Origin of the sequence: Gilliamella sp. wkB108, assembly GCF_001690195.1 — a bacterium.
Taxonomy (GTDB): domain Bacteria; phylum Pseudomonadota; class Gammaproteobacteria; order Enterobacterales; family Orbaceae; genus Gilliamella; species Gilliamella apicola_L.
Genome location: NZ_LZGM01000083.1, coordinates 1 through 57,671, shown reverse-complemented (window position 1 = coordinate 57,671; position 57,671 = coordinate 1). Strand labels below are relative to the sequence as shown.

48 protein-coding genes and 1 rRNA gene (1 of these 49 running past the window's edge) are annotated in these 57,671 nt (G+C 35.9%); 15 read left to right on the top strand and 34 right to left on the bottom strand.

The features are described 5' to 3' along the window. The 8 genes from A9G11_RS09230 to A9G11_RS09195 form a co-directional block, all read right to left on the bottom strand. On the bottom strand, positions 1-329 hold the 5' portion of the coding sequence (locus A9G11_RS09230) for a helix-turn-helix domain-containing protein (RefSeq protein ID WP_141674396.1). Its footprint begins 7 nt before the window's first position; the window shows 329 of its 336 coding nt (coding positions 1-329); its start codon is at positions 327-329; its stop codon lies beyond the left edge, outside the window. Further along, a complete protein-coding gene (locus A9G11_RS09225; RefSeq protein WP_065619315.1) occupies positions 316-645 on the bottom strand; it encodes a transcriptional regulator in 330 nt (109 codons plus the stop codon). Before A9G11_RS09225 ends, A9G11_RS09230 begins: the two co-directional genes overlap by 14 nt. Before the next feature lie 743 nt (positions 646-1,388). Further along, positions 1,389-1,724 (bottom strand): zinc ribbon domain-containing protein YjdM, encoded by a 336-nt coding sequence (locus A9G11_RS09220; protein ID WP_065619314.1) that lies wholly within the window; start codon positions 1,722-1,724, stop codon positions 1,389-1,391. Positions 1,725-2,044: 320 nt separating this feature from the next. After that, positions 2,045-2,815: a class I SAM-dependent methyltransferase gene (locus tag A9G11_RS09215; protein ID WP_065619313.1), complete on the bottom strand. Its 771-nt coding sequence runs from the start codon at positions 2,813-2,815 to the stop codon at positions 2,045-2,047. A 16-nt stretch (positions 2,816-2,831) separates the two neighbouring features. After that, positions 2,832-3,179 (bottom strand): cupin domain-containing protein, encoded by a 348-nt coding sequence (locus tag A9G11_RS09210; RefSeq protein WP_065619312.1) that lies wholly within the window; start codon positions 3,177-3,179, stop codon positions 2,832-2,834. Positions 3,180-3,205: 26 nt separating this feature from the next. Further along, a complete protein-coding gene (locus A9G11_RS09205) occupies positions 3,206-3,946 on the bottom strand; it encodes an ABC transporter ATP-binding protein (RefSeq protein ID WP_065619311.1) in 741 nt (246 codons plus the stop codon). Continuing rightward, positions 3,943-4,992, bottom strand: a complete 1,050-nt coding sequence (locus tag A9G11_RS09200) for a FecCD family ABC transporter permease (protein WP_065619310.1) — start codon at positions 4,990-4,992, stop codon at positions 3,943-3,945. The genes A9G11_RS09205 and A9G11_RS09200 overlap by 4 nt, the downstream gene beginning before the upstream one ends. Beyond that, entirely contained in the window at positions 4,982-6,076 is a 1,095-nt protein-coding gene (locus tag A9G11_RS09195) for an ABC transporter substrate-binding protein (RefSeq protein ID WP_065619309.1), read from the bottom strand. Before A9G11_RS09195 ends, A9G11_RS09200 begins: the two co-directional genes overlap by 11 nt. 98 nt (positions 6,077-6,174) lie before the next feature. Here A9G11_RS09195 and A9G11_RS09190 point away from each other — a divergent pair, with 98 nt between their 5' ends. Further along, complete coding sequence (locus A9G11_RS09190; RefSeq protein ID WP_065619308.1) at positions 6,175-6,888, top strand: Crp/Fnr family transcriptional regulator; 714 nt, start codon at positions 6,175-6,177, stop codon at positions 6,886-6,888. A gap of 53 nt (positions 6,889-6,941) precedes the next feature. On the opposite strand, the gene A9G11_RS09185 is transcribed toward A9G11_RS09190, so the two are convergent. Then, positions 6,942-9,005 carry a TonB-dependent receptor family protein gene (locus A9G11_RS09185; RefSeq protein ID WP_065619307.1) on the bottom strand — a complete coding sequence of 688 codons (2,064 nt, stop codon included), beginning with the start codon at positions 9,003-9,005 and terminating at the stop codon, positions 6,942-6,944. 304 nt (positions 9,006-9,309) lie between these two features. Between A9G11_RS09185 and A9G11_RS09180 the strand changes: the two genes are divergently transcribed. Beyond that, on the top strand, positions 9,310-9,726 hold the full coding sequence (locus A9G11_RS09180) for an RbsD/FucU family protein (RefSeq protein ID WP_065619306.1): 417 nt from the start codon (positions 9,310-9,312) through the stop codon (positions 9,724-9,726). A 441-nt stretch (positions 9,727-10,167) separates the two neighbouring features. Here the strand turns inward: A9G11_RS09180 and tuf are convergent, their stop codons facing one another. From tuf to rpsL, 4 genes are all read right to left on the bottom strand, one after another. Beyond that, on the bottom strand, positions 10,168-11,352 hold the full coding sequence (gene tuf, locus A9G11_RS09175; RefSeq protein WP_065618419.1) for an elongation factor Tu: 1,185 nt from the start codon (positions 11,350-11,352) through the stop codon (positions 10,168-10,170). Positions 11,353-11,422: 70 nt separating this feature from the next. Beyond that, complete coding sequence (gene fusA / locus A9G11_RS09170; protein ID WP_065619305.1) at positions 11,423-13,525, bottom strand: elongation factor G; 2,103 nt, start codon at positions 13,523-13,525, stop codon at positions 11,423-11,425. A 108-nt stretch (positions 13,526-13,633) separates the two neighbouring features. Then, positions 13,634-14,104, bottom strand: a complete 471-nt coding sequence (gene rpsG / locus A9G11_RS09165; protein WP_065555758.1) for a 30S ribosomal protein S7 — start codon at positions 14,102-14,104, stop codon at positions 13,634-13,636. Between the two features lie 101 nt (positions 14,105-14,205). Next, the gene (rpsL, locus tag A9G11_RS09160) at positions 14,206-14,580 is read right to left on the bottom strand and encodes a 30S ribosomal protein S12 (RefSeq protein WP_034883792.1); all 375 of its coding nucleotides are present in this window, start codon (positions 14,578-14,580) and stop codon (positions 14,206-14,208) included. A 470-nt stretch (positions 14,581-15,050) separates the two neighbouring features. Between rpsL and A9G11_RS09155 the strand changes: the two genes are divergently transcribed. Further along, on the top strand, positions 15,051-16,223 hold the full coding sequence (locus tag A9G11_RS09155; RefSeq protein ID WP_065619304.1) for a XylR family transcriptional regulator: 1,173 nt from the start codon (positions 15,051-15,053) through the stop codon (positions 16,221-16,223). 92 nt (positions 16,224-16,315) lie between these two features. Here A9G11_RS09155 and A9G11_RS09150 read toward each other — a convergent pair whose 3' ends face one another. From A9G11_RS09150 to parE, 12 genes are all read right to left on the bottom strand, one after another. Beyond that, the gene (locus A9G11_RS09150; RefSeq protein ID WP_218056118.1) at positions 16,316-17,551 is read right to left on the bottom strand and encodes an MFS transporter; all 1,236 of its coding nucleotides are present in this window, start codon (positions 17,549-17,551) and stop codon (positions 16,316-16,318) included. Positions 17,552-17,569: 18 nt separating this feature from the next. Continuing rightward, a complete protein-coding gene (locus A9G11_RS09145) occupies positions 17,570-19,216 on the bottom strand; it encodes a family 43 glycosylhydrolase (RefSeq protein ID WP_065619302.1) in 1,647 nt (548 codons plus the stop codon). 351 nt (positions 19,217-19,567) lie between these two features. After that, entirely contained in the window at positions 19,568-21,025 is a 1,458-nt protein-coding gene (gene xylB, locus A9G11_RS09140; protein ID WP_065619301.1) for a xylulokinase, read from the bottom strand. 74 nt (positions 21,026-21,099) lie between these two features. Further along, the gene (xylA, locus tag A9G11_RS09135) at positions 21,100-22,419 is read right to left on the bottom strand and encodes a xylose isomerase (protein WP_065619300.1); all 1,320 of its coding nucleotides are present in this window, start codon (positions 22,417-22,419) and stop codon (positions 21,100-21,102) included. Between the two features lie 45 nt (positions 22,420-22,464). Beyond that, positions 22,465-23,907 carry a D-xylose transporter XylE gene (gene xylE, locus A9G11_RS09130; RefSeq protein WP_065619299.1) on the bottom strand — a complete coding sequence of 481 codons (1,443 nt, stop codon included), beginning with the start codon at positions 23,905-23,907 and terminating at the stop codon, positions 22,465-22,467. A 455-nt stretch (positions 23,908-24,362) separates the two neighbouring features. Continuing rightward, complete coding sequence (locus A9G11_RS09125; protein ID WP_065619298.1) at positions 24,363-25,673, bottom strand: NCS2 family permease; 1,311 nt, start codon at positions 25,671-25,673, stop codon at positions 24,363-24,365. A gap of 178 nt (positions 25,674-25,851) precedes the next feature. After that, the gene (ybaL, locus tag A9G11_RS09120) at positions 25,852-27,660 is read right to left on the bottom strand and encodes a YbaL family putative K(+) efflux transporter (RefSeq protein WP_065619297.1); all 1,809 of its coding nucleotides are present in this window, start codon (positions 27,658-27,660) and stop codon (positions 25,852-25,854) included. 220 nt (positions 27,661-27,880) lie between these two features. After that, complete coding sequence (locus A9G11_RS09115) at positions 27,881-29,461, bottom strand: TerC family protein (protein ID WP_065619296.1); 1,581 nt, start codon at positions 29,459-29,461, stop codon at positions 27,881-27,883. Positions 29,462-29,605: 144 nt separating this feature from the next. Next, positions 29,606-31,051: a TrkH family potassium uptake protein gene (locus A9G11_RS09110; protein ID WP_065619344.1), complete on the bottom strand. Its 1,446-nt coding sequence runs from the start codon at positions 31,049-31,051 to the stop codon at positions 29,606-29,608. A gap of 14 nt (positions 31,052-31,065) precedes the next feature. Then, positions 31,066-31,911 carry a co-chaperone DjlA gene (gene djlA, locus A9G11_RS09105; RefSeq protein ID WP_065619295.1) on the bottom strand — a complete coding sequence of 282 codons (846 nt, stop codon included), beginning with the start codon at positions 31,909-31,911 and terminating at the stop codon, positions 31,066-31,068. 1 nt (position 31,912) lies between these two features. Beyond that, a complete protein-coding gene (parC, locus tag A9G11_RS09100; protein ID WP_065619294.1) occupies positions 31,913-34,141 on the bottom strand; it encodes a DNA topoisomerase IV subunit A in 2,229 nt (742 codons plus the stop codon). A 27-nt stretch (positions 34,142-34,168) separates the two neighbouring features. Next, positions 34,169-36,058 (bottom strand): DNA topoisomerase IV subunit B, encoded by a 1,890-nt coding sequence (gene parE, locus A9G11_RS09095; RefSeq protein ID WP_065619293.1) that lies wholly within the window; start codon positions 36,056-36,058, stop codon positions 34,169-34,171. 297 nt (positions 36,059-36,355) lie between these two features. On the opposite strand from parE, the gene A9G11_RS09090 reads away from it, so the two are divergent. The 6 genes from A9G11_RS09090 to ubiA all read left to right on the top strand — a co-directional run bounded on the left by A9G11_RS09090 (position 36,356) and on the right by ubiA (position 43,616). Further along, positions 36,356-37,816 (top strand): hypothetical protein, encoded by a 1,461-nt coding sequence (locus A9G11_RS09090; RefSeq protein ID WP_141674395.1) that lies wholly within the window; start codon positions 36,356-36,358, stop codon positions 37,814-37,816. A 271-nt stretch (positions 37,817-38,087) separates the two neighbouring features. Then, positions 38,088-40,538 (top strand): DMSO/selenate family reductase complex A subunit, encoded by a 2,451-nt coding sequence (locus A9G11_RS09085; RefSeq protein ID WP_065619291.1) that lies wholly within the window; start codon positions 38,088-38,090, stop codon positions 40,536-40,538. A gap of 20 nt (positions 40,539-40,558) precedes the next feature. Continuing rightward, positions 40,559-41,173, top strand: a complete 615-nt coding sequence (locus A9G11_RS09080; protein WP_065619290.1) for a DMSO/selenate family reductase complex B subunit — start codon at positions 40,559-40,561, stop codon at positions 41,171-41,173. A 1-nt stretch (position 41,174) separates the two neighbouring features. Beyond that, the gene (locus A9G11_RS09075) at positions 41,175-42,014 is read left to right on the top strand and encodes a dimethyl sulfoxide reductase anchor subunit family protein (RefSeq protein ID WP_065619289.1); all 840 of its coding nucleotides are present in this window, start codon (positions 41,175-41,177) and stop codon (positions 42,012-42,014) included. Between the two features lie 59 nt (positions 42,015-42,073). After that, positions 42,074-42,634, top strand: a complete 561-nt coding sequence (locus A9G11_RS09070; RefSeq protein WP_065619288.1) for a TorD/DmsD family molecular chaperone — start codon at positions 42,074-42,076, stop codon at positions 42,632-42,634. A gap of 154 nt (positions 42,635-42,788) precedes the next feature. Further along, on the top strand, positions 42,789-43,616 hold the full coding sequence (ubiA, locus tag A9G11_RS09065) for a 4-hydroxybenzoate octaprenyltransferase (RefSeq protein ID WP_065619287.1): 828 nt from the start codon (positions 42,789-42,791) through the stop codon (positions 43,614-43,616). A gap of 372 nt (positions 43,617-43,988) precedes the next feature. Here the strand turns inward: ubiA and folP are convergent, their stop codons facing one another. The 3 genes from folP to rlmE all read right to left on the bottom strand — a co-directional run bounded on the left by folP (position 43,989) and on the right by rlmE (position 47,611). After that, entirely contained in the window at positions 43,989-44,825 is an 837-nt protein-coding gene (gene folP / locus A9G11_RS09060) for a dihydropteroate synthase (protein WP_065619286.1), read from the bottom strand. 200 nt (positions 44,826-45,025) lie between these two features. Further along, on the bottom strand, positions 45,026-46,903 hold the full coding sequence (gene ftsH / locus A9G11_RS09055) for an ATP-dependent zinc metalloprotease FtsH (protein ID WP_081298507.1): 1,878 nt from the start codon (positions 46,901-46,903) through the stop codon (positions 45,026-45,028). 81 nt (positions 46,904-46,984) lie between these two features. Further along, positions 46,985-47,611: a 23S rRNA (uridine(2552)-2'-O)-methyltransferase RlmE gene (gene rlmE, locus A9G11_RS09050; protein ID WP_065619284.1), complete on the bottom strand. Its 627-nt coding sequence runs from the start codon at positions 47,609-47,611 to the stop codon at positions 46,985-46,987. Between the two features lie 97 nt (positions 47,612-47,708). Between rlmE and yhbY the strand changes: the two genes are divergently transcribed. Continuing rightward, a complete protein-coding gene (gene yhbY / locus A9G11_RS09045) occupies positions 47,709-48,002 on the top strand; it encodes a ribosome assembly RNA-binding protein YhbY (RefSeq protein WP_065619283.1) in 294 nt (97 codons plus the stop codon). A 53-nt stretch (positions 48,003-48,055) separates the two neighbouring features. Here the strand turns inward: yhbY and greA are convergent, their stop codons facing one another. Next, entirely contained in the window at positions 48,056-48,532 is a 477-nt protein-coding gene (gene greA, locus A9G11_RS09040; protein ID WP_065619282.1) for a transcription elongation factor GreA, read from the bottom strand. A gap of 241 nt (positions 48,533-48,773) precedes the next feature. Between greA and A9G11_RS09035 the strand changes: the two genes are divergently transcribed. The 3 genes from A9G11_RS09035 (at position 48,774) to hslO (ending at position 51,749) form a co-directional block, all read left to right on the top strand. Further along, positions 48,774-50,384 carry a hypothetical protein gene (locus A9G11_RS09035; protein WP_065619281.1) on the top strand — a complete coding sequence of 537 codons (1,611 nt, stop codon included), beginning with the start codon at positions 48,774-48,776 and terminating at the stop codon, positions 50,382-50,384. A 101-nt stretch (positions 50,385-50,485) separates the two neighbouring features. Continuing rightward, positions 50,486-50,884, top strand: a complete 399-nt coding sequence (hslR, locus tag A9G11_RS09030; protein WP_065619280.1) for a ribosome-associated heat shock protein Hsp15 — start codon at positions 50,486-50,488, stop codon at positions 50,882-50,884. Then, the gene (gene hslO / locus A9G11_RS09025) at positions 50,856-51,749 is read left to right on the top strand and encodes an Hsp33 family molecular chaperone HslO (RefSeq protein WP_065619279.1); all 894 of its coding nucleotides are present in this window, start codon (positions 50,856-50,858) and stop codon (positions 51,747-51,749) included. The genes hslR and hslO overlap by 29 nt, the downstream gene beginning before the upstream one ends. Before the next feature lie 136 nt (positions 51,750-51,885). Here the strand turns inward: hslO and tsaA are convergent, their stop codons facing one another. The 4 genes from tsaA to metN all read right to left on the bottom strand — a co-directional run bounded on the left by tsaA (position 51,886) and on the right by metN (position 55,439). Then, on the bottom strand, positions 51,886-52,611 hold the full coding sequence (tsaA, locus tag A9G11_RS09020) for a tRNA (N6-threonylcarbamoyladenosine(37)-N6)-methyltransferase TrmO (protein WP_065619278.1): 726 nt from the start codon (positions 52,609-52,611) through the stop codon (positions 51,886-51,888). 128 nt (positions 52,612-52,739) lie between these two features. After that, the gene (locus tag A9G11_RS09015) at positions 52,740-53,621 is read right to left on the bottom strand and encodes a MetQ/NlpA family lipoprotein (RefSeq protein ID WP_065619277.1); all 882 of its coding nucleotides are present in this window, start codon (positions 53,619-53,621) and stop codon (positions 52,740-52,742) included. Between the two features lie 14 nt (positions 53,622-53,635). Next, positions 53,636-54,295 carry a methionine ABC transporter permease gene (locus A9G11_RS09010; RefSeq protein ID WP_065619343.1) on the bottom strand — a complete coding sequence of 220 codons (660 nt, stop codon included), beginning with the start codon at positions 54,293-54,295 and terminating at the stop codon, positions 53,636-53,638. 112 nt (positions 54,296-54,407) lie between these two features. Further along, positions 54,408-55,439 carry a methionine ABC transporter ATP-binding protein MetN gene (metN, locus tag A9G11_RS09005; protein ID WP_065619342.1) on the bottom strand — a complete coding sequence of 344 codons (1,032 nt, stop codon included), beginning with the start codon at positions 55,437-55,439 and terminating at the stop codon, positions 54,408-54,410. Positions 55,440-55,558: 119 nt separating this feature from the next. On the opposite strand from metN, the gene gmhB reads away from it, so the two are divergent. Beyond that, positions 55,559-56,095 (top strand): D-glycero-beta-D-manno-heptose 1,7-bisphosphate 7-phosphatase, encoded by a 537-nt coding sequence (gmhB, locus tag A9G11_RS09000; RefSeq protein WP_065619276.1) that lies wholly within the window; start codon positions 55,559-55,561, stop codon positions 56,093-56,095. Between the two features lie 24 nt (positions 56,096-56,119). On the opposite strand, the gene A9G11_RS08995 is transcribed toward gmhB, so the two are convergent. Next, positions 56,120-56,812, bottom strand: a complete 693-nt coding sequence (locus A9G11_RS08995) for a DUF4184 family protein (protein ID WP_176701259.1) — start codon at positions 56,810-56,812, stop codon at positions 56,120-56,122. A 546-nt stretch (positions 56,813-57,358) separates the two neighbouring features. Between A9G11_RS08995 and A9G11_RS08990 the strand changes: the two genes are divergently transcribed. Continuing rightward, positions 57,359-57,671 (top strand): 16S ribosomal RNA (locus A9G11_RS08990); the annotation flags it as partial.

Here is a 57,671-nt window from a genome sequence, read left to right as displayed (position 1 = left end):
ACCTGAATGTTATTTTTATCGATTTCCTGAAGTATTTCAGGATGTGTAAAAGCGATTTTAATCAACATTTTCGCTGGTCCTTGTGGTTTGCGACGGCCTTGTTCCCAACCTTGTAATGTTCTTATTGAGATGCCAAGTAAGTCGGCAAACTCCGATTGGCTCATGCCTGTTTTTTGTCTAACTTTTGCCACAGATGTTAACTTTACTTTGGTTGTTCTTCCTACTTGACCTGCTAGCATTTGGTCAACTGAAGCGAGTAGAAGCTCACCCAGTTCTTCATCGGTATACACACCATCTTTATGTATGGTTAGTTCTTTATTTTTTGCCATGTTTTGATTCCTTCATTTTTTTCTGTAGTTTGTGCAGGATATGTGCTGGAATGTTTTCTGTTTCGGATTTTTTATAAATAATCAATAGATTGATATACCCATTTTCTAACTCATTATAATAAATGATTCTTACACCCTTACTTTTGCCTGAACCCGGAATATTCCAACGAACTTTTCTACATCCGCCGGATTCTTGCACAATATCTCCGGCATCCGGGTTCTGTGCGATATACACAAAAAGTTCATTCCTTTCTTCTTCGCTGAGAATCTCATCTACCATTTTGGTAAATATCGGCGTCTCAATAATTGTATACATACATTGTGCCTCATTGACGTATAAAATCAACTTTTTTTAAATCATTATTTACATTCAATATCTAAAATTGATTCGAGTTAGTAAAAGGCTTGATAAGGTATTTTGTACTTGAGCCTTTTGTTTGGACGATGATATAACCAATTTTCAACTTCTCTAATTTTTTTATCACTGATGCTATCAAATACCACGCTCTTCGGGAAGTATTGTCTAACTTATTCATTTAATTCTTATTACTTTCTTTATCCAGATTACAGTAAATTTATGCATCTGACTATGATAGTAATACCCTCAGTAGTCTTTATTGTGTGATAAATGGCATAATACATGTCTTCGCAGTATTTTAGTGTTAACTTTTTACTTCAAATCTGTACGCTTTAGACAAGTAATCAAGTATCTTTCTTTACAGGTAAGTGGTTTATATTTCTTGATGTGATATCAACTTTGAACGGTGATAGATTAATCATTATAAATGGCCTACCTTTTTTATTGTCACTATTTTTTGAGTTAAGATTCGCATTTAGTGCTTGAATTCAAGTTTGAATTCAATATTAGTAAAGTAGTAAAACTTTTTGTAAAGAAGTTTCAGGTTAGATATACGTTTTAGTATAGGTTTTAATTATAATTTAGTGGTATTAGTGAAAAGATAGGTGTAACAGCAGGATAATCAATTTGTTAACCACAATATAAAATCGGGGTGTGAGATTTTAATGCTGATTATATCAGCATTAAATGACTAATAGTGATTAGGCTTTTTTCACAAAACAGGCTTTAAGCATGACCTTCATATTATCAATTTTACAATCGATTTCATGATCACCTTCGACTAAACGGATGCCTTTTGCTTTAGCCCCTTTTTTAAGTACGGTAGAAGATCCTTTTAATTTAAGATCTTTAATTAAAATAATATCATCACCGTCGGCAAGTAAATTACCATTGCTATCTTTTACTTGTAATACATCGGTATCAGATGAAGTTTCATTGGGATCCCATTCATGAGCGCATTCAGGACAAATATACAATGAACCGTCTTGATAGGTATGTTGAGATTGGCAAATAGGGCAATTAGGGATTGATTCCATGATTTATGTTGATTCCAGATTAAATAAAATGGCGCTCACTATAACAAAAAAACGCAGTTAAGTCATGGCAGTGATGCGCTTAATTTTATTCAATTTGTTACTTTTTGCATTGAATTAATGCCATTATTCATGATAATCGTCAATCTAATTAGTTTGGTGGTTTATATTATTTAAGTAACGTTTAAGTAGATTATGTTATGTGGTAAAGGGTAATGTTAGGATTAATCGTGTCAGGTTTACCCTAAATGTGCGTAAACCTGAGTGAAACGTTATTAGTTGTACAAATAAATTAGTATGTTCATTTCTGCCAAGTTAAGCCGTTATTTAGGTTTAACACTGCATAAAACGATGTAATTGAGCTGGTGACTATTGTGTTTAAACGTTTTAAACATCTTAAAAAACTGTGGACGATTCTGCTTGCGTAATGCATTGCGAATAATTTTGAATGTACCTAACCAACCTTCATCGGTGATCATGCCTTTAGGGGACATTAATGTCATGCTGTTGTGGTCGGATTTAATATCGGTAAATCCAATACTTGCGAAAAGGTTAAGCCATGCATCATAACTAATTGGCTGGGCATTAACATTGATTGCTTGGTGTATGCGTTCAATGATCTCTTTCGCTTGTTCTGGATTAACTAACATAATATCATGCGTGAGTAGTTTTCCGCCGGGTTTTAATACTCGGAAATACTCTTTGAGTAGGTGAGCTTTGGCTTTATCGGCATACATGGTTAACATCGCTTCATTAATGACAATATCAAAGCTGTTATCGGCAAAGGGTAATTTGGATGCATCAGCTTGCTGTACATTAACTAAATTAGCAACGCCATTTTTTTCGATATTCTGTTTTGCTTGCGCAAGAGCCAGTTTGTCCATATCGATGCCAGTTACATGACTACCAAATCGTTTGGCAATTTCAATTGAAGTGGTTCCCATGTTACAGGCAATTTCTAGTACCTGAGTTTGTGGTGTGAATCCCGCTTGCTGAAACAACCATTGTGTCGCTTTTTTTCCTCCGGGACGTAATCGGGTTTTGCCTAAACGGGCAAGGAATTTATGACCTGCTTCTTTTTTATTATTATTCATGATGTAATTCCTTATATTAATTGGTTTTTAATGTGATTTCTCTCAACATGATTAACAACATTTTGGCTGCTTGTGGTGCTTCAACTGCATGAGGTATATTTGCAGGCATTCTTACAATGGTACCGGGTGTTGCTTTAACCGGTTTGCCGTCGATAATTAGTGTTAGTTCTCCTTCAATTACCATGACAATAGCGTCAAATGGCGCACTATGTTCGGATAATCCTTGTCCTTTATCAAAAGCAAACAACGTTAAATTACCACCTGTGGTTTTAGCTAGGATACGACTAGCAATACCTTGTTCAGTCGAGTTAATTAGTGATGCTAATTCAAGTGCTTGAGCTGGGTTAATGGTGTTATTTGACATAAGATGCTCCTGTTGATGATTAAGTGTTAATGGAACAACGGTACTACCGCTTGAGTGGTTCCGTTATTATGTTTAATGGGTTCAATGGCAATGGGTATTTGATATAATTCAGTCAGTGCTTTTTCTGTTACTACTTCAGCCGTTGATCCAAATACAACCGGACAAGCACGATGTAATAGCAATGAATATTGAGCAATATGTAATGCGTGCTGCGGATAATGACTGGTAAATAAAATGGTTAGGTGGCGACTTTGAGCTAGTTCGCGAAGTATTGCCAAAATAAGATCTTGGTTATGCAGATCTAGGGCTGATGTCGGTTCATCAAGGATAAGAATTTGAGGTTCACTGGCTAATGCTCTGGCTATCATGACCATCTGTTTTTCTCCTCCACTGAGTTGATTAAATGGTTTATCAGCAAAAGGCGTTAATCTTAAATAATCTAAACAATCAGCAACGATCTTTTTATCTTTTGAAGTGGGGGATTGATACCATGCTAAATGTCGGAGACGTCCTAAACTCACCATGGTTTGCACACTATAACTAAATAATAGCGGATTTAACTGTGGTACATAAGCAACTTGCGCATTTAGGCTAATTTGGCCGGTGTAATTGCGTTGAAAACCTAATAATAAACGCAATAAAGTGGTTTTACCTCGTCCATTAGGACCTAATATGGCACCGATTTTTCCTTCTGGTAAACAAAAACTGAGTTTATCAAATAAACATTGCTTATTTATCGAAAAAGAGAGTTGGTTAACGTTGATCATGATAAGTTTGCTCGTCGGTTAAAAGAGCGTAATAACACCGCAAAAATTGGCGCTCCTACTAATGCAGTGATAATCCCTAATGGGATCTCAGCACTACTTGCACTACGCGCTATGGTGTCAACGCTTATCATATAAATTGCACCTATAAGTGCGGAAGAGGGTAACAATATACGGTGATCATGACCAAGTATAAAACGGGCAATATGGGGAATAATTAATCCCACCCAGCCGATCGTACCTGAAATAGCGACCGTTGCACTGGTAATTAAAGTTACGCTGCTTAAAATTATCCAGCGGGTTTGGGTTGTTGATAATCCTAATGCTTGTGTTTGTTCTTCTCCTAGTGATAAAGCGTTTATTCTGAAGCGGTAGCCAATAATGATGCTACTACCTATCATCACAGTTGGTAATACAATCCACAATTTTGTATAGCTAGCGGTTGAAAAACTACCCATTAACCAAAAAACGATTGTCGGTAAGGTATTATTAGGATCTGCAAAGTAGGTGATTAGTGATATGAGTGCAGCAAAAAAAGCGTTTACCACCACGCCGGCCAAAATTAGGATAAGTAATCCTTGTCCGGTTTGTTTTTGGAACGCTAAGAAAAAGACCAATAAGATAGCAATAATCCCACCAATAAATGCCCAAGTGACGGTAATTATCATGGATGAAAACAATAATATCGCAAGTACGCCACCAAAAGCTGCACCAGATGCAACACCAATGATTTGTGGCCCCACTAATGGATTGCGAAATACACCTTGTAGGGCGGCACCAGCAATTGATAGACCAGCACCTGTTAATCCGGCAATAAGTATGCGCGGTAATCGAGAATTAAGTACTACATTTTGAGCGGTATTGCTCCAATCTATTGTAATGTTATGCATAGCATGGGGTAATAGGGCATTACATAAAATTTTAGTGACTTGCCAAGTAGCAATAGCATACCGACCAACACTTAATGATAAAAAAACGACAATAAGCAATAGCAAAATTAGCACTATCCATTTGATGAGCTTAATCCAATGCTGTTTTTTATTGTTCATTAGTGCCTCTATTTTGGTTTAATGAAAACAGCGGATAATTAGAAACTTGGTTCAACTGGATTTGTAAAATCTGGTCAATTTGCGCTTGACTAACATGGTAATTATAAAGCTCAAGATAGTGCTTAGCGATTAATTCTCGTAGCGGCCATTGAATGGTTTTGGGATGAAAAATCATGGATAACCATAACCAATAAAGTGGGGTTTCTTGATTAGGTGCATCCCAAATAAAACCACCAATAGGCAGTTTAAATACTCGACGGTTTTTTACCGCTGTTACGTCCGCTAACAGTGGGTTATCATAGACATCTTGAGGTTTTAACCCTTGTTCAAAATTACCTAATAAAATGATATCAGGATCCCAAACTAAAATTTGTTCAATATTTAAGTTTCGTGCGCCATATAGATCTTTATTTAGACTGATACCACCTGCTAATTCAAAATCGAAATTATTATGTGATGTTGCGCCGAAGGTTTGGATACTTGAATTAAAATACAGTAGGTAAAGGACTTTCGGTTTCTCTATCTCTGGTATATTTTGGGTTACTTGCTGTAGATCGTTAATCACTTGGTTACGCCAATCAATCATAGCTTGTGCTTTAGTTGGATGATCCAGTGTTTCACCCATTAATTCGATCCATTTTTGGGTATAGACTTCTTTACCATAATTTAAGGTAGCAACCGTTAATCCGACATTTTCCATAGGGGTAATAATATCATCACCACGATGCCCCCATTGCCATACCAGATCAGGTTTAACACTTAATAATGTTTCAATGTTTGGCATAAAATTGTTGCCTACAGTATCAGAACGGATATTGATAATATCCGGAAACATTTGGCTTAACATGCCTTCTTTGGCGGCAACTTTTGCAAATGGGTGCATACCTACTAAGTGATGAGTACTTTCATCCATGCCGACTAGCATTGATGCCGCCGGAATCGGGATGACGACTATGCGTTGCGGAGCATTGTCCAGTTTTATCTCGCGATCGTTCATATCCTTAAATTGAACAGGTTGACTTTGTGCTGATTGGTAACAGCTAAATAAAAAACAAAAAGTTATACATAAAACATTATATTTCATAAGGTTATTCCTAAATAATAAAACCATTTTGCTCATTGAAATGAGAATTATTATCAATTATATTGGAAATATTTTAAGAGTATCTTTAGGCAAAACCTATGACATTTATCAAAAATACACCAACTCAACAGCAAATTTTAACTTGGTTAAATCATGTTAAGTTGTTTGAAGGATTAACTAAGGATGCTTTAATGCCAATTGTTGAAAATGCTAATTATATTGAGTGTGGTAATGGAGAGATAATCAGCTATGAAGGTATGCCTTTATCTGGTTGTTCTTTGGTTATTTCGGGTAAAGTAGAGGTTTTTAGAAATACCTATTTGGGTGAGGAAAAGATTTTTGGCATTTTTTCAAGTTATCAATTAGTGGCAATTGCTGCTGTATTTATGCCTCATAATCGTTTGCCAATGACTATCCGAGCTAAAACCGAGTGTTCAGTGCTTTTACTTGAAAAAAATAGCATTTTGCAAGTTTGTGAAAATAATCCCATTATTATGCAACGGCTTTTAACCCGTTTTAGTGCTAAATTGTACGAACATATTAATAATATTGATTGGTTAACCTCTAGTTCAGCTGAACAGCGATTAGCAGCTTATTTTTTATCATTATGTTCTAAACAATCTTATCAATTTAGTTTACCTATTTCGCGAGGGCAACTAGCAACCAAGTTAGGTATGCGTTATGAAACATTGAGTCGTTTGATCTCTAGTTGGCGCAAGCAGCAGATTATTGAGATTGAAAGCAATAAAATTCATGTTTTGAATGTCACTTATTTGAATGAGTTGACGCTTCCTTCCCAACGTTCATTTTGAATGAACTAAATCTGACAACTATTGTTTAGCTGTCAGATAATTGATGTTTAAGTTTAAAAATGATAGACAATTCCACCATTAACATTAAAGCCCATTCCTGGGAATAAGGTCATGTCATCTTTTGATGTTACGGCACGATTTGCTACTGATGCAGTGGCATAATGTTTATCTGCGAGATTATCAGCTGTTAAGTAAGCTGACCAACCATGAACACTTTGATAATTTACTTTAAAACCCAAAATCGCATACTTTTCACGACGTTGTACTTTCATGTTGTTAGCATGATCGACCGGTGCATCGGTTGGTGACCAGTGCAGATTGGGTCCAAATGACCAGTTGTTCACTTTATATAAAATATCTGTGGTAATAATATTTCTTGGAATACCGGCAATGTAATTATGATTATATTCTCCTCCCATAAAGCGGAAGTCGCTATAAGTCCACGTTAAATGGTAGTCAATATCGCCAACAGCGAAGGGAACTAATCCCTTTAATCCGGCTTCAATACCTTGATGACGTGTCTTACTGGCATAATTGAATACACCAACTGCCGTTCCGCTTGAATCATAAGTGGTAATATATTCATCTTTAATGATACTTCGATACAAAGCAACGTCCCAATTTAAACCTTGTATAATTTTACCATTACCGCCAATTTCAGCTGTGACGCCTTTTTGGCGATCTAACTTATTCATTTGCGCTTTAAATCCATTACTGGTGATAATCTCACGAAATGATGCTGGTTCATTACTGGTGCTTACGTTAGCATAAAAGCGGTTGTCTTGCGTTGCGTTCCATATCACGCCGATCTTTGGCGACCAAAAAGTCCATGATTGATCCAAAGAACCTTTTGCATGACGCATATCGACATCGCGTTTTGCACGGGTTACTTTGGTATCTAAATTGAGTTGCCAAGCATCATCAATTTGCCATGATGCGCCAATCGCACCATATATATTTTCGGCGGTTGCATCAAATTTACCAAGATTACGTTTATTCATCATGGTATGGCGACGATTCATTAATAATTTGCGATCAAGATCGGTTTTATCCCAAGCAACCGTACCACGATAAGTAAAATCGCCTAATGTTGTATTATATGCAAGCTGTGTACCGGTGGTGTTTGCACTGCTTAAAATATAGGTTGTTGGTGTGACAAAGTTGTCGTGGGTTCGTTGATGCCATATGCCAAGTTCAATAGTTTGATCGCCAAAACTCCAACTAGAACGGTTGGCAATTCGTCCTTGTTGGACATTACGATGTGGGTTTCTTAATTCAACGATTTTAAAAATACTGGTTGGATCACTCTTTAATTTATTTTGTGATAGTGGACCGGGTATATCAAAGCGTAAGTCTGTCCAACTTAGCCATGTACGGTTTTCAAAGTTTTCGCTGCTATAACCAAAATTAGAACGAACTGTTTTTCGCTGAGAGGTTGAATGATCGCGATAACCATCAAAGTGGTCATAAGATAAACTTAACCGACCGTCAATTCCATACTCTTTACTGTTATTGCCAAACGCAACTTGGGCTGCTTCTCTGCCAAATGAGCCATATTCATAGCGTGCAGTGCCTAATTCATCTTTTCCTGTATATGAGATGAAATTTAATTCACCACCCAAGCTATTACTTTGTGGATGAGTATTATTTGCACCGCGATAAACCGAGATTAAACGGGTGTCGCGCATGTCTAAAGTGCTAATGTGGAAATCACCGTCAGCATCGGTAATGGGTAAACCGTCTTGCAGTAATAAAACGCCACGAGAAAGGGGAAAACTCTGTACTCCAGAACCCCGAATATTAAGGCGAGCTTGATCTGTACCGCCAAAAAAGTTTTGGATAATGATCCCCGGTTGGTAATCTAATGCATCTTGTAGAGTTGATAATCTATTTTCTTGTTCCGGAATGATAAGATTGGTTGCGCCAGCTGTTTGTTTGAGTTTTGCTTGTTCTTGTTGATAAGTCGGCGATAATGAATCTTTTTTATGCAAATCGTTATCTGGCGTGACAATAATTTCGTCAGTTTTTGTTTCAGCAAATGCCAAATGGGAAAATAAAATTGTTGAACAAAGGGTACTTAAAATAGTCAGTTGAGCTGTTTTTTTTATCTTACACATAATCTCTTATATCTCATTTGATGTTAATGATAATGATTATTATTTATACATTAAGAAGAAAAACCTATGACATTTATCAAATAAGATAAAAAAAGAGAAAATTTATTATCACAGTAAATTAGTGAAATAATGAGGGAATTAAAACAACAGCTTGTTGCTGTTGTTTAATGTATAACGATCGATTGTTACAGAAATATGACGGGTTTGTCTCAGGTGCAACAATTGACATTAATGATGGAATTTATAGAATGTAATTAGTTAACTAGGCGGGGTGCTTAGTTCTATCGTTGCATAAGGAAATAATATGATTAAGTCTGAAATTTTACATCCGGAATTACTGGCTACGTTAGCTAAATGTGGACATAAAACAAATATATTGATTACTGATAGCAATTATTCATTTGTGACAAATTCATCGCCAAATGCAACAATTATCTATCTTAATTTTTGTACTGATTTAGTCAAAAGTACGATAGTTTTAGATAAAATTCTAAATTATATTAATGTCGAAAAAGTGACACTAATGGAATATCCCCAAGATTTTGATAACACCATTGATAGTGAATATAAGGCATTACTTCCACAATCAGTTGATATTCGATATGTAGCACGTAATGATTTTTATGCTATGGCTAAATCAAATGATACGTTATTGGTAATTGCAACAGGTGAAAGTCGGTGCTTTGCCAATATCATCTTGACTGTTGGAGTAGTAGCTTAATCGTATGAACAGTAAGAGGGTTGGTGGCAACTCTCTTACTTATTTATGTGCTAAAAGCATTGGCAATGAGCTTTTCTTGAATGATAGATCCCAATAATCTATCTCTATTTTATCTTGTTTTCTAATTAATAGTCTGACCATTAGGTTTTAGGGATGAGTAGTGCGTTAAGTTGCTATTTATCGAAACATAAAAATGAATTTATTATTTTTCTCTTCGCTGGTAAATAATGCCAGTTATACTCTTGCCATAATGAAATAAATTAACTGGAAGATATTATTTATTCAACAATTAGATAGGAAGTTGTGAGTATTTTCAGTAGATTTGATTTAGATTTAAATAATTAGGTAATTAGTTATTTGTAGATAAAATAAAAAGGCGCACTATGTGCGCCTTTTCTGCTGATAAAGAGCATCAAGGATGCTCTAAATAGTTAGCTTAAATTATTTGATAACCTTAGCAACCACACCAGCACCAACAGTACGACCACCTTCACGAATCGCGAAACGTAAGCCGTCTGCCATTGCGATTGGGTGAATTAATGATACTGTCATTTTGATGTTATCACCTGGCATTACCATTTCTACACCTTCTGGTAACGCGATTGTGCCTGTTACGTCTGTTGTACGGAAGTAGAACTGTGGACGGTAACCTTTGAAGAATGGAGTATGACGACCACCTTCATCTTTGCTTAAGATATATACTTCTGATTCAAAATCTGTATGTGGTGTGATTGAACCTGGTTTTGCTAATACTTGACCACGTTCGATTTCTTCACGTTTTGTACCACGTAGTAATACACCTACGTTTTCACCAGCACGACCTTCGTCTAGTAATTTACGGAACATTTCTACACCAGTACAAGTTGTTTTTGTAGTTGGTTTAATACCTACAATTTCAACTTCTTCACCAACTTTGATTACACCACTTTCTACACGTCCTGTTACCACTGTACCACGACCTGAAATTGAGAATACATCTTCAATTGGAAGTAGGAATGGTTTATCAATATCACGTTTTGGCTCTGGAATGTAGCTGTCTAATGCTTCTGCTAATTCTACAATTTTATCTTCCCATGCTGCTTCGCCTTCTAACGCTTTTAACGCTGAACCACGAATTACTGGTGTATCATCACCTGGGAAATCGTATTGAGATAGAAGTTCACGTACTTCCATTTCAACTAATTCTAATAACTCTTCGTCATCAACCATATCACATTTGTTTAAAAATACGATGATGTAAGGAACACCTACTTGACGACCTAATAGAATATGCTCACGTGTTTGTGGCATAGGACCATCTGTTGCTGCTACTACTAAGATAGCGCCGTCCATTTGTGCTGCACCAGTGATCATGTTTTTAACATAGTCAGCATGGCCTGGGCAGTCTACGTGTGCGTAGTGACGAGTTGGTGTGTCATATTCTACGTGTGAAGTATTAATGGTGATACCACGAGCTTTTTCTTCTGGTGCATTATCGATTTGGTCGAATGCACGAGCTTGACCGCCATATTTTTTAGCAAGTACAGAAGTAATTGCTGCGGTTAAAGTTGTTTTACCGTGGTCAACGTGGCCGATTGTACCAACGTTAACGTGGGGTTTTGTACGTTCAAATTTTTCTTTAGACATCTTAATGTTCCTTTATTAAACCACTTCCCTATTTGTTATTAGGGAAGTGTTACTTTATTTATATAAATAATTATTTCGCTTTGCGAGCTTCAATAATTGCTGTTGCAATATTTGTTGGTGCTTCATTGTACTTCAAGAACTCCATAGAGTAAGAAGCACGACCTTGAGTTTGTGAACGAAGGTCTGTTGCATAACCAAACATTTCTGAAAGTGGAACTTGTGCTTTTACTGTTTTACCAGTTGCAGTGTCTTCCATTCCTTCAATCATACCACGACGACGGTTTAAGTCACCGATTACGTCACCCATATAATCTTCTGGAGTTTCAACTTCTACTTTCATAATCGGTTCTAAAAGCACAGGTTTAGCTTTCATGAAGCCATCTTTAAATGCCATTGAACCGGCAATTTTAAATGCCATTTCTGATGAGTCAACATCATGGTAAGAACCATCATAGATAGTGACTTCAACATCAACGATTGGATAACCAGCAAGAACACCGTTTTTCATTTGTTCCTGACAACCTTTATCAACCGCAGGGATGTATTCTTTAGGTACTACACCACCAACGATTTCGTTGTTGAATTTGTAACCTTCACCACCAGCTTCTAATGGTTTGATTCTTAACCATACATGACCATATTGACCACGACCACCAGACTGACGAACAAATTTACCTTCTTGTTCAACTTCATTGCGAATTGTTTCACGGTAAGCAACTTGTGGTTTACCTACATTTGCTTCCACTTTAAATTCACGTTTCATACGATCAACGATGATTTCTAAGTGAAGTTCACCCATACCAGAAATAATTGTTTGACCTGATTCTTCATCAGTGTGAACACGGAATGAAGGGTCTTCTTGTGCTAGTCGGCCTAAAGCAAGTCCCATTTTTTCTTGGTCAGCTTTAGTTTTTGGTTCAACTGCAACAGAAATTACTGGTTCAGGGAATTCCATTCTTTCAAGAATGATTGGTGCGCTTTCAGCACATAGTGTATCACCTGTAGTTACGTCTTTAAGACCGATAGCAGCAGCGATGTCACCCGCACGAACTTCTTTAATTTCTTCACGTTTGTTAGCATGCATCTGCACGATACGACCAAAACGTTCTTTTTTATCTTTAACTGAGTTAAGAACAGTATCACCAGAGTTAACCACACCAGAGTAAACACGGAAGAAAGTTAAGTTTCCAACAAATGGGTCAGTGGCAATTTTAAACGCTAATGATGAGAATGGTTCATCATCACTTGAATGACGTTCTGCTGCTTCACCATTTGGTAATTCACCTTTAATTGCTGGTACATCAGTAGGTGCTGGTAAATATTCAATTACTGCATCAAGCATAAATTGAACACCTTTGTTTTTAAAGGCACTACCACAAGTAACTAAGATGATTTCGTTAGCAAGTACGCGTTCACGTAATGCTGTTTTGATTTCTTCTTCAGTTAACTCTTCACCACCAAGGTATTTTTCCATTAACTCTTCACTAGCTTCTGCTGCTGCTTCAACTAAGTTAGCACGCCATTCTTCAACTTGATCAGCCATATCAGCAGGAACATCTTCATATGTGAATGTTACACCCTGATCTGCATCACTCCAGTTAATTGCTTTACGTTTAATTAAATCAATAACACCAGTGAAACCTTCTTCTGCGCCGATTGGTAATACTAATGGCACAGGGGTTGCAGCTAAACGTGTTTTGATCTGTTCAACAACACGTAAGAAGTTTGCACCCATACGGTCCATTTTGTTTACAAATGCGATACGCGGAACTTTATATTTGTTTGCTTGACGCCATACTGTTTCTGATTGAGGTTGTACACCACCAACCGCACAGTAAACCATTACTGCACCATCAAGAACACGCATAGAACGTTCAACTTCGATAGTAAAGTCAACGTGTCCCGGGGTGTCAATAATATTGATTCGGTGTGGTTCAAATTGTTGTCCCATACCAGACCAGAATGCAGTCGTTGCCGCAGACGTGATAGTGATACCACGTTCTTGTTCTTGTTCCATCCAGTCCATGGTAGCTGCGCCATCATGAACCTCACCAATTTTGTGACTTACACCAGTATAAAACAAAATACGTTCAGTTGTAGTTGTTTTACCTGCATCAATATGCGCACTGATACCGATATTACGGTAGCGTGCTATAGGAGTTGTACGAGCCATATTAATCCTCTATTTAGAATCGTTTGCTTAATAAAATATCATTTAAGGCGACTGAAAGCATATAAGGGCGATCAGTCTTAATTCAAGACACCAATGTGGGTGTCAGAATTACCAACGATAGTGTGCAAACGCTCTATTAGCTTCAGCCATACGATGAACATCTTCACGTTTTTTAACAGCGGTACCTTTGTTTTCAAAAGCATCCATAAGTTCATTCGCTAGGCGTAAAGCCATTGATTTATCGCCACGTTTACGAGCTGCTTCTACAATCCAACGCATTGCAAGTGCATTACGGCGAACCGGACGCACTTCAACAGGAACTTGGTATGTAGAACCACCAACGCGACGAGACTTAACTTCTACAGTTGGTCTTACGTTATCTAGTGCAACTTCGAAAGCTGCTAAGTGGTCTTTCCCACTACGCTCAGCTAATTTATCAAGAGCTGAATATACGATTGATTCTGCGATAGATTTTTTACCATCTACCATTAAAATATTTACAAATTTTGCCAGTAAATCTGAACCGAATTTCGGATCAGGTAAAATTTTTCTTTGACCGACAACATGACGACGTGGCATTGGAATACTCCGTTTATTATGTTATAAATTTTTCAGGTTTACCCAAAACTCAAATGAGTTAAATGGAATTATATAGTTTGGCCTTACTTAACGGAGTTCCATTAAGCTTTAGGTCGTTTCACACCGTATTTAGAACGGCTTTGTTTGCGATCTTTAACACCTGCGCAGTCTAATGCACCGCGAACAGTATGGTAACGAACACCAGGTAAATCTTTAACACGACCACCGCGGATTAAAATCACGCTATGTTCTTGTAAGTTATGACCTTCACCACCGATATATGAAGTTACTTCAAAACCGTTGGTTAAACGTACACGGCATACTTTACGTAATGCTGAGTTTGGTTTTTTCGGTGTAGTCGTGTAAACACGAGTACAAACACCGCGTTTTTGCGGGCATGCTTCAAGCGCAGGAACATTGCTTTTTGCTTCCTTTAGCGCTCTTGGTTTGCGTACCAGCTGATTAATTGTTGCCATTAATAAGCTCCTGATTAATTAAAAATAAATTTAAAATTGCTATTTAGATACGTAATTACTAACTGTAACCCAAGCCTATTTATATAAGTTTTGGGTCGCAAGATTCTAGACCCCAAAGGCGATAATGTCAAGTATTTCCACAAGTTCTTTACGTTGTTCGATTCAATCAAAATAGGTTTTTTCAAAACAAATAATCGTGATATTTTTCTGCATTTTGATGATATTTTCTGCTAAGGGGAAAGGATCGAAATTTATCGTTATTTGTACATTTAATTTAAGCGGTTTTGAGGAAAAAATGATGATAAAAAATCATTTTTTCTTTTAATTAAAAAATAGATATTTCATGACAAGTGATCTAGATAACAAAAATCAAAAAAAGATGTTTCTCAGGTTTATATTTTTTACATTTAAAAATCAGTTAATATTATACTTAGAAGATTGAATTTATCTGTTGCGTGAAAATAATCAGTATGAAAAATGAATCTTATAAAGTTGTATTGTTATTTAATGCAAATAATATCTATGATCGCCAGATCCTTAAAGGTATCGGTGCTTTTTTGAAAGCAAATAATATTCATTGGAATATTTATATTTCAGAAACCATGCGTTATGACACTAATATCCGTTTTAATCTCGATTGCGATGGCATCATTGCCAATTTTGATGATCCGGATATTGAGGATTTACTCATGCGAGTCGATATTCCTATTATTGGTGTCGGAACGTCTTATCCAGATGATTTAAGTTATCCTAAAGTTCCTTATGTTGCTGCTGATAATTATGCTATTGTTGAAACAGCGTTTAATCATTTGTGTGCAAAAGGGATTAATAAGTTTGCATTTTATAGTATTCCGCCAAATCGATATAGCCGTTGGGCTGGTGTTCGAGAAAAAATATTTAAGCAAATTTTGACGCAAAAAGGTTATGAAGGTTTTATTTATCAAGGAATGACAACTTCACTTGATAATTGGCAAGCAAGTTTAGATAAACTGTCAACATGGTTGCGTTCATTGCCGGTTAATACGGGAATTATTGCTGTAAATGACGCAAGGGCTCATCATATTTTACAAGCATGTGATAGGGTGGGGATAAAAATTCCAGAAGAGTTATGTTTAATCGGTATTGATAATGAGGAAGTGATTAATGATTTATCTACCGTATCTTTATCTACGGTTAAACAAGGTACAGAGGAAATGGGTTTTAATGCCGCTAGTTTATTACAAAAACAATTTTCTAAAGGTAAAGTTTCTAAATCTCCTTTACTGATCGCACCTAAAAAAATTATTGCCCGCCGTTCAACAGATTACCGTTCAGTGCAAGATCCATATGTTATTCAGGCAATTCATTATATTCGAGATTATGCTTGTAAAGGAATTAAGGTAGAGCAAGTGATTTCAGAAATGCAGATATCTCGTTCTAATTTAGAAATGCGTTTTAAAGAATCTTTGGGTAAAACTATTCACTCTGTTATCCATGAAGAAAAATTTAATCAGGCTAAATATCTGTTAATTGAGTCATCATTATCAATTCAAGCGATATCTGAGCAATGTGGTTATCCTTCGGTGCAGTATTTTTATTTTTTATTTAAAAAAATTTATGGAATGACGCCGAAAGAGTTTAGAAATAAATATGTTACGAGTTAAGTTTGATCATGATAAATCAGATTTATCATTTATTGGTATGAAAAAGAAGAAAGTTGCTTTTTATCGCCTATCTTTCTTCTTTTGCTTTATATTTATTTTTTAACTGAGCGAATGGAGAGTATTGAAATTCCACCGATCATTGCAAATATAAATGAAACCATAAAAATAGCTGAAAAACCGAACAGTGAAATAACGCAAGCAGCAATTATTGGCGCTAGTGCTTGAGTAATAGTATTACCTAAATTATAGATACCTAAAAAAAATGCTACTCTATTTTTGTCAGGAATAACTTGTAAATTTAATAAATTATCGAGCGAGTTCCATATTCCCATACCAATTCCGGCAGTGAACGCATAAATCAGAATGCCAATATGATTAGGATAGATAGATAAGCTGATTGCGCCAATACCTAAAAATATGGTAGATAAGCCAACCGGTAATTTTAATATTTTTAATTTATCCGATATTGGCCCTGCAATAAACCCCATTGAAATACCGAAGATAAGCATGATGATATTAATTAGTTGAATAGAATTTTGTGTTTCATCTGTATTACTATGCATAAAATCAGTCATAATAAATAACAAGTATCCGGTAATGGCAAAGTTACTGATGCCCTGAAAAAGTTTACCTATTAGCGCTAAATAATAGTCTCTACCAATTGACCATTTAGGAAAAATTGCTAATAAATTTTTAAATCTATTTTCATTTTTTTTCGATTTATATTTTATTGTTTGGTTAAGGTTAGATGGTTCTCTAACAATAATAACTGAAATTAATACACCAATTAATGTAATTACACCAAAAACAATAAAGCCAAACCGAAAATTACCTAAAAACATTGCGGCAATAATAGTAAATCCATTATTACCCAAAGCCATCCCTAATCCACCATACGCACTTGAGGCTGTACCTTTTCTATCATTTGCAGCAAAATCTATCCAAGCCACCATTGGGGCAACGATAAAATTCAAGGCAATTTGACCTAATAGCCAACAAAACAATAAAAAAGGAATAGTATTGGTCGTTGACGCTAATATCATCGATAACATGAATGCTATTGCACCAGCAACAATCCATGGGGTGCGATTACCAAATTTTGAGCGTGTTCTATCTGATAAATATCCTGCCACCATATTCGATATTGCAGCTGTTACCATGCCACAAGCAGAAAATAGCGCTAATAAATGAATCTTGTTATTTTCATCAATTTGTTGAATTAATGCCGGTAAAAATAGGCTTGCGGCTGCAATGTAAGGGCCTAACCATGAGGCAGGGCCGATAATCAGTCCAGGTACTAAACGAGTTAATGGAATCGTTATTTTCATAATATTCTACCTTGAATGTTAGCGATTATTTATCACATAGTAATAGTCAAAATCGGCATAAGATTGATGTTGGTAGCTATCAACTGAAGCAATAAAATTAAATAAGCCAGTAAATCCACCAATTTCACCGGGTTCACCATTTACACCTTCATCTGATAAGTAAAGCATATCTAAATCATTAATGATGGATATCCAATCTTGGTCTTGTTTGTAGAACAGTTTAACTATACCTTGTTGATAGACTAATTTGAGTTCAACAACACCGTCAGGTATTGCAATACGGTGGTTGGCAAATTCAATTCTAACGCCTAGTTTTGCTTGTAAAATAGTCAGGATTGTAGTTTTTAGTTGTTCACTATAAGTTAAATGTAGATAAAGCCAATTATTCGAATCATAGTAAAGTCCAACACCCGCGGTTTGTGAATAATGTTCAGGGTGAAATTCAACTTTAGTTTGGACTAGATAATCAAAAGAGGTGGCTCTAGTGGCCATAATCGATGGATTGACTTGAGAAAATAACGAGTTTTGCCCATATATCCTTAGGTGGCTTTGACGTTCATAACTATTTACCCAAGTACTGGATTGATGTCGATAAGGTGTCATAAACTGTAATTGGTAAGCTTGATCAAATTCATCAATCACATCATCCGTTATTTTACCTTTGATTGGAATTTGTGAATCAAATTCCATTTTAGCTAAATTAGAACCATCCGCCATAACTAACCAACCATCATCTGTCCATTGCATTTTTTGGATAGAGGTTTCGCGACCAAGGGGATTGAGTAATGTACCTTTTATTGGTCTAGACATAAGATGAGCAACATACCAATCACCATTTTGTGTCTCAACCAACGAGCCGTGTCCCGCTTTTTGCATCACTGAATTTGGGTTGTACATTTCAAAATGTCCCGCATCAGGATCACCCAATGAAAATAGATGATTAGGGGAAGAGGTAACGATAGGTTCTCCTGAAGGATGAGGTTGATAAGGACCAAAAATATTTTTACTACGTCCTATTTCAATGCCATGAGCATAACCCGTACCGCCTGCCGCTATTAATAAATAATAGTAGTGATCCTTTTTATACAGTTGTGGTGCTTCAGCACATCCTCTCGTAGTAAAGCCTTGAGTTACTCGAACCCATGGAGAAATTAATTTGCCAGTGGTTAAATCAACTTCAGCTATTACGATATGACCAGGGGCTTGATGTCCTTGACGTGTTTCCCACTCTAAAATAGTTAAATAATGTTTGCCATCGTCATCATGAAATAATGCGGGATCGAAGCCAATAGAAGTTAAATAAATAGGAGAAGACCAAGGACCTTGAATATTATCGGCACAAATCGCATAGGTATCGGCATTAAACTCTCGACCAGCCATATTCATCATGTGAGAATAAATTAACCAATATTTTTTATTAATTGGATCATAAGATAAATGTGGTGCCCATACGCCTGCTGGTGTATTTGTTCCGGATAAGTTTATTTCACCATTTTTAAAAATATAATCAATTAATACCCAATTAGATAAATCATGGGATTTAAAAATTTGGATTGCAGGTTGCCAATGAAAGGTAGAGGTTGCAATGTAATAGGTATTATCCACACGAATAATGGATGGATCCGGTGACATACCTGATATGACAGGATTTTTTATCTTAGGCATTTTTATTTTTCTCTTAGTATTAGATGATTGATAACGCAAAAAATATATGTTGAAAAATAGATGAAATTTAATATTTCTTATTTAAATATAATTTATCTACTTATGATTTGTTATTACCAAATTTGGTTTCAAATTTACGAAATTTTATTTATGAGATATACGTCACATATATTGATATATATAGATAAATAAAGGTATTAATTTAAAGTTGTATATAGTAATAAGAGAAAGGGGATTGTTATGGTGAAATGATATATTTTGATTAATATCTTATTAATATCATGCTTGAATATTATAGAGTAAAGTAAAATGCAGAAATCATTAATATAATGAAATTCTGCACTATTAGCATTAAGACATAAGCGGTTTAAGTTGTTGATATAAATTTCTAAAAATCACTCGCTGTTTTTGATGATATTCATATTGATTCATATTAGGTTGATGGATTTGAACTATAGGTAATTCAGGTAAAAGTATGTTAAGTGGTTTGTCTGAATTACAAGCGATTTGTGCCAGTTTAGCTGCACCTAATGCGGGTCCTACATCACCACCTTCACAGTATTGTATTTTATAACCAGATACGTCGCTAATAAGTTGTCGCCAGTATGAACTTCTTGCACCACCACCAATAATAATGATTTTATCCGGCGAAATGCCGAATTGGTGAATGACGTCTATACAATCAACCAATGCATAAGTTACGCCCAATAATACCGCTTTGGCAAGATCGGTTTTATTGTGTTGATGAGTTAATCCAAAAAATACACCTTTAGCCGTAGGATTGTTATGTGGTGTTCTTTCTCCTGATAGATAAGGTAAAAATTGTACAGCTGGTTTGTCCGTTGATTGATCTGCTTCAATTAAAGAAAATAGGGTTGGTACATCTTTAATATCTAATAATTTACAAGCCCAATCAAGGCAGGAAGCACAGCTTAACATTACTGACATAAGATGCCAGCGTTCAGGTAATGCGTGGCAAAAACTGTGAATCGCTTGTTCGGGTTTACTCATAAAACGATCTGTAACAACAAAATAAACACCAGAAGTACCTAGTGATAACATTGCTTGTCCTGGTTGATAAAGACCAACGCCGATAGCGCCTGCGGCATTATCTCCTGCGCCAGCAATAACGGGAACTTTATTGATCCCCCAATGTTTAGCAAGGTCATCATTAATATATCCGGTAATTTGGTTTCCTTCAAAAAGTGCTGGCATATGTTGTCGATTTAAACCACAAGCTTGTAAGAGTTGATCGTTCCAGTCACGTTTTTCAACATCTAACCACATTGTCCCTGCGGCATCAGACATGTCAGATGCAAATTTCCCTGTCATTTTGAAACGTATGTAGTCTTTAGGAAGCAATACTTTATCTATTTGAGCAAAAATATCAGGTTCATTTTTTTGTACCCATTTTATTTTGGGTGCTGTAAATCCCGCCATCATTAAATTGCCGGTGATTTGTCTAGAAGTTGGTACTAAGCTTTCTAGCTCTTGACACTCTTTATCACAACGACCGTCATTCCATAAAATAGCGGGTCTTAAAACGTGAGATTGTTTGTTTAATAACACTGCACCATGCATTTGACCACTAAGCCCAATGGCTTTTACTTGTTGTAAATTGTGTTGTTTACTTAATTGTTCAATGGCTAAACTGGTTGCTTGCCACCATTCGGCAGGATCTTGCTCTGACCATAAAGGATGAGGGCGAGATATAGACAGTTTTTGTGTGTTAGATGCGATAATCTTTTGGTGTTCATCCATTAATATGGCTTTTACGCCCGATGTACCTAAATCAATACCAATATACATATTTGTTCTCCACAATAAGTATATAAGGACCGCTTAATAAAGCGGTCCTGTTATGTTTACATTGAATGATAGTTTTATCCAAAAATAAACTTATTCACTATATTTTCTAGTTTTTCTTGTTGTCCACTATGTGCTTTAGGTTGTATATCATGTTGTAGACAGTATTCGGCGATCTGTTGTAGTGACATTTCACCTTGTAAAATGCTTTTACCTAATTTTTTGTCCCAATTACTATAGCGGTCGAGAACAATTTGATTTAGTGTTTTATCTTCAAGCATTTTGGCTGCACATTTTAATGATAATGCCATTGTGTCCATAGCGCCGATATGTCCATAAAATACATCATATTTATCAATGCTTTGTCGACGTATTTTTGCATCGAAGTTTAAACCACCTGTTTTGAAACCACCGCCTTTTAAAATTTCATACATGACAAGTGTATTTTCTTCCACACTATTTGGGAATTGATCGGTATCCCAACCTAGTTGAGGATCGCCTCTGTTAGCATCTAGGGAACCAAAAATATCAAGTGCGATTGCTGAGGCAATCTCATGTTGGAATGTATGACCTGCTAATGTGGCATGATTTGCTTCAATATTGACTTTTATTTCCTTTTCTAAGCCAAATTGTTTTAAGAAACCATATATTGTTGCTACATCATAGTCGTATTGGTGTTTAGTTGGTTCTTGTGGTTTAGGTTCAATTAATAAAGTACCTTTAAATCCAATTTTATGTTTGTTTTCAACGACCATTTGCATAAACTTGCCAACTTGTTCGCGTTCTTTGCGTAAGTCTGTGTTTAGTAGCGTTTCATATCCTTCTCTTCCGCCCCATAGCACATAGTTTTGTCCGCCTAATTTATGGGTAGCATTCATTGCGTGAACCACTTGCGTTGCAGCATAGGCAAAAATTTCTGGATCTGGATTGGTTGCAGCTCCTGCAGCATAACGAGGGTTAGTGAAGCAATTAGCTGTACCCCATAATAAGTTTACTCCAGTTTCTTGTTGTTTTTTAAGGAATATATCAGTCATTATTGATAAGTTATTAATATATTCTTTAACTGAATTTCCTTCAGGCGCGATGTCAACATCATGGAAAGCATAAAAAGGAACGTTCAATTTGTAAAAAAACTCGAAAGCAACATCGGCTTTAGCTTTGGCATTTACTAATGGATCAGCATTTCTTTGCCAAGGATAATCAAACGAATTGGTACCAAACATGTCGGTTCCAGCCCAACAAAATGTATGCCAATAACAAGCTGAGAATCGTAAATGTTCAGCCATTGTTTTGCCTAATATTTTTTGTTGTGGATTATAGTGTCTAAATGCAAAAGGATTGTCAGTTTCTGTTCCTTCGTAGTTAATGCGTTCTATTTTGTCGTAATATTGTTTCATAATATTCTCCTAAATACGGTTATGAAATTTAATTTAATGTTGTACTTATTTGTTCCAGAACTGTTCAAGTTCTTCTAACGATTTTCCTTTCGTTTCAGGTAACCATTTCCATATGAAAATAGCTGCCACTACGCTGATAACTCCATATAACCAATAGGCAAATCCATTGTTAAAATGAGAGACAAGGTAGGTGTTTTTATCCATGATAGGGAAGGTCCATGATACCAAGTAATTGGCAATCCATTGTGCGGCAACAGCAATAGAAAGCGCTTTACTTCGAATGGAGTTAGGGAATATTTCAGACAATAGTACCCAACATACAGGCCCCCATGAGATAGCAAAAGAAGCGATGTAAAACAGCATAGAAGTAAGTGCAATACTTGCTGGTAGTTGTAAAAAGAAGGTTGTTCCTAATGTGATCATGCCAATTGCCATGCCAATAGCGCCGATGATCTGTAATGGTTTACGTCCAAATTTATCAACGGTGAAGATAGCAATAGTGGTAAATGATAGGTTAATAACACCAACAATAATGGTTTGTAATAATGCAGAATCTGTACTTGCACCTAAGTTTTTAAATACTTCCGGTGCATAATAAAGTACAACATTAATACCCATTAATTGTTGGAATGCGGATAATAAAATTCCGATAATAATAACGCCAATACCATATTTTAATAGTGGGCTACTCTTTTTATTTGAATTAGAAGATAGCGAGCTAATTATACTATTAAGTGCTTCTTCTGCTCTTTGACTTCCTAAAATACGAGCTAGAATATTTTGAGCTTTGCCTATTTTATTTTGTGCAGTTAGCCAGCGAGGGCTTTCCGGAACGGTAAATAATAAACCAAAGAAAAGTAGCGCAGGGATAGCTAGTGATAAGAACATATATCGCCAACCAACAATATTTAACCAAACCGGATCGCCTGAACTTGCTATTGCGTAATTAACACAATAGACCAGAAGTTGGCCAAAAATAATTGCGAACTGGTTAAAAGAGACGAGTTTACCTCTAATTTCAGCTGGGGCAACTTCAGCAATGTACATTGGTGATAACATGGAAGCTAAGCCAACACCAATTCCGCCGACGATGCGATAAAATACAAATTCAGGAACATATCCTGCTAAATAGTAAGGGATTTCTTGTGATTCTACTGAACGAAATCCTAATTCAGGCCAAGCAGATCCAATTGCAGCGATGAAAAATAAAAATGCGGCAATCAATAATGAATTGCGGCGACCAAAACGGTTACTTAAATATCCTCCCATTAAACCGCCGATGATACAACCAATTAAAGCACTTGCCACACAAAAACCTAGTAAGGAGTTGGCAGCGGTTTCACTTAAATGTTGAGGTTCGACGAAGACTTTTGATATAGACCCAACTGTTCCAGAAATAACAGCGGTGTCATAGCCAAATAATAAACCACCTAAAGTTGCAACTAGAGTGATTCTGAAAACGTATAATGAATTGTAATGCGTACTCATATTTCATTCCTGCTTATCAAGTTAAGTTTAGATAAAAATAATCTGAACTGCTCATTTAATATGCATGAATTTTTACACTTACAACAATTATTAAATTTCGTAAGCATTTTATGTTTTTTTGTTTTTGTGAAGTAGATCAAACTCCACTTAGAAAATGACTTGTATTGAATTGATTTTTTAACAGATTGTTAATAATTATATGATTTATAAGGGTTTTGTTTTTAGCGTTTGCGCTGAACAACAAATTGTATGGCTGATGATTTTATTGCTGATATTTATTCTAAATTATGGATCTCAGCTTATTTTATCTTTATTTATATGAGGTTAGTTGAAAGGCGATCGACATGATTTAAAAATAATTGTTATTTGTTTAGTGGTGAATTTTTTATTTAATTTCTATCAATTTGCGGAATTATTTCTATCGCTTTTCAGCGATAGAAATTTAATGCTCAAAATTAATGATGATCGATAAAGATAAATTTCAAAGCAAATAGGAGAGCAAAGATAATTACACAAAGGTTTAACTCTTTGAATTTTCCTGTAAACGTTTTTAATATTACATATGAAATAAAGCCAAGCGCTACACCTTCAGTAATTGCAAAAGCAAAAGGCATCATTAGTGCGGTAATAAAAGCAGGGGTAGCGTCGGTTAAATCAGACCAGTTAACTTTGACTAAACTTGAAATCATTAAGATCCCAACAAAAATCAGCGCACCGGAAGTGGCATAACTTGGTACGAGATGAGCAAGTGGTGATAAGAAGGTGACAATTAAAAATAATATTCCAACCACAACGGCTGTTAGTCCTGTTCGTCCACCCACGGAGATGCCTGCTGAACTTTCAATGTAAGTTAATACTGAGGAAGTACCAAATAATCCACCAAGAGAAGAACTAAAGCTGTCGATTAATAGTGCTTGACGCATTTTCGGGAAACGACCTCTTTCATCAGAAATTCCCGCTTTATCTGTCAGAGCTAAAATGGTTCCCGATGAATCAAATAAGCTGACAATCATTATCGAGAAGATAACCCCCATGATACCTACATTAAGTGAACCGGCTAAATCAACATGTCCTACAACGCTGGTGACACTTGGTGGCATGGAGATAATCCCATTGTAATGGATATCAGGATCTAACCATAATGCAAATAATGTGACCACTAAAATGGAGATTAATATGGCAGCGTGAAAATTACGAGCAGCTAAAATAATAATAATAAAAAAACCAAGTGAACCAAGTAGCACTTTAAGAGATAAAATATTTCCCATGGTTAATAGTGTTGCAGGAGAAGATACCACAAGTCCCATGTTTTGAAACCCCATAAAGGCAATAAATAATCCGATACCGGCACTAATACCAACACGTAAACATTGAGGAATATGTTTTATTAGCCAATGGCGTACTTTGAATAGGGATAAGGCGAAGAAAATCAACGAACCCCAAAAAATTGCGCCCATACCAATTTGCCAAGAGTATCCCATTGCACCACAAATCCCATAGGCAAAAAATACATTAAGTCCCATAGCCGGGGCTAAGGCAATAGGTAAGTTAGCAACTAAACCCATTAAAATAGTGGCAAATGCAGTAACTAAACAGGTTAAGACAAAGACGACAGAGGTGTCCATGCCGGTTGAAGATAGAATAGAGGGGTTAACAAAGATGATATAGACCATAGTAAGGAAAGTGGTACATCCGGCGATAATTTCAGTACCGGCAGTTGTTTTTTTCTCTTTCAATTGGAATATTTTTTCGAATATAGAATTCATAAATTAAGGCTCAATTTAGGTTAATGATAATGCATATTCATATAGCATACAGGCTGCATCTTTACCGAAAGTTGGTAAAAATTAAAAAACCAGAGATGTGGAGTAATAACTCCACATGCTAAAGTTAAATAAAAATTCAACTGCGATATTATTGCTAGTTCTTTAAGTAAATCAAGCTTTATTCTATGGGACTTCCATTACCACTAGGAAGATTGACATTAATTGCAATGTTAGTTTTTTCTTTATCTTCGTTTTTTTGGCTTTCAGATGTGTTAGGGTTAAATTTCGTTTGAGTGATTACTGTTTTGTTATTCGTTTTTGTCGTTTGGGTATTGGAATCGAAATTGAGTAATTCAATAATATGTTTGGCAATTTCTTCTTCACCGGTGATCACTTTTGTTACACCATGATCTTCAATATATTCAATTTCATCATCAAAACAAGCTCGGGCATAGATTATTAAATCAGGGCGCACTTCTTTGGCATGTTGTGATATTTCTCCCGTTTTGTAACCATTTGGTGAAGTAATAATTAGCCATTTAGCCGTTTGTAAATGAGCGAGTTCAAGTATTTGTGGTTTAACGGCATTGCCAAATATTGCAATAAGACCTTCATGACGGATCTGTTCAATTAGCGTTAATGAACTATCAATAACGGCGAAAGGGATCCCTTGTTCAGCGAGTTTTTTTGCTATTGAACTGCCTAGCCTACCATGTCCTATTAAGATTGCATGATTTTCTAAAGGAGGGATGTTTTCGTTAATTTCAGTAATTGGGTCAATAATTTTGTCAACAATCGTTTCGGTTCGAGATAGGTAGTGTTCCAAAATATTAAATACAAATGGGTTAAGAACAATCGATATGATTGAACCAGCTAGGATCAGACTATGTGCTTCTTCAGGAAAGATTTGTAGACTAATACCAAGAGCGGCGAGGATATAGGCAAACTCACCAATTTGAGCTAGGCTTGCTGAAATGGTTAATGCTGTGCGTTTGGAACGTCCAAATAGTCGGACGATGAAGTAGGCTGCCAGTGATTTACCTAACACGATAATCAGAATAGTTAGTAGTACTGCGATCGGATGTATAAATAATATTTGCGGTTTAAATAACATGCCGACAGATACAAAGAACAGTACCGCAAAAGCATCTTTAAGAGGAAGGATATTTTTAGCTGCGCGGTGACTAAAATCGGATTCAGTTAATACCATACCCGCGAAAAAGGCACCTAGTGCAAATGAGGCGCCAAATAGTTTTACTGCGGCTAATGCAATACCTAGCGCAATGGCTAATACCGATAATGTGAATAGTTCTTCAGATCCGGTACATGCGCTTTTGGCGAGTAACCAGGGAATAACCCGACGACCAAATAAAATCATAATAGCGATAAAAAGGATCACAAGTCCTATTGTTTTTGACACTTCTGTTAAGATGTCTAGGTAATTATAGTGATCACTATCACTAAACATAGTGGCAATCGCAGGTAGTAGTACAAGGGTTAATACCATCACTAAATCTTCAACAATTAACCAACCAATAGCGATACGTCCTCGTTGGCTTTCGACTAAATTACGTTCTTCTAGCGCTCTTAGTAATACCACTGTGCTAGCGGTTGATAGGCATAGACCAAATACCAAGCCGGTTAGTAATGACCAATCCATCATCTGAGACATGGCTAAGCCAAGTAATGTAGCTACTGTAATTTGTACAATAGCGCCGGGAATGGCAATATTTTTAACGGCCATTAGATCTTTTATCGAAAAGTGTAATCCCACGCCAAACATTAATAGTATGATGCCAATTTCAGCAAGTTCTTTGACAATGGCGGTATCAGCGACGAAGCCGGGTGTGCTAGGACCAAAAATAATGCCAGCAATTAAGTATCCAACTAAAGGAGAAATACGTAAGCGTTGAGCAATTAATCCAAGTATAGCTGCTAAAACAATGCCGCCGATGATCGTGATGAGTAAAGGGCTAATATCATGCATGTATACCTCCTGACTTTATGATGACAAAAATTGAGAGTTAACATTGATGAAACATGGAGAGTTAATGTTAACATGACATGATGATTTTTGATGTTTAAGTATGATTTTAATTGTAAAAATAGGTAGAAATAATCATGATTTTTAGTTAATGAAGATCGTTTTATTTAAGCTATTTTAGCTCATTAGTAATGAGCTAAAATAATTATTATTAATTATATTGTTAATTAGAAGTGGATGGTGTTGCGGTTTTGTTTAGGCTAATTTTAACTTTTACAATACGATGACTTTCTATTTCGATAACTTCAAATAGATAATCCCCAATTTGTATGGTTTCACCGACATTAAGTAGATGTTGCGCTTTCTCCATTAAAAGCCCGGCCAGTGTGTGATATTCCCGTTTATCATCGATCTGAATTGGTACAAAGCGAACTAACTCTTCAACAGGTATATAACCATTGGCAATCCAACTATTATTGTCCAGACACTGAATGTCATGTTTTGCATCAATTTCTTCTTCTTCGGTTGGAAAATCACCCGCAATCGTTTCGATAATATCAGTTACTGAAACTACACCTTGCATAGAGCCAAATTCATCGACGACAAAAGCAAAATGGGTTTTGGCTTTTTTGAATTGATCTAACGCGACCAATAATGATACCGTTTCTGGAAAGATGAGAGGTTGTTTGATCAAAGCGTTAATGTCGATAGGCTCTTTTTTCTGCAATACATCTTTCAGTAGATCATTAACCTGAATTATCCCTAATGGTTCGTCAATAGAGGCGTTATCAGTTACCACTAAACGCGAGTGAGGATTATCAAAAATCTCTTTTAAAATAACATTACGATCATCATTGATATTAACCATATCAACATCGAGTCTTGATGTCATAATACTACTGACCGAACGTTGGGCAAGTCCAAGTACACGTTCGACCATGCTAAGTTCCTGATGATTGAAAACTGAGACTTTTTTGTTGGAGTCTGATACTAAATCTATAGTATGTGTGTCAGGATCTTCTTCTGCATCGCCTCTAAGTAAGTGTAAAATAGCTTCGGCAGTACGTTCGCGTAATGGTTTTTTATTTAGAACTTTTCGGCGATTGAATATGGCTAATTGATTAAAAAATTCAATCATGATTGAGAAGCCGATAGCGGCATATAAATAGCCCTTAGGAATAACAAAACCAAACCCTTCAGCGACTAAACTAAAGCCTATCATTAATAAGAAGCTTAAGCAGAGAATTACTATCGTGGGATGTGAGTTGACAAAATAAGCCAATGGCTTACTTGCAACCATCATGATGCCTATTGCTATGCAGACCGCAATAATCATGACAGGAATATGTTCAACCATGCCAACTGCGGTGATCACTGAATCGAGTGAGAATACGGCATCTAATACTACAATTTGTGCAACAACAGTCCAGAAATGAGATGTTTTTTTCGGTTTTCCGTCTTCGTGTGATGCACCTTCAAGACGTTCGTTGAGTTCCATTGTTGCTTTAAATAGCAAAAATATTCCCCCGATTAGCATAATTAGTTGGCGTGCGTTGAAACTGATATCAAAGGCCGAAAATAATGGCGTGGTGAGTGTCACTAACCAACCAGTAAACATCAATAAAAGGATTCGGGTAACTAGTGCAAAGGCAAGACCAGTAATGCGTGCTTTATCTCGTTGCTGAGCTGGAAGTTTCTCGGCAAGGATGGCAATAAAAACAATATTATCAATACCAAGGACGATTTCAAGTACAATAAGTGTGGATAAACCAATCCAGATTGTAGGATCCATGATCCATTCCATATGTCAGGTGATTACCTCTAATAAACACAGCACATGCTGCCTAGTAATTCTGTCTGTAATTGCTTAAATAATCAATAAAATATTTATAAAATTTGTTATTTATGTTGAAAAGTTTCAGGTTAGGTATATGTTTCAGTATAAATTTTAACTTCGCCAAAATGTTGGCGTGAATAAAACCAGTAGCGTAAATATTTCGAGTCGTCCAAATAGCATATCTACAACCATTACCCATTTTACCATGTCACTCACACTGGCAAAGTTATCACTTACACTGCCAAGTCCTACACCTAAGTTGTTTAGCGATGAAGCGACAACATAAAAAGAGTCAGTAGCATCAATACCCGATGCCATAATGATAAAAAGACTGATTAAAAATACGAGCGCGTAGGCTGAGAAAAATCCCCAAACAGCTTCGATGATCCTTTCTGGTACTACTCGGTGATTTAGTTTTAATGTGTAAATCGCATTTGGGTGGATCAGGCGTTTTAATTCACGAGAGCCTTGCATAAACAGGAGTAGAACTCGAACGACTTTTAGTCCACCACCTGTTGAACCTGCACAACCACCTATAAATGAAGCACATAGTAAAAAAATGGGTAATGACGATGGCCAAGTATTGATGTCATCAACGGTAAAACCAACGGTAGCCACTACAGATACAACTTGCAGTACTATTTTGTCCGGGCTAAGTTCTCGATTAGGTTGATATATATATATGACACTTGCGCAGATTATTATTAAGATTAATAAAATAAATACGAAAGTTCTAAATTCTTGATCTCGCCAGTAAACTTTAAGTGAAAAGCCACTCAGTGAAGCAAAATGTAAAGCAAAATTACAACCAGATAAAATCAGAAATAGGGTAACAATGTAATTAATGGTAGCACTGTTAAAATAAGCGAGGTTTTGATCATGTGTTGAAAATCCCCCCATTGAAATGGTGGAGAAACTATGCGAGATGGCATCAAAGACATCCATACCAGCAAACCATAAGCAGATTGCACATAGTGTGGTGAGCAATATATAAATTGACCATAATGTTTTTGCTGTTTCAGCAATACGAGGTCGCATTTTACTATCTTTTTGTGGACCGGGAATTTCAGCTCGATATAGTTGCATTCCCCCAACACCTAATAGTGGTAAAATCGCTACAGCTAATACGATAATACCCATTCCACCTAACCATTGTAACAATTGCCGATAAAAAAGCAGGGCTTTAGGGAGGTGATCTAATTGAACAATTGTGGTAGCCCCTGTCGTTGTTAAACTAGAAAAGGATTCAAAGAAAGCCGTGGTTAGATTGAGATTAATATGGTGATCAAAAATAAAAGGGAATGCACCAATAGTGCCAAGAACAACCCAAAAAAGTACGACAATAAAAAATCCTTCACGAGTACTTAATTCATGGCGGTGATTGCGATTGGGTAACCATAGTAGACATCCAAGAATAAAGGCTGCAATGAATGATCGGACAAAAATTGCTCCCGCCCCGTCTCGATATATTAATGCCACTAGTGCCGGAAGTAACATAAAAACTGAAAGCAGAGTAATGAGTAAACCGACAATCCTGATAATTGAGCGCCAATGCATCATAGGTGTAATCTCTATTTAAATCCACGCGAGGTTTTAATTAAATCATAAGCGGCTTGGATCTCTTGAGCCCGCTTTTTAGCCACTTCAAGCATCTCTTTGGGTAAGCCTTTTGAGACTAGTTTGTCGGGATGATGTTCATTCATTAATTTTCGGTAAGCCCTTTTTATTTCTGAAATTTCAGCGGAGGCTTCTACACCTAAAATTCGATAAGCATTTTGTAGATCGGTTTCTGTTGAGCGTTGTTGGTAGCCACCATAGTTATTACGTTGTTGATATTCATAACGGTGATCTTGTTGGTTGGTATATCCTTGTTGATGAAAATGATAACTTCCCATCATCATTTGAATATACATTGCCATTCGTTGACGTGGAATATTAAACTCTTGAGCTACTATAAAGAGAATTTGTAGTTCTTTTTCATCTAAATTACCGTCAATTAATGCAGCTTGAATTAATTGCTCACAAAAAATATTTAAAACATTGCGTCGATAGCGATACTGATTATAGAGTTCTTTCAAACGAGAGCGAAGTGGGTAATCACTCGCTTTACCACGATTAAAGGATTCTTGGGCTAATTGGCGACTGTGGCTATCGAGTTGCAGTCGATCCATAAACTGTCGAGCTAAATTAATATCGTCTTGGGTGACTACGCCTTTAGCTTTACTTAAATGCCCAAGTACTTCAAAAACAACAGTTAAGTAGAGAGTAGGGTTGGCATGTGTTCTTTGTTCGGTTAATTTATTACAAAAAGTTTGGTAGAGCATTGGACCTATAAATAGTCCAATGACAAATCCCCAACCAGTTTTCAACATAAGGCTTAATACAAAGCCGGTAATAATTGCCCAAATAAGAGACATATTATTCGTTCACCTCAATTCGATCTATTTTTTGTAGCCCACGTGGTAAAGATGTTCCTTTACGCGCGCGTTCAGCTCTAAATTTTTGTAAATCAGCAGCATAGAGTGTAAGTTTGCGTTTACCAACATGCAAAGTTATTGATGTTTCTGGTGTAATTAGCATCATGTAGGATAAACTATCATCTGCACCAGAGAGGGATATAATTTTATTCCCTTTACCTTTGGCAAGCTCAGGTAAATCTTTCACAGGGAAGATTAACATTCGTCCCGCTTGGGTAATAGATAATAGTAAACTCTCTGCAGATGAAATTTCAATTGGTGTTAATACCTTAGCATTATTTGGTAAATTAATAATGGCTTTACCATTACGGTTACGGGCAATTAAATCACTAAATTGACATATAAAGCCATAGCCAGCGCTAGAAGCCAATAACAATTTTTGATTTTCATCAGCAGACATAAGGACATGTTCAACTGTAGCGCCGGTAGGAAGTGCTAACTTACCTGTAAGTGGTTCGCCTTGTCCTCGTGCTGATGGTAAGGTGTTAGGCTCAATGGCGTAACTACGACCCGTTGAATCAATAAATACTACAGGTTGATTACTTTTGCCTTTAGCTGCTGCTTTAAAGCTATCGCCTGCTTTATAGCTTAAACCGAGTGGATCGATATCATGCCCTTTTGCCGATCTTACCCAACCCATTTCAGATAAAATAATTGTTACGGGTTCAGATGGTGTGAGTTCTTGTTCTGTAATCGCTTTTGCTTCACTTCGTTCAACAATTGGAGAACGGCGCTTATCACCATATTTTTCCGCATCTTCTTGTAACTCTTTTTTTATTAAATTATTGAGCTTTCTTGGTGAATCTAATAGTGCTTGTAGATGATCGCGCTCTTTCGCAAGTTCATTTTGTTCGCTTTTTATACGAATCTCTTCAAGTTTGGCTAAATGACGGAGTTTTAACTCTAAAATGGCTTCCGCTTGTGTATCGGTTAAGGCAAAGCGATGAATAAGTTCTGCTTTAGGCTCATCTTCATGACGAATTATTTCGATAACTTCGTCAATATTCAAAAATGCGATCATTAATCCATCTAAAATATGTAGACGTTTTAATACTTTGTCTAAACGATAGTTTAAACGTCGCATGACTGTGCTTCGGCGGTACTCTAACCATTCAGTTAAGATTTCCAGTAAGCCTTTAACTGACGGGCGATTATCCAGCCCAATCATATTCATATTCACCCGGTAACTTTTTTCGAGATCGGTTGTGGCAAATAGATGATTCATTACTTGCTCTAAATCGATGCGATTTGAACGAGGTACAATTACTAAACGCGTTGGATTTTCGTGATCTGACTCATCCCGTAAATCTTCAATTAAAGGCAGTTTTTTAGCACGCATTTGAGAAGCAATCTGCTCGAGAATTTTAGCTCCCGAAACTTGATGTGGAAGATCGGTAATGACAATATCACCTTCTTCTTTTTTCCAAACGGCTCGCATCCGAATAGAGCCACGACCGGTTTTATAGATTTTCTCTATATCTTCATGAGAGGTAATAATTTCAGCTTCGGTTGGGAAGTCAGGTCCTTGTATGTGAGTCATTACTTCGCTAAGTGTTGCCTTAGGATTTTCAGCTAACATAATTGCGGCATTAGCCACTTCGCGAATATTATGAGGAGGAATGTCGGTAGCCATACCAACCGCAATGCCGGTGGTACCATTTAATAAAATATTTGGTAATCTAGCCGGCAACATTTTAGGTTCTTGCAAGGTACCATCAAAGTTTGGTGTGTAATCAACGGTGCCTTGGCCTAGTTCTCCTAGTAATAATTCGGCATATTTTGATAAGCGTGATTCAGTGTAACGCATAGCAGCAAAGGATTTGGGATCATCTGGCGCCCCCCAGTTACCTTGTCCATCAACTAAAGGATAGCGATAAGAGAAGGGTTGTGCCATTAATACCATTGCTTCATAACAAGCACTATCACCATGAGGGTGATATTTACCTAATACATCACCTACAGTACGTGCCGATTTTTTGAATTTAGCTTGGGCGTTAAGACCTAATTCTGACATTGCATAAACTATACGTCGCTGCACCGGTTTTAATCCGTCACCAATAAACGGTAGTGCGCGATCCATAATCACATACATGGAGTAGTTTAAATAGGCACTTTCAGTAAATGTTCGTAGTGACTGTACTTCTACTCCGTCATGAGTTATCTCACTCATTATTGTTCCTCTAAATCATTCTTTATGTTAGATATCAAGTTCGACTTGATCGCCTTTTTCTTGTAACCATTCACGGCGATCTTCTGAGCGTTTTTTGGCAAGTAGCATATCCATTAATGCCATGGTTTGTTCGGTGTCATCAAGGGATAACTGGACTAAACGGCGCGTATTGGGATCCATTGTGGTTTCTCGCAGTTGCAGAGGATTCATTTCCCCTAATCCTTTGAAACGTTGTACATTAGGTTTCCCTTTTTTGCGTTTAAGTTGATCTAAAATGCCTTCTTTCTCTTCTTCATCTAATGCGTAATGTACCTCTTTACCTAAATCGATTCGATAGAGTGGTGGCATGGCGACAAAAACATGACCATGTTCAACCATAATACGAAAGTGACGTACAAATAATGCGCAAAGCAAGGTGGCAATATGTAATCCATCAGAATCGGCATCGGCTAAAATACAGATTTTACCGTAACGTAATTGGCTTAAATCATCACTATCAGGATCAATACCAATGGCAACAGAAATGTCGTGGATCTCTTGTGAACCTAGTACTTCATCAGAGGAAACTTCCCAAGTATTTAAAATCTTACCTTTCAGTGGCATTATCGCTTGATATTCGCGGTCACGTGCTTGTTTAGCTGATCCACCAGCAGAGTCACCTTCTACCAGAAATAGTTCGGTGCGACTCAAATCTTGTGATGAGCAGTCAGCCAGTTTACCGGGTAAAGCGGGTCCACTGGTTAATTTTTTACGGATGACTTTTTTAGATGCCCTTAACCGTCTTTGCGCGCTTGAAATTACAACTTCAGCCAGTAATTCTGCTATCTGCACGTTTTGATTTAACCAGAGACTAAAAGCATCTTTGACAATCGCAGAGACAAATGCTGCGCTTTGTCTGGAGGATAACCGTTCTTTGGTTTGTCCGGCAAATTGTGGTTCTTGCATTTTAACTGAAAGAACATAGGCACACCGTTCCCAAATATCATCGGCGGTTAATTTTAAACCACGTGGTAATAAATTACGGAATTCACAAAATTCGCGCATTGCATCAAGTAAGCCTTGGCGTAAGCCATTGACATGCGTTCCACCTTGTACGGTGGGAATTAAATTCACATAACTTTCAGTTAATAATTCACCACCTTCAGGCATCCAAAGCAGCGCCCATTCCACTGCTTCGGTATCACCAATATGGTTACCGGTAAAAGGCTGTTCTGGTAATAGCGTGTAACCACTTACCGACTCCATTAAATAATCTTTTAAACCATCTTCATAACACCACCGTTCTTCTGTGTTATTAATTTTATCTTTAAAAATAATTTCGAGACCAGGGCAAAGTACTGCTTTGGCTTTAAGTAAATGTGCTAAACGAGGTACAGAAAATTTTGGTGAGTCAAAATATTTTTCATCCGGCCAAAAATGTACTTTAGTCCCAGTATTTCGGCGACCACAAGTACCTGTAACATGTAAATCTTCAACTTTATCACCATTTTCAAAAGCTATTTGATAAACTTGTCCATCACGGTTAACGGTGACTTCAACGCGTTTTGATAGAGCATTAACTACAGAGATCCCAACACCATGTAACCCACCAGAAAATTGGTAGTTTTTATTTGAGAATTTACCACCCGCGTGTAAACGACAAAGTAGTAATTCGATAGCTGGCACCCCTTCTTCAGGATGAATATCGACCGGCATACCTCGACCGTCATCAATCACTTCTAAGGAGTTATCCTCATACAGGATGACTTTAACTTGATGTGCATGACCAGCAATAGCCTCATCGACGCTATTATCAATAACTTCTTGACCTAAATGGTTAGGGCGAGTGGTATCAGTGTACATTCCCGGACGATGACGAACAGGATCAAGACCCTTTAAAACTTCTATATCAACGGCGTTATAACTGGATTGTGACATATTCTTTCTGATTAAATGAATAAATGCGTTTATTATACCAATTTTTCGCTGATAAGACCAAGGTCAAGTTGGAAGGGAAATTTGCGGCTAAAACTAATTGTAATAATGCTTTTACTTTTTTAAAAATTTATAGTTAAATAAATTAGTTAATTCATTAACGCGATTTGTTGGTTTAGCGGGAATAGGATTTTTATATTTGATTAAATGAAAGCTGTTATGTTTTTAAAAGATTGGCTATATATATTCAGTTCTATTTTGTAAAAAATTAAGTTTATTAGTAGTAATTAGTTTGGTTGTATGAAAGATGTGTTTTGTAATTTAAGAAGTAAATTATGTAGTTTGCGTTGTACCTACCTATTTTTTCTATTTTTGCTCCTCTCTTCATCAATTCCTTTTAATAGTGTTTGGGCCTTATCTGGAAGGACAGTTCAGTCTATCAATGGTTCCGCTCCCTATTTTACGGTAGATAAGGGTGTAACAAAGATATTGGATACCAATGGTTTTTTTGAGTTAACTTTATCGGATGATTCCAAAGTTACTACATCAGTAATAAATTCAGCTAAAAATCCCATTTTTTTGCCAAATGAATCAGATACGTTTGGTAGTGTGTTAACGAAAATTCCTTTAAATGAGTATCCATCGGTTACTTTTGATGATTTAGTGAAAAAATATAATTATTGGTCAGATGATGATGGTGATTCAACTCCTACAGTAACAGGTAATTTAAAAGTAACTTGGAAGAATGTTTTTGGAGAAGATATTACTAATAAAATTAAGCTTACCGATAAATTAGTACGTTGTGATTCACCTTATACATTAACGATTGAATCTAGTGGTACAACACTTGCAACGCAATACGGTGTTCCCAATATGACAAGTTTGGTTGCAAGTTCTCATACTTATTATATTAAACCCAAATTAATTCCTTATGTGTGCCATGCTTTACCCAATATTCAGAATGGTTTCAATGATTCAGATGAATGGGAAGAAGATACTATTACAGAAGAAGTTAAAGGTTTTAAAGTTCAAAGTCTTGAACGAAATAGTAGATATAAAAACTTCCCGACCATAGGTTCAAATAATCTCTTTTTTAAATTAAATTTACACGATATTACAGCTGGAGAGGTGATTGCGCTTAATAATAATGGCTCAGTATTTCCGGAATATGGTAAAGGGGTTACATTGCAATTGGCAGCAGAAAATGGCAATTTAAATGGGAATATTTTACGCGTCATTTTGAAAGGCCCTAATATCAATTCAAGTGATAAACAATTTGCAAAATCAGGTTTTGTAATATATGCAGATAAAGCACAAAATATTTTATATACTTTCGAATTGTCTCGCTGGCTCATTCCGAAACCTGGTTATGTGAATATGGATCACCAAGCAGCAGTAAAATATTGTGAAGATTTGAATGCGAATTATAAATTAATCTCATATCGTGATTTGACTAATGCAGATCCACACCCTATTTTAGCAAGAAGAGTCATTGGAATAAATCCAGGTATTCCTGTTCCAATGTATTTGCGAGCTATCAGTCGTTATGATCCTATAACGGGGTTTGATGGTGGCATTCTTAATGAATGGGGTGGTTTAACTCAAGACTATTACCCGGATAGTAATTGGGAAGATTTTTACTATATTACAACAAACTTTAATAGTAAAGGTGAAGTTTTTTATGTTATTTTAGATTCGGGTAGTTTAGAGACGACCCTCCTATTTAATGAAGAAAGAGTTGCCTGCGTTAATTCTCAATAACAAAATATTATTACTCATCATTTTGCTATAACATCTTATCTTTTTTAGGTAAGATGTTATGTCACATTTTTTTGATAACTCAAAATTTACGCATCTTATTTACGTATATCTTATTTTTAGGATTAATCCTTTTATATCAGTTAATTGAGAATAATATTTATTCAATTTTATTATTGTTAATAACTGTTTAATTTTATGGTTTTTGGGTTTGTTTATTAATTCATTAGTATTATCATGATTAAAGGCTCCCATATAAAACTAAGGGAATAGAATGAGTAGGTCAGAAAACAAGATAAGTCGGCGTGATTTTCTACAAAAATCCATGGCAATTGGGGGAGTTGTTGCATTAACCAATAATATGCAATTACCCTTTGTCTATGCTGAACCCAATATAGCAACGAAACATAACGACAATGTTAATCCCAGTGAAGAAGAGAAAATTTTTTATAGTGCTTGTTTAGTCAATTGTGGTAGTCGTTGTCCACTGAAAGTACATGTTAAAAACGATATTATTACCAAAATATCTTCGGAAGATGGGATTGATGAATCTACATTTGGTTTACACCAAATTCGTCCTTGTATTCGAGGTAGAGCTGTTCGTTGGCGTACTTATGATCCAGATCGCTTAAAATATCCTATGGTACGCATAGGTAAACGTGGAGAAGGTAAATTTAAGCGTATTTCATGGGATGAAGCGATTAATTTGCTAGCAGATAAGCTTAAATATACTATTGAAAAGTATGGTAATGAAGCAATTTATTATCAATATGGTTCAGGTACAACTGGAGCAAATATTTCAGGTCGTAATGCTTGTAAACGTTTTTTAAGTACCATTGGCGGATTTTTGAATTACCATGGGGATTATTCAAGTGGTCAAATTTCGGCTATCCGCCCATTTGTTTATGGTTATGCTACAGATTCTTTGATTGATCAGATTAAGCATTCAGATCTTGTGGTGATGTTTGGGCATAATGTTGCTGAAACCAGAATGTCCGGCGGTGGCCAAGTTACTGAGCTTTTTCATGCCCTTGAACAGAGTAAAGCCCGGGTTATTATTATCGATCCTCGTCATAGTGAAAGTGTGGTGGCTTATAATGCCGAATGGATACCAATTGTTCCGGGTACGGATGCGGCGTTAGTTGCAGCCATTATTTATGCATTACTCGAACAAGATCGTATCGACGATAATATGCTTAATCAATATTGTGTTGGTTGGAATGCTGATTCTTTACCCGATAGTGCGCCAGCCTTTAGTGATTATAAATCGTATATTTTGGGATTAGGTGATGATAGAACACCTAAAACACCAGAGTGGGCGGCAGAAAGAACAGGTATTCCTGCTTCACAAATTCGTAAGTTAGCAATGGATATTGTTAATGCAAAGGCGGCATGGATATCACAAGGTTATGGTGTACAGCGTTGGCAAAATGGTGAGCATACGGCACGAGCTATTATGATACTGCCCATTATAACCGGACAATTTGGTAAGCCTGGAACTAATATAGGTACTTGGGGTGGAAGTGTTTCTTATTCTTTGCCGGGTTTAAGTATTCCTAATCCCGTAAAAACCAGTATCTCTTTCTTTTTGTGGACTAAAGCAATAGAAGATGGTCCTAATATGACCGCTAAAAATTCTTACCTAAAAGGGAAAGATAAATTGGATGTGGGGATTAAATTTATTTGGAATTACGCGGGTAATGTCATCGGCAATCAACATTCAGATCTCAATCGTACCCACCAAATTTTACAAGATGAATCTAAGTGTGAATTTATTTTAGTCTGGGATACACATATGACCGCATCAGCAAAATATGCCGATTTGTTGTTACCGGATGTGTCATCTGTCGAAAGTAATGATTTAATTAATAACTCTTATGCATCGGGCGCTTATAACTACCTTATTCGGATGCAAAGGGCTATCAAACCTTTATGGGAAAATCGACCGGCTTATGATGTATTAACTGAGCTATCCGAAAAAATGGGTGTAAAAGATAAATTTACCGAAGGGCGTACCCAAGATGAATGGATCGAGTATTGTTATGAAAAGTTGCGTAAGTATGAGCCAAATTTACCGCCTTTTGCTGAAACTGACGGTATGGGGGTGGTCGATCGTAAATTGGAAAATAGTGATGAACAAATTGGTTTGAAGGCATTTAGAGACGATCCAATTAATAATCCATTAACTACGCCGTCTGGCAAAATTGAGATCTATTCAGAAGCATTGGCTAAAATTGCCAGTGAATGGGAACTTGATGAGGAAGACATACTCTACCCAATTCCTGCATATTTACCAGCAGTGGAAGGGAGTGAAGATAAAAAGCGACGAGCCAAATATCCTTTACAACTTATTGGATTTCATATCAAAGGACATTGCCATTCAACCTATAGTAATTTGCCACAACTGCGCGAAGCGGTAGCTGATAGTGTTTGGATCAATCCATTCGATGCTGAGCAAAGACAAATTAAACATGGTCAGTTAGTTGAGGTTTATAACGATCGTGGACGACTGTATATTCCAGCTAAAGTAACGCCTCGTATACTGCCAGGCGTGATAGCGATTCCTCAAGGAATGTGGGCTAAAACCAATGCTGCCGGTATTGATGTTGGTGGTTGTATTAACCGTTTAACCTCATTAAGGCCAAGTGTACTTGCTAAATCTAACCCACAGCATACCAATTTGGTTGATATTAAACCCTTGCCTGTTACACAATCGGTATTGTAGGGTAAGAGGAGATAATAAAAATGCAATATGGATTCTATATTGATTCCTCAAAATGTACAGGTTGTAAAACTTGTCAACTTAGTTGTAAAGATGAAAAAGATAACCCACTAGGTATTCATTTTCGTCGTGTTTATGAATATGGCGGTGGCATTTGGCAACAAGTCGATGGCATTTGGCAAAATAATACCTTTATCTATTATTTATCTATTGCTTGTAATCACTGTGATCAACCTGCTTGTGTACAAGGCTGTCCTACTGGTGCAATGCACAAACGTGAACAAGATGGATTAGTGGTTGTTAATCAAGATGTCTGTATTGGTTGCCGATATTGTGAAATGCGTTGTCCATATGGTGCGCCTCAGTTTGATCGTCAAAAACGCGTAATGTCAAAGTGTGATGGCTGTTATGAACGTGTTGCAGCAGGTTTAAAACCTGTTTGTGTTGAATCTTGTCCTCAACGTGTATTAGATTTTGATGAAATTGATAAACTTCGCCAGCGTTATGGTAATGAGCAAAATATTGCGCCATTACCTAATTCACAGTTGACTAAACCTAATATTGTTATTAAGCCACATGCACAAGCTAAAGCTTCGGGAGATACTCTGGGTAAAGTGCTTAATCCGGAGGAGGTCTAATATGCATGAGTTACCACTGGTGTTTTTTACGGTTTTTGGGCAGTTATCTGCTGGTATGGTTTTTCTTGGTGGTTTACATTATTTATTGACCCATTCACAAAATAATTTGTTCACAATAGCAAAAATTAATAGTGTAGCACTAATTTTTATGGCATTAGGTATGGTTATTGCTTCATTCCATTTGGGGCAACCATTACGTGCTTTAAATGTTATTTTTGGTATTGGTCGTTCCCCTATGAGTAATGAGATATTTACTTTTGGTCTATTGTTTGGTTTGACTTTGGTCAGTGTATTATTAATTCATTTTTCGTATGAGAATAAAGACAGTAAATTTAAATTGATAAAAACGCTCTGTCAGCGAGTAAATCAGATCCCTCATTTAGCAAAAATCATAGCAATCTTATTGATTATTTTAAGCTTAATCTTTGTATGGACAATCGTTGCAACTTATATGCTGCCCACAGTTGAAACATGGAATACCTATTACACCGCTATTCAAATGTACACTGCGATGTTGGTATTAGGAAGTCTTGCTGTACTCATATTAGGTTTATATCGTATTGGTCGTTTGGTATTTGTTGTTAGTGTGTTGCTGATTTTGTTATTAAAAATACCTTATCTAAATTTAATGGCTGCAATCTCGCCTCAATTAGCTTCTGAACAACACGTTTGGATGATTGCACAATGTGGGTTACTTTTGCTAGCCTTGGTTTTAGTCGCGCTAACTAGTAGGCGAACAGCTACAAATACTATTACTTATTTTACTGTTTTTGCCTGCGTTTTAGTTGGTGAAATTTGTGAACGTATCGCATTTTATAATTTATGGATAATTCCTTTATAATCATTTAGAATAAAACTAATCCCTCATAAAAAGGTGAGTTAAGGCAAGGAGCAATCAATGTGAATAGCACAAATTCTGCTATATTGGCAAAGTTATTAGGTGCTTTTTTTTACTATCCACCAGATAGCCAAATGGTAAAACCGTTAATTGCTGCTTTGTTGCATCTTGATCAGTTCCCTGAATGGCAAAATCCTTCACTTATCAATAAACAGTGCGGAATATTAACTGATGAAATAAATAATAATCCTGAGCTTGATTATCAATATTCAGTGTTATTTGAAGGTCAAGGTACTATGCCGATACCTCCTTGGGGATCTGTTTATCTTGATAAAGAACATTTACTTATGGGTGAGTCACAAGAGCGTTACCGTCAATTTTTGAAACAGCATGGCATCAAGCTTAATACAGGAATGAATGAGCCAGAAGATCAGTTTGGATTAATGCTCTTAGCTTTGGCGATGTTGCTGGACAAGAACAAAACTGATACAGCAAAGCAGCTGATCACCGATCATTTGCAGACGTGGTCTTCTATCTACCTCGATCGGTTGAAACAAAATAATATCAGCCGATTCTATCAAGCATTAGCCGTTATTGCAGAACAATATCTACAGATGCTGTAAAATGTTTTGTAATACTTAAATGAGAGTGTCATTTTAAATTAGTATTTTGTTAATTTTCGTTAATCAATTAATGATTGTTGTCATGAAGTAGCAATTGTAGATTGCATGCTGATAGGTATAATTTCGCTATAATTTATTAGGATGAATAGTATTAATGTTAGCTTATTTACAACTGATGCGTTTAGATAGACCAATCGGGATATTACTTTTACTCTGGCCGACGCTGTGGGCAATTTGGCTGGCGAATCATCCTACTTTATATATTACGTTGGTATTTGTACTAGGTGTGGTGGTGATGCGTTCTGCCGGATGTGTTATCAATGATTATGCGGATCGTCATTTTGATGGATATGTTGAACGTACCAAAAATCGACCATTAGCTCGTGGTGCTTTGACCGAAAAAAATGCTTTGTGGACTTTATTTGTCTTGTTGATTGTTGCACTGACTTTGTTACTTACTTTAAATAAACTGTCGTGGCTTATAGCTTGTTTAGCGCTATTAACAACCTTGATTTATCCCTTTATGAAGCGCTATACCCATTTACCGCAAATTACCTTAGGTGTTGCCTTTAGTTGGGGGATCCCAATGGTGTATGCGGCAACCATTGAGCAGTTTCCTTTAACTTGTTGGCTACTTTGCTTCGCTAATATCTGTTGGACTGTAGCTTATGATACACAATATGCAATGGTAGATCGTATTGATGATTTGAAAATAGGTATTAAATCAACCGCAATTTTATTTGGTCGTTATGATAAGTTAATCATCGGGCTATTACAGGTAATAACTGTTATTAGCCTATTTATTATTGGTCAGCTTAATCAGTTATCCACATTCTATTATTTGGGTTTATTATTGGTTATATTGCTGTTTATTTATCAACAATGGCTAATTAAAGATCGTGACAGAGATCGATGTTTCAAGGCTTTTCTAAATAATAATTTAGTTGGTTGTATGGTTTTTTTGGGTATATTTTTTTCATAAAGATGCAATTGTTAGTTAGTTTAACTTTATGATTGGTGAAGTGTATGTTGTTCAAGTAGCGATATAATTAGGTATGTTATTTATTTTTTTACATACTGAAACGTATAGCTAACCTGAAAATTTTTCACAACTATTTTTTTGCAATCTAATAATTTTTTCTTTTTGTGAAACTTGCACTGAGATAATAATTCGGTTGTGATGCCATAGTTATTTCTATACTAAATAACATCAATCCATTGATTTGAAAGAAGTATATGTTGAATTACACATGGAAGGTTTTATAACTTATATACTCCACTGGTTAGCTTTCGTTTGTCGTTGTTATTACTCTGGCTTGTTACATTTAAGCATAGTAACACAAAATGAGTGTTATTAACCTCGTTCTGCTAAGGTTGCTTGTACAATTCTCAGTGCATCAAAGGTTTCTTTTACATCATGTACGCGAATAATTTGAGCGCCTTTCATTGCTGCAATGACGGCACAGGATACACTACCAAGCATGCGTTCTTGCGGTGGCACATTTAAAACTTGTCCAATCATGGATTTTCTCGACATGCCGACCAATAATGGTAAATTAAAGTGGTGGAATTTTTCTAACGTTGCGAGTAAACGATAGTTATGCGCTAAAGTCTTACCAAATCCAAAACCTGGATCGAGGATGATTTTTTCACGATTAATTCCAGCATTTATACAACGGTTAATATGTTGAGCAAAAAATTGGTCTACTTCTTGATAAATGTCCTGCTGATAATGGGGTGCAGTTTGCATTGTTTGAGGATCACCTTGCATATGCATAATACATACTGGCAAACCAGTTTGTGACGCAGCCTCTATTGCGCCAGCTTCGGTGAGCGCTCGGATATCATTAATTAGATGAACACCCGCTTTAGCCGATTCAATCATCACTTGTGGTTTTGATGTATCAACTGAAATCCATACATCAAAATAGTTAGCAATTTTTTCAATTAATGGAATTACTCGATTCAGTTCTTCATCTACTGAAACTTCAGTGGCTCCAGGTCGAGTTGATTCACCACCTACATCGATAAATGTTGCACCAGCTTGAATCATACTATCAACTCGTCGTAACGCATCATCAAGGTTATTGTAATTTCCTCCGTCAGAAAAGGAATCCGGCGTCATATTAACAATGCCCATCACTTGTGGAAAAGAGAGATCCATGATTTGATTTTGAAAATGAATTTCCATGATTGTTAACCTTATTAGGATGTGATTTAAATTGTTTATACAGTTATACTTAAAATTATATTAGCTATAAAATTAAGTTCAACTTATTGAAGTTTATAGCGTTACTATTAAGACACTGACTGTTTATTACTAATGTATTGTCGTCGTTTTGATAAAAAACGCGCCGTAGCGCGTTTTTTGTATTGTTGTAACAGAGCAAATTAACTTTCTGATTGAGGTGGAGTATTATCCCCTTCATTAGGAATTTCAATTGTTGCTTTTTCGTCGTTATCTGTCCAGCCATCTGGTGGTGTAACCGGCTTACGATGCATCAGTTCATCAATTTGTTGCATGTTAATTGTTTCATATTTCAATAAAGCATCTTTCATCGCATGCAGTATATCAATATTATCGGTCAATAAGGTCTTGGCACGGTTGTAGTTACGTTGAATAAGCGCTTCGACTTCCTCATCAATAACTTTTGCTGTACTATCAGAAATTTTCTTCAAAGGACCATAAGATGACTCTTCATACTCAAATAAGACGGGCGGTAAGCGATCTGAGAAACCCCACTCAGTGACCATTGCTCGTGCTAATCTTGAAGCATACTGGATGTCACTGGAAGCACCAGAAGTGATTTTGTCTTCACCGTAAATTATTCCTTCAGCAATTCTTCCTGCATAAGCAGTTGAAATTTCAGATTCAAATTGAGTACGAGTTTTACTAATTTGATCTCCTTCCGGTAAGAAGAACGCTACACCTAATGCGCCACCACGAGGAATAATTGTCACCTTATGCAATGGATCATGTTCTGGTACTAAATAACCAACAATAGCATGACCTGCTTCATGGTAAGCGGTATTAGTTAACTGCTCTTTGGTCATTGATAATGAACGACGCTGAGTCCCCATATTAATTTTATCTTTAGCTTCTTCAAATTCATCCATGGTGACGACTCGTTTATTTCGGCGCGCCGCAAATAATGCCGCTTCATTAACTAAGTTAGCTAATTCAGCACCTGAATAATTTGGCGTCCCTCGGGCTAATACTGATAGATTGACGTCAGAACCTAATGGCACTTTACGTACATGCACAGCAAGAATTTGTTCACGACCTTTCATGTCGGGTAAACCAATTTGTACTTGACGGTCAAAACGACCTGGACGAAGCAAAGCTGGATCTAAAATATCAACGCGGTTAGTTGCAGCAATAATGATAATACCACTATTAGTTTCAAATCCGTCCATCTCAACTAACATTTGGTTTAGCGTTTGTTCTCGCTCATCATGTCCACCCATTGAGCCACCACCACGTTTGCGACCCACTGCATCAATTTCATCAATAAAAATAATACAAGGTGCATGTTTACGAGCTTGTTCAAACAAATCACGAACACGTGATGCACCAACACCAACAAACATTTCGACAAAGTCTGAACCAGAAATGCTGAAGAAAGGGACATTAGCTTCACCAGCAATGGCTCTTGCGAGTAATGTCTTCCCAGTTCCTGGAGGTCCAACCATTAAAATCCCTTTCGGAATTCGGCCTCCTAGTTTTTGATATTTATTTGGATCGCGTAAAAAATCTACTACTTCGGTTACTTCTTGTTTAGCTTCTTCACTGCCAGCCACATCAGAAAATTTGGTTTTGATTTGATCAGGAGTTAATAACCGAGCTTTACTTTTACCAACCGCCATTGGTCCGCCTTTACCACCACCTTGCATTTGGCGCATGATGAAGATCCAAAAGCCAATTAATAAAATAATCGGAAACCATGAAATTAAAATATTAGCTAATAAACTTGGTTTTTCATCGGGACTACCATAGACATTAACTTTGTTTACTACCAACTGATCTATTAATTGTTTATCAAAATAAGGAATGTAGGTGACATAACTATTGTCATTTTTGGTAGTGGCAACAATTTCACGTCCATTAATACGAACTTCTTTCAGTTGTTTATTGGTGATATCGGAATTAAATTGTGTATAATTGACTTGGGGTCCGTTGTTTGATATTGAGCTAAATTGGTTAAATACAGCAATCAATACTACGGCGATAATTCCCCAGATCAGTAAATTCTTTACCATGTCGTTCAAAAGAAAAACCTCTCACAAAAATTAACAGTTAGAACTAAAACTAAAAAATAAATCTATAGTACTACAAAATTATACAACTGACTACTTCATACCCATTGCAACAATATATACTTCTCGAGATCTTGCGCGAGAAGCTTCAGGTTTACGAATTTTGACAGTTTTGAATAGCGATCGTACCTCTTTTAAATACTCTTCAAAACCCTCACCTTGAAATACTTTAACAATAAAGTTGCCATTAGGTGCTAACACATCTCTACACATATCTAAGGCTAGTTCAACAAGGTACATTGCTCTGGGGATATCAACTGCGGGCTGTCCACTCATATTAGGTGCCATATCTGACATAACAACTTGTATTTTTTGTTCTCCTACACGTTCAAGTAACGCTTTTAGAACAGCTTCATCGCGAAAATCACCTTGTAGGAAGTCAACACCTACAATAGGATCCATAGGTAATAAATCACAGGCGATAATGCGCCCTTTATTACCAATAAGAGATGCCACATATTGTGACCAGCCACCCGGTGCTGCGCCTAAGTCAACCACCGTGATACCGGGTTTAAATAAATTGTCGCTTTTTTGAATTTCTTCTAATTTGAACCATGCTCTGGAACGTAGACCTTTTTTTTGTGCCTGCTGCACAAAACGATCTTTAAAATGCTCGTTAAGCCATCGCGTTGAACTTGCTGAGCGTTTTTTGTTACTCACCGCTTATAAATCCTTAATGTAAAGTAGCCACTTCATTGATTAGTTATACATATAAGGGTAGAATAACGGGATTTCAATATAATGTGATAAAAAATTAATGAATTTATCTAATAAACAAAAACATTTTTTAAAAAGTGAAGCTCATCATTTAAAACCAATTGTCATGATTGGTGCAAATGGATTTACTGAAGGTGTATTAGCTGAAATTGAAAATGCGTTAAATTTTCATGAGTTAATCAAAATTAAAGTTTCAGCTGAAGATCGCGAAACCAAAAAACTAATTTGTGATGCGATTATACGAGAAACAAAAGCTGAACCAGTACAACAAGTTGGTTCTATTTTTATTGTATTTAGACCAAGTGAAGAGAAGAAAATCACTTTACCAAAATAAAAAAACAGGGAAAGCGCCCCTGTTTTTGTTCATATCCTCTTAATAAGATGTCATTAGATATACTCGACTTTCACGATATCAAATTCAACATCACCACCAGGGGTTTTAATTTGTACTGTATCGCCATCTTCTTTACCAATGAGACCTCTAGCAATCGGTGAATTGACCGAAATGAGATTCTGTCTATAGTCCGCTTCATCATCGCCAACTATTCGATAAGTTGTTTCTTCATCAGTATCGACATTAATTACTGTTACTGTTGCCCCAAAAATAATACGCCCGGTATTTTTTACTTTGGTAATATCAATAATTTGTGCTTGTGATAATTTGCTTTCAATCTCTTGAATACGTCCTTCACAAAAGCCTTGTTGCTCTCTTGCTGCATGATATTCGGCATTTTCTTTTAAATCTCCATGCGCTCTTGCTTCGGCTATTGCAGCCGTAATTTGAGGCCTTTTGACGTTTTTCAACTCTTCAAGTTCAGCACGTAATAATTCGGCTCCCTTTACAGTCATTGGGATCTGTTTCATCGCTGTTTTCTCCCGTTTTATTTATCGTAAATAAAAAATAACTATCCCTCATCTTATTATGAGAGAGGGAGAGTAATCGATTCCATTTGTTATTTGAAAGACAATACTGTCTATGCCTATATATTAACTGTAAAACAGGTCTAACCACAAATCATTTATATTAAAATGAGATGCTATTTTAGCTAAAATGCGTTATCGTAATACAATATTTAACGATTTATTAAAACGATATAATTAATTTATGCGTCGATTACGATTTTACATAATCATTTTGCTAGCATTTATCTGGTTTTTAATCTTATTACCCTATTTTTTAGTACAAACTTCCTTTGGCGCTAAAATAGTTAGCCAACAATTATCTAAATTAAGCCCATACTCTATTTCAATTGGTGGTATTCATCACTCTTTTTCAAATTTTTATGAGTTGGTTTTTGATGATGTGGTAGTAAGCGATGAGAAGCAAGAAATTGTTAATCTTTCAAAATTAGTTATTGGATTTGATAAAGATAATCTTTGGCAATTAAATCATTTTAATTATATTTCTATTATTGATGGTGTGATTAATGATAATAATATTAATCATTATAATATTTCTGCGAATAATTTAAGTTTTTTTAATGCAACGATACAAATCCCCATTAATCAAGGGCGAGAGACACTTTTGTTAAAACAAGTTAAAGGTAGAATTAAACCTTTTACTTCATCAGGCAAAGATGATTATCAATTTGATTTGACTTCCCAACAAGTTTTATTCAATGAAACTCTGATAGAGTCAGTTTTAATTCAAGGATTTGTACGTGATGGTATAACCACTGTTACTAATTTAGGTGGTAACGTTGGTGGTGGTTTTTTTGTTAGTAAATTAAAAATTTTGGCTGATGAAAGTTTGGATATCGATCAGTTAAGAGTAAGTAATATTCATTTTCAAGTCACTGATGATGAGTATTTGAATAAATTATCTGACGTTTTACCTGATCTAACAATTCGACATTTTTCCTTGTTTGGTAGTAGTCTACAGTTTCCTGCATTCTTAATGGAGAATAGTGATCTTGAAGTAAATAATGTAAGTTATGATAAACAGCAGTGGCACTTTAATGAAAGTTCTTTAGTGTTTAACGCTGATATTGTTAAGTGGCATGATGAGTTTTTTAATTCAGTTCTAATTAAGTTAAAAACAAATGAGGAAGAAGTTCAGATTGAAAAAGCAATAGCAACGTGGAATAAAGGTAACGTTAATCTGACCGGAACTTGGCGAGATAATCAGTTACATCTCGATCAACTCACAATTGTTGATGTAGATTATCAATTACCCGAAAAATTAGATCAATTATTATTACCCGATGTATTTAGCCTAATAAAAATAGATCAATTAACTGTTTTACCAAGTTTATTTATTAGTAAACGCACTGATTATCCTTTTCGTTTTACTAATTTTGAAGCTTCGGGTTCGGATATTACTATTGTGAAAAATAGAAAATTAGGAATATATTCTGGTACCTTGTTTTTTAAAGCGGAAAGAGGAGCGGTTAATCGAATTGATATAAAATATCCCGATTTAGCTGTGAAATTTGATTCAAATAATCATACATTATTAAATTTTAGTACGTTAATTAGTGACGGTGGAATGGTGGAAGCACTAGCAATACTGGATCCTTCAAAAACGGAATTTCTATCATTACGATTTAATGCATATAATATTACAAGTACGTTATTACGTGAGTGGAAATTAGTAAAGCAACCACCGATGGCTGTCAATTATACTGCTGATTTGCATGGTAGTATTTCACCATTTGCTTTGTCTGGCCGAGTCACGATAGATAACAACAATTTTATTGTTACACCTCAATATTGATTTTTTCAAAATTATCCTTATATACTTTTTAAAGATATTTCAGGTCTTATATAATGTTTTAATAGAATATTTAACGCAAAAAGCTGTGATATGAGGAAGTTATGGAGCAGGTGAGATTAGATAAATGGTTATGGGCAGCCAGATTTTATAAAACGCGTTCACTTGCTCGCGAAATGGTTGAAGGGGGTAAAGTTCATTATAATGGACAGCGCACTAAACCAAGCAAAATTGTCGAAATGGGCGCTACATTAGTTCTCCGGCAAGGATCTGATCAGAAAACCATTCAAATTTTAGCAATTAGCGAACAACGTAGGCCTGCCAGTGAGGCTCAACGGCTTTATCAAGAAACACAAGAGAGTATCGCTAATCGTGAAAAAATTGCTCAGGCGCGTAAATTAAATGCTTTGATGATGCCCCATCCTGATAGAAGACCTGATAAAAAAGAGCGACGTAATTTGATTAAATTTAAATATGAAAGACAACAAAGCGATAACAATTAATATGGATACTTTAAACCGATTTTTATTCGATAATCATCCAATTCGTGGTGAAATCACACGTCTTGAAAAGACGTACCAAGCTATTTTAGATAATCATACTTATCCTCTAGCCGTGCAGAATTTACTAGGAGAATTGTTGGTTGCAACCAGTTTACTCACTGCCACTTTAAAATTTGAAGGTGATATAGCTGTGCAGTTACAAGGTGATGGTGCGCTTTCTCTAGCTGTGGTAAATGGTAATAATGAACAACAATTACGAGGCGTTGCTCGAGTTAACGGTGAAATAGCAGATAGTGCAACCCTTAAAGAAATGGTTGGTAATGGTTATATTGTTATTACCATTACCCCAAAAAATGGAGAACGATATCAAGGTATCGTAGGATTAGAGAAAGAGACATTAATTGAATGCATAGAGAATTATTTTATGCAATCTGAGCAACTGCCAACACGATTATTTGTTAAAACAGGGATGTATAATAATCACCCTATAGCAGCAGGTATTTTATTACAAGTATTACCGGCTACTGAAAATACGAGTGAATCGTTTAATCATCTTATCGCATTAACAGAAACAATTACTGGTGATGAATTGTTTCAATTATCAATCGATGAGATTTTATATCGTTTATACAATCAAGAAGAAGTCCGTCTTTTTGAGACAAACCATATTACATTTAAATGTGGATGTTCTCGTCAACGTTGCGAAGATAGTTTAATGACTCTGCCTGCTAATGAAGTCGATCAGATATTAAATGAAGACGGTGGTAAAATTGATATCCATTGTGATTATTGTGGAAAACATTATCTATTTGATGCGATTGATATAGCGGAATTGAGAAATAAACCAACAACTTATTATCATTAACCTTGCTTGATAAAAACACAACCACTAAAATTGAGAGATTTTAGTGGTTAAAGTTCTATTCATACGAATTAATTTTATAATAAAAATTATTCAATCAACGTAGCTATTAACTGCGTTTAATCTATTTGAAAATAGTTCATCCTCGCTTTTTTATTTTACTTTCGTGTATATCGATAACTGTAGCTAATTGATTGGTTATTTGCCATTTAATATTTAAGTGATAAAGCGTAATACCATAAGTTTGTTGTTCAAGGTTAGTTTGTTTATAAGCAGGTCTTGGATCTTGAGCAATAACTTGTGTTATTAATTCTGAAAGTTGAGGATATTGTTTTTGATACAAAGAAAGTAACGGAAGCAGATGTGGTGAAAACTCTACGGTTAAGGTTGATTCAGGTATGTATTGAGCATAACCTGCGCTAGCATCGGGATGACTATCACAGTAAGGAAGATATGGTTTGATATCAATGACAGGTGTACCATCGACTAAATCAAGACTACCTAGTTTCAAAATAACCTGTTTATTTTCAACTACAATGTTGTGTAATTTGACTGCTGAAAGTCCAATATGATTGGGTCTAAAAGGTGATCTTGTAGCAAATACGCCTGACTTTTTATTTCCTCCTAAGCGAGGTGGTCTGACCGTTAAACGCCATTTTTTAGGATCGATTTGATGAAATAGAAATACTATCCACAAATGTGAGAATTGTTCTAGTCCTTTTACACTGTTGGGATCATTATATGGTGGTAATAGATGAAGTTCACCTTGTCCGGCAGAAACTAGATTAGGTTGTCTTGGTACAGCAAACTTTTCGCTATAAGGTGAGTGGATAATACCAATAGGTTCAATTTGATAGGTCATTATCTATTTATAATTCATTTAATTAAAATGTTTATGGTGTCAGTAAATGTTAGATATTTACCTTAAAACTATTTGATATTTCCGCCGATAAATATCGGCGGAATCAATCTATTGGTGTTTTTATTACGCTATTACCAACCGCGAATGGCACCACCATTAAAAATTTGGTCAGCCTTTTGAGCTACGGCATCAGTTTGGTATGCTTTAACGAAGTTTTTGATGTTTTCATTATCTTTGTCAGCTTCACGTGCTACGATAATATTAACATACGGAGATTCTTTATCTTCCACAAAAATACCATCTTTACTTGGTGTTAAATTTGCCTGTCCTGCAAAAGCATTATTAATGATAGCAAGATCTACTTGGGCATCGTCTAATGAACGCGGTAACATAGGTGCTTCAAGTTCTACTATTTTATAGTTATAAGGGTTACTTGTTATATCAAGTACGGTAGGTAGTAAACCTTTTGATTCATCAACGGTAATCATTTTTTCATGTTGTAATAAAAGTAATGCTCGACCTAAGTTGGTTGGATCATTTGGAATAGCTATGGTTGAATTAGCTGGAATAAAGAAGGTTTCACCGCGTGGTGAAGTTACTTTCACACCGTTTTGGTTATCTGTTTCTTTATCAAGAGGTTTTAGTTTATGAGAATAGCTAGCAATAGGATAAACAAAAGAGTTACCTACAACAGTCAATTTATAACCGCGCTCTTTCATTTGTTCATCTAAATAAGGTTTATGTTGAAAAGCATTAGCGTCAATTAGACCGTCATTTAAAGCTTGGTTTGGCGTGACATAATCATTAAAAATAACCAGTTCAACATCTAAATTGTAAAGATCTTTAGCCTGCTGTTTAACTACTTCAGCCACTTCTTGTTCAGGACCTGAAATGACACCAACTTTAAGTGTACTATTATTTGTTGGTTTTTCTGATTGTTTATTGTTATCACAACCAGTTAAAAAAAATGCACTCACCAATGTGGTAACAAGTGCTAGCTTCTTTATAGACATAATTTTCTCCAAAATTAATGATGAGTAACACGTTTAACAATAGTATTGCCGATAAATTGAATAATAAAGACAATCACAATTAATATAACTAAAACTGTATTCATTATAGCAGGCTTATAACTATTATAGCCATATTGAATTGCAAGTTGCCCCAATCCACCTGCACCAACAGTTCCAGCCATTGCGATATAATTCGTTAAGGTGATAAGTGTAATAGTCAAACTATTAACGATGACAGGTAATGATTCCGGTAATAAAACCTTATATATAATTTGTAGTGGAGTTGCTCCCATTGAGCGAGCTGCTTCTATAAGTCCTTTTGGTACATCAAGTAATGCATTTTCAATCATTCGTGCAATTAATGGTGAAACACCTATGCTAAGTGGTACAATTGCAGCTTGTTTACCAATATAGGTTTCTAATCCAGTAAAATATTTCATTATAAAAGCTGTAAAAGGAATTATCCAAACAATCAAGATAATAAAAGGTATTGAACGAAATATATTGGTAATAAATGAGATGATACTATTGGCGGCGTAACACTCTAAAATTTGTCCTTTACGGGTGGTATATAACAAAATGCCAATAGGTAATCCAATAACCGTTCCCCAAAAACCAGATAAAGCCACCATATAAATTGTTTCATCTGTTGCTTGTGCCATTTTAAATAACATGGCTTCGCTAAAGCCGTTAAATGAGGAGCAAAATGCGACAAAATCTGCCCAAAAATGATATTCGGCTAAATAGTGAAATAAAGATTCAAAAGGTTTAAATGAGGGGATAAAATTAAACATAGCCGAGTACCTCTACTTTGGTATTATTTTTTTCTAAAAATTGTATTGCTGATGCTGTGCTTTTTGGTTTTCCTTTCATTTCTGCTAGCATTAATCCAAATTTGACGCCACCAGCATAGTCCATTTGCGCACTAATAATATTACTATCAATGTCAAACTCTTTGGCTATTTGTGATAGTAAAGGTAAGTCAACTGAAACACCGGTAAACTCTAAGCGTACTAACGGATTTAGTCCCTCTTTATACTCAGGAGATAGTCTTGCTAAATAATCATCTGGAATATTCAAATGCAAGGTTGATTGAATAAATTGTCGAGCGATATCGGTTTCAGCATGGGAGAACATTTCACCTACAGAAGATTGTTCAACTAATTGCCCGTCACTGATAACAGCAACTTGGTCACAGATCTGCTTCACTACATCCATTTCATGAGTAATTAATAAAATGGTAAGTCCTAGTTTTTGATTGATATCTTTCAATAACGCTAAGATTGAACGCGTTGTTTCAGGATCTAAAGCACTGGTCGCTTCGTCACATAATAATACCTTAGGATCACTGGCTAAAGCTCTGGCGATAGCAACCCGTTGTTTTTGTCCGCCCGATAAATTTGCAGGATAAACATTGGCTTTTTCTGTCAACCCAACTAATGTAATAAGTTCATCTACTTTTTCTTTAATGACTGCTTTGGGTGTTTTATTGAGTTCAAGCGGAAAAGCGATATTATCAAATACTGTACGTGAGGAAAGAAGATTAAAGTGTTGAAAAATCATACTGATTTTACGACGAACTTGAATTAATTGCCTATTAGAGAGATTTGTGATCTCCTGATTATCAAAAAAAATCTTACCGCTAGTTGGTTTTTCTAATAGATTAACACAGCGAATAAGTGTACTCTTTCCTGCGCCTGATTTACCAATAACACCATAAATTTTACCTTCGGGAACATGAATAGTTATATCCTTTAAAGCATAGATTGGCGTTTTATTGTGTTCAAATGTTTTCGAAATATGCTGTAATTGTATCATAATATATAAAGACAAAAATATTGATAGATGAATATTAAGACGTCTAGACATCTAAGTCAATCACTATTATATGATGTGCTTATTGATATCTATCTTAATGAGGAGACTGAAAAGTAAAAATGAAACCGGCTATTTTTTTAGATCGAGATGGTACTATAAATATAGATTACAACTATGTTCATACAATTGATAAATTTCATTTTATCGATGGGGTGATTGATGCAATGCAAGAACTTAAAAAAATGGGGTTCATGTTAGTTATTGTTACAAATCAATCAGGTATTGCCAGAAATATATTTACCGAACAACAGTTTAATACATTGACAGAGTGGATGGATTGGTCATTACAAGATCGAGGAGTCGATTTAGATGGTATCTATTATTGTCCACATGATCCATTAGTTGGTAATTGTCAATGTCGAAAACCAAGCCCAGGTATGATTCTAACAGCAGCAAAAGAACTAAAAATAGATGTTGCCAATTCCTATATGGTCGGCGATAGAATATCAGATCTATTATCAGGCAAAAGAGCTGGTGTGAAAAAAACAGTGTTAGTAAAAACGGGTGATGCAGTCACTGAAGAAGCGTTAGCACAAGCTGATTGGGTGATTGATAGTTTAGCGGATTTACCGAAAAAGATAAAAACAGCATCATAATTGCTGGCTTATATTGATACGGCGTTATTTAAATGAACGTTGTATCATTTTAATGATAAGAGGGGTTAAGATAAATCCTAAAAATAACCCATCAATGATGATTACAATCGCCTTTCCCAATTCATTAATTGATCCATAAAACATAAAAAACAAAGTCGCAATAATCATCACTAAGCTCCAATATTGAATACTAATAGTATTGTTACTATCAGTAGTAACAACAGGTAATCGTAAAATAAATATTCCAATTAGACTTATTCCTATAAGAGAACTGCTATGTTGTAATAGCTTATAAATCGAAATTTCTTTATTAAGTATTGTGACTGAATCTTGTAAAAAACTGAATCGCTGAACAAAGTAACCTGATAAATGAGTAAATGAATCCCAACCAATATGAGAAAAGATACCGATTAACGTTGAAGTTAAAACTACTTTCCAATAATAATAACAATACTGATTCCAATTTATAACTAGAGAATTAGCAAATCGTCTATAAAGGAAATAAGGTAAATTTTTGACTAAATCATCACGTATAAAAAAGTGAAATACATAAGCAATTAGTAAAGTTATTGGTAAATCAAACAGAAAAATACCCATTACCTGATGACTAAAATCACTTCTCACTGACATTCTAAAAAAATATTCAAAATCAGGGGACATACTACCAATGATAAGCGCCGTCATTGAAAACAGCCTAGGCTTTTTGTAAAAAGGCAATACAATTGCAGGGGTGAGCGAAGGTAAATGGCATTTCGTTGTCTTATATAAAATATGTTAATTTAACTATTGAAGTTGATTTTTTAGATCCCAATAATTTAGTCAATGCATCATATAATAAAACGATAATTTTAGAAAAATGTATAGTTTTAGTTTGTTTTTAGTTCAGTCCGTGTAAAAAAAAAGCAAATAAAAATAAATTTGCAATAATTACTTGCACGATTTTTTTAAGTCCCTATAATGCGCATCCACTGACACGCAGCCAACGAAAACAAGTCGGCGTAAGTTTAGTGAACAGGATCAAAAATTTTGAAAAAAGATCTTGACGAATATGAAGGTGTAGCGTAGTATACGCAGCCCTTGAGACAGTAAAAGCGAAAGCGTAAATGACACTGTCAGCTCTTTAAAAATTAAGAAACAGACAATCTGTGTGGGCACTTGCGAGACGAAAGAATAAAGTCTACGGACTTAAAAGATAAAGTCTTGATAAGTGACACTGAAGATTCATTTGAATATGTCAGAGACAGTTATTGAGCATCAAACTTTAAATTGAAGAGTTTGATCATGGCTCAGATTGAACGCTGGCGGCAGGCTTAACACATGCAAGTCGAACGGTAACATGAGTGCTTGCACTTGATGACGAGTGGCGGACGGGTGAGTAAGGTATGGGGATCTGCCGAGTGGCGAGGGACAACAGTTGGAAACGACTGCTAATACCTCATAAAGTTGAGAGACCAAAGCATGGGATCTTCGGACCATGTGCCATTTGATGAACCCATATGGGATTAGCTAGTTGGTGGGGTAAAGGCTCACCAAGGCGACGATCTCTAGCTGGTCTGAGAGGATGACCAGCCACACT

Excerpts from the sequence above, each read along its gene's own strand:
- A9G11_RS09115 (WP_065619296.1), bottom strand. The coding sequence starts at position 29,461 with ATGGAATGGATCATGGATCCTACAATCTGGATTGGTTTATCCACACTT.
- gmhB (WP_065619276.1), top strand. The coding sequence starts at position 55,559 with ATGAAACCGGCTATTTTTTTAGATCGAGATGGTACTATAAATATAGAT.
- hslR (WP_065619280.1), top strand. The coding sequence starts at position 50,486 with ATGGAGCAGGTGAGATTAGATAAATGGTTATGGGCAGCCAGATTTTAT.
- A9G11_RS09010 (WP_065619343.1), bottom strand. The coding sequence starts at position 54,295 with ATGTTATTTAAAATGGCACAAGCAACAGATGAAACAATTTATATGGTG.
- A9G11_RS09150 (WP_218056118.1), bottom strand. The coding sequence starts at position 17,551 with ATGAAAATAACGATTCCATTAACTCGTTTAGTACCTGGACTGATTATC.
- A9G11_RS09075 (WP_065619289.1), top strand. The coding sequence starts at position 41,175 with ATGCATGAGTTACCACTGGTGTTTTTTACGGTTTTTGGGCAGTTATCT.
- A9G11_RS09080 (WP_065619290.1), top strand. The coding sequence starts at position 40,559 with ATGCAATATGGATTCTATATTGATTCCTCAAAATGTACAGGTTGTAAA.
- A9G11_RS09180 (WP_065619306.1), top strand. The coding sequence starts at position 9,310 with ATGATTAAGTCTGAAATTTTACATCCGGAATTACTGGCTACGTTAGCT.
- xylB (WP_065619301.1), bottom strand. The coding sequence starts at position 21,025 with ATGTATATTGGTATTGATTTAGGTACATCGGGCGTAAAAGCCATATTA.
- A9G11_RS09015 (WP_065619277.1), bottom strand. The coding sequence starts at position 53,621 with ATGTCTATAAAGAAGCTAGCACTTGTTACCACATTGGTGAGTGCATTT.
- parC (WP_065619294.1), bottom strand. The coding sequence starts at position 34,141 with ATGAGTGAGATAACTCATGACGGAGTAGAAGTACAGTCACTACGAACA.
- xylA (WP_065619300.1), bottom strand. The coding sequence starts at position 22,419 with ATGAAACAATATTACGACAAAATAGAACGCATTAACTACGAAGGAACA.
- A9G11_RS09145 (WP_065619302.1), bottom strand. The coding sequence starts at position 19,216 with ATGCCTAAGATAAAAAATCCTGTCATATCAGGTATGTCACCGGATCCA.
- A9G11_RS09220 (WP_065619314.1), bottom strand. The coding sequence starts at position 1,724 with ATGGAATCAATCCCTAATTGCCCTATTTGCCAATCTCAACATACCTAT.
- djlA (WP_065619295.1), bottom strand. The coding sequence starts at position 31,911 with ATGTCTCTTATTTGGGCAATTATTACCGGCTTTGTATTAAGCCTTATG.
- tuf (WP_065618419.1), bottom strand. The coding sequence starts at position 11,352 with ATGTCTAAAGAAAAATTTGAACGTACAAAACCCCACGTTAACGTTGGT.
- A9G11_RS09110 (WP_065619344.1), bottom strand. The coding sequence starts at position 31,051 with ATGCATTGGCGCTCAATTATCAGGATTGTCGGTTTACTCATTACTCTG.
- parE (WP_065619293.1), bottom strand. The coding sequence starts at position 36,058 with ATGTCACAATCCAGTTATAACGCCGTTGATATAGAAGTTTTAAAGGGT.
- A9G11_RS09185 (WP_065619307.1), bottom strand. The coding sequence starts at position 9,005 with ATGTGTAAGATAAAAAAAACAGCTCAACTGACTATTTTAAGTACCCTT.
- A9G11_RS09195 (WP_065619309.1), bottom strand. The coding sequence starts at position 6,076 with ATGAAATATAATGTTTTATGTATAACTTTTTGTTTTTTATTTAGCTGT.
- A9G11_RS09215 (WP_065619313.1), bottom strand. The coding sequence starts at position 2,815 with ATGAATAATAATAAAAAAGAAGCAGGTCATAAATTCCTTGCCCGTTTA.
- metN (WP_065619342.1), bottom strand. The coding sequence starts at position 55,439 with ATGATACAATTACAGCATATTTCGAAAACATTTGAACACAATAAAACG.
- A9G11_RS09085 (WP_065619291.1), top strand. The coding sequence starts at position 38,088 with ATGAGTAGGTCAGAAAACAAGATAAGTCGGCGTGATTTTCTACAAAAA.
- ybaL (WP_065619297.1), bottom strand. The coding sequence starts at position 27,660 with ATGCATGATATTAGCCCTTTACTCATCACGATCATCGGCGGCATTGTT.
- xylE (WP_065619299.1), bottom strand. The coding sequence starts at position 23,907 with ATGAGTACGCATTACAATTCATTATACGTTTTCAGAATCACTCTAGTT.
- rpsL (WP_034883792.1), bottom strand. The coding sequence starts at position 14,580 with ATGGCAACAATTAATCAGCTGGTACGCAAACCAAGAGCGCTAAAGGAA.
- fusA (WP_065619305.1), bottom strand. The coding sequence starts at position 13,525 with ATGGCTCGTACAACTCCTATAGCACGCTACCGTAATATCGGTATCAGT.
- A9G11_RS09035 (WP_065619281.1), top strand. The coding sequence starts at position 48,774 with ATGCGTCGATTACGATTTTACATAATCATTTTGCTAGCATTTATCTGG.
- folP (WP_065619286.1), bottom strand. The coding sequence starts at position 44,825 with ATGGAAATTCATTTTCAAAATCAAATCATGGATCTCTCTTTTCCACAA.
- A9G11_RS09225 (WP_065619315.1), bottom strand. The coding sequence starts at position 645 with ATGTATACAATTATTGAGACGCCGATATTTACCAAAATGGTAGATGAG.
- yhbY (WP_065619283.1), top strand. The coding sequence starts at position 47,709 with ATGAATTTATCTAATAAACAAAAACATTTTTTAAAAAGTGAAGCTCAT.
- greA (WP_065619282.1), bottom strand. The coding sequence starts at position 48,532 with ATGAAACAGATCCCAATGACTGTAAAGGGAGCCGAATTATTACGTGCT.
- A9G11_RS09125 (WP_065619298.1), bottom strand. The coding sequence starts at position 25,673 with ATGAATTCTATATTCGAAAAAATATTCCAATTGAAAGAGAAAAAAACA.
- rpsG (WP_065555758.1), bottom strand. The coding sequence starts at position 14,104 with ATGCCACGTCGTCATGTTGTCGGTCAAAGAAAAATTTTACCTGATCCG.
- A9G11_RS09210 (WP_065619312.1), bottom strand. The coding sequence starts at position 3,179 with ATGTCAAATAACACCATTAACCCAGCTCAAGCACTTGAATTAGCATCA.
- A9G11_RS09200 (WP_065619310.1), bottom strand. The coding sequence starts at position 4,992 with ATGAACAATAAAAAACAGCATTGGATTAAGCTCATCAAATGGATAGTG.
- A9G11_RS09190 (WP_065619308.1), top strand. The coding sequence starts at position 6,175 with ATGACATTTATCAAAAATACACCAACTCAACAGCAAATTTTAACTTGG.
- hslO (WP_065619279.1), top strand. The coding sequence starts at position 50,856 with ATGAAAGACAACAAAGCGATAACAATTAATATGGATACTTTAAACCGA.
- A9G11_RS09090 (WP_141674395.1), top strand. The coding sequence starts at position 36,356 with ATGAAAGATGTGTTTTGTAATTTAAGAAGTAAATTATGTAGTTTGCGT.
- A9G11_RS09155 (WP_065619304.1), top strand. The coding sequence starts at position 15,051 with ATGAAAAATGAATCTTATAAAGTTGTATTGTTATTTAATGCAAATAAT.
- ubiA (WP_065619287.1), top strand. The coding sequence starts at position 42,789 with ATGTTAGCTTATTTACAACTGATGCGTTTAGATAGACCAATCGGGATA.
- A9G11_RS09205 (WP_065619311.1), bottom strand. The coding sequence starts at position 3,946 with ATGATCAACGTTAACCAACTCTCTTTTTCGATAAATAAGCAATGTTTA.